This window comes from Roseibium sp. MMSF_3412, from assembly GCF_030733265.1.
In the GTDB taxonomy this organism is placed as follows: domain Bacteria; phylum Pseudomonadota; class Alphaproteobacteria; order Rhizobiales; family Stappiaceae; genus Roseibium.
Genome location: NZ_JASHJI010000004.1, coordinates 1 through 56,872 on the forward strand (window position 1 = coordinate 1; position 56,872 = coordinate 56,872).

At 60.6% G+C, this 56,872-nt stretch carries 55 protein-coding genes (1 of these 55 cut by a window edge); 29 read left to right on the forward strand and 26 right to left on the reverse strand.

From position 1 onward, the window contains the following. Positions 1-439: 439 nt before the first annotated feature. The 5 genes from RBB49_RS08895 to RBB49_RS08915 form a co-directional block, all read right to left on the reverse strand. Complete coding sequence (locus RBB49_RS08895; RefSeq protein ID WP_306142393.1) at positions 440-1,570, reverse strand: DNA alkylation repair protein; 1,131 nt, start codon at positions 1,568-1,570, stop codon at positions 440-442. Between the two features lie 192 nt (positions 1,571-1,762). Then, the gene (locus tag RBB49_RS08900; protein ID WP_306142394.1) at positions 1,763-2,839 is read right to left on the reverse strand and encodes a sn-glycerol-3-phosphate import ATP-binding protein UgpC; all 1,077 of its coding nucleotides are present in this window, start codon (positions 2,837-2,839) and stop codon (positions 1,763-1,765) included. A gap of 17 nt (positions 2,840-2,856) precedes the next feature. Next, positions 2,857-3,699, reverse strand: a complete 843-nt coding sequence (ugpE, locus tag RBB49_RS08905; protein WP_306142395.1) for a sn-glycerol-3-phosphate ABC transporter permease UgpE — start codon at positions 3,697-3,699, stop codon at positions 2,857-2,859. Positions 3,700-3,709: 10 nt separating this feature from the next. Further along, positions 3,710-4,591, reverse strand: a complete 882-nt coding sequence (locus RBB49_RS08910) for an ABC transporter permease subunit (protein WP_306142396.1) — start codon at positions 4,589-4,591, stop codon at positions 3,710-3,712. Between the two features lie 130 nt (positions 4,592-4,721). Then, positions 4,722-6,050 carry an extracellular solute-binding protein gene (locus tag RBB49_RS08915; RefSeq protein ID WP_306142397.1) on the reverse strand — a complete coding sequence of 443 codons (1,329 nt, stop codon included), beginning with the start codon at positions 6,048-6,050 and terminating at the stop codon, positions 4,722-4,724. A gap of 521 nt (positions 6,051-6,571) precedes the next feature. Between RBB49_RS08915 and RBB49_RS08920 the strand changes: the two genes are divergently transcribed. The 6 genes from RBB49_RS08920 to RBB49_RS08945 all read left to right on the forward strand — a co-directional run bounded on the left by RBB49_RS08920 (position 6,572) and on the right by RBB49_RS08945 (position 15,305). Further along, complete coding sequence (locus RBB49_RS08920; RefSeq protein ID WP_306142398.1) at positions 6,572-7,174, forward strand: ImuA family protein; 603 nt, start codon at positions 6,572-6,574, stop codon at positions 7,172-7,174. After that, on the forward strand, positions 7,143-8,594 hold the full coding sequence (locus tag RBB49_RS08925; RefSeq protein ID WP_306142399.1) for a DNA polymerase Y family protein: 1,452 nt from the start codon (positions 7,143-7,145) through the stop codon (positions 8,592-8,594). Before RBB49_RS08920 ends, RBB49_RS08925 begins: the two co-directional genes overlap by 32 nt. 846 nt (positions 8,595-9,440) lie before the next feature. Then, a complete protein-coding gene (locus RBB49_RS08930; RefSeq protein WP_306142400.1) occupies positions 9,441-12,830 on the forward strand; it encodes an error-prone DNA polymerase in 3,390 nt (1,129 codons plus the stop codon). A gap of 119 nt (positions 12,831-12,949) precedes the next feature. Next, complete coding sequence (locus RBB49_RS08935) at positions 12,950-13,900, forward strand: AraC family transcriptional regulator (protein ID WP_306142401.1); 951 nt, start codon at positions 12,950-12,952, stop codon at positions 13,898-13,900. Between the two features lie 129 nt (positions 13,901-14,029). After that, positions 14,030-14,857, forward strand: a complete 828-nt coding sequence (locus RBB49_RS08940; protein WP_306142402.1) for an NAD(P)H-binding protein — start codon at positions 14,030-14,032, stop codon at positions 14,855-14,857. A gap of 25 nt (positions 14,858-14,882) precedes the next feature. After that, the gene (locus tag RBB49_RS08945; RefSeq protein WP_306142403.1) at positions 14,883-15,305 is read left to right on the forward strand and encodes a DUF4345 domain-containing protein; all 423 of its coding nucleotides are present in this window, start codon (positions 14,883-14,885) and stop codon (positions 15,303-15,305) included. A gap of 97 nt (positions 15,306-15,402) precedes the next feature. Here the strand turns inward: RBB49_RS08945 and RBB49_RS08950 are convergent, their stop codons facing one another. Beyond that, complete coding sequence (locus RBB49_RS08950; protein WP_306142404.1) at positions 15,403-16,212, reverse strand: PHB depolymerase family esterase; 810 nt, start codon at positions 16,210-16,212, stop codon at positions 15,403-15,405. A gap of 232 nt (positions 16,213-16,444) precedes the next feature. Here RBB49_RS08950 and RBB49_RS08955 point away from each other — a divergent pair, with 232 nt between their 5' ends. From RBB49_RS08955 to RBB49_RS08965, 3 genes are all read left to right on the forward strand, one after another. After that, positions 16,445-16,705, forward strand: coding sequence for a hypothetical protein (locus RBB49_RS08955; protein ID WP_306142405.1), 261 nt, complete (start codon positions 16,445-16,447; stop codon positions 16,703-16,705). Positions 16,706-17,319: 614 nt separating this feature from the next. Then, positions 17,320-18,714, forward strand: coding sequence for an adenylate/guanylate cyclase domain-containing protein (locus RBB49_RS08960; protein ID WP_306142406.1), 1,395 nt, complete (start codon positions 17,320-17,322; stop codon positions 18,712-18,714). Positions 18,715-18,847: 133 nt separating this feature from the next. Beyond that, positions 18,848-19,393, forward strand: coding sequence for a hypothetical protein (locus tag RBB49_RS08965; RefSeq protein WP_306142407.1), 546 nt, complete (start codon positions 18,848-18,850; stop codon positions 19,391-19,393). A 27-nt stretch (positions 19,394-19,420) separates the two neighbouring features. On the opposite strand, the gene RBB49_RS08970 is transcribed toward RBB49_RS08965, so the two are convergent. From RBB49_RS08970 to RBB49_RS08980, 3 genes are all read right to left on the reverse strand, one after another. After that, a complete protein-coding gene (locus tag RBB49_RS08970; RefSeq protein WP_306142408.1) occupies positions 19,421-20,257 on the reverse strand; it encodes a c-type cytochrome in 837 nt (278 codons plus the stop codon). A gap of 304 nt (positions 20,258-20,561) precedes the next feature. Then, positions 20,562-21,401, reverse strand: a complete 840-nt coding sequence (locus RBB49_RS08975) for a hypothetical protein (RefSeq protein ID WP_306142409.1) — start codon at positions 21,399-21,401, stop codon at positions 20,562-20,564. Positions 21,402-21,495: 94 nt separating this feature from the next. Next, entirely contained in the window at positions 21,496-22,500 is a 1,005-nt protein-coding gene (locus tag RBB49_RS08980; protein WP_306142410.1) for a GlxA family transcriptional regulator, read from the reverse strand. A 74-nt stretch (positions 22,501-22,574) separates the two neighbouring features. Between RBB49_RS08980 and RBB49_RS08985 the strand changes: the two genes are divergently transcribed. The 3 genes from RBB49_RS08985 (at position 22,575) to RBB49_RS08995 (ending at position 26,798) form a co-directional block, all read left to right on the forward strand. After that, complete coding sequence (locus RBB49_RS08985) at positions 22,575-22,829, forward strand: DUF1272 domain-containing protein (RefSeq protein ID WP_306142411.1); 255 nt, start codon at positions 22,575-22,577, stop codon at positions 22,827-22,829. Beyond that, positions 22,808-23,323 (forward strand): protein tyrosine phosphatase family protein, encoded by a 516-nt coding sequence (locus RBB49_RS08990; RefSeq protein ID WP_306142412.1) that lies wholly within the window; start codon positions 22,808-22,810, stop codon positions 23,321-23,323. The genes RBB49_RS08985 and RBB49_RS08990 overlap by 22 nt, the downstream gene beginning before the upstream one ends. Before the next feature lie 238 nt (positions 23,324-23,561). After that, positions 23,562-26,798, forward strand: a complete 3,237-nt coding sequence (locus RBB49_RS08995; protein ID WP_306142413.1) for an EAL domain-containing protein — start codon at positions 23,562-23,564, stop codon at positions 26,796-26,798. A gap of 41 nt (positions 26,799-26,839) precedes the next feature. Here RBB49_RS08995 and RBB49_RS09000 read toward each other — a convergent pair whose 3' ends face one another. Both RBB49_RS09000 and RBB49_RS09005 read right to left on the reverse strand, forming a co-directional pair. Further along, the gene (locus tag RBB49_RS09000; protein ID WP_306142414.1) at positions 26,840-27,694 is read right to left on the reverse strand and encodes a DMT family transporter; all 855 of its coding nucleotides are present in this window, start codon (positions 27,692-27,694) and stop codon (positions 26,840-26,842) included. Positions 27,695-27,854: 160 nt separating this feature from the next. Next, complete coding sequence (locus tag RBB49_RS09005) at positions 27,855-28,268, reverse strand: GFA family protein (RefSeq protein WP_306142415.1); 414 nt, start codon at positions 28,266-28,268, stop codon at positions 27,855-27,857. Between the two features lie 95 nt (positions 28,269-28,363). On the opposite strand from RBB49_RS09005, the gene RBB49_RS09010 reads away from it, so the two are divergent. Next, the gene (locus tag RBB49_RS09010) at positions 28,364-29,071 is read left to right on the forward strand and encodes a YafY family protein (RefSeq protein WP_306142416.1); all 708 of its coding nucleotides are present in this window, start codon (positions 28,364-28,366) and stop codon (positions 29,069-29,071) included. Positions 29,072-29,237: 166 nt separating this feature from the next. After that, a complete protein-coding gene (locus RBB49_RS09015; protein WP_306142417.1) occupies positions 29,238-29,981 on the forward strand; it encodes a hypothetical protein in 744 nt (247 codons plus the stop codon). Positions 29,982-30,015: 34 nt separating this feature from the next. On the opposite strand, the gene RBB49_RS09020 is transcribed toward RBB49_RS09015, so the two are convergent. After that, a complete protein-coding gene (locus tag RBB49_RS09020) occupies positions 30,016-30,582 on the reverse strand; it encodes a hemerythrin domain-containing protein (RefSeq protein WP_306142418.1) in 567 nt (188 codons plus the stop codon). 116 nt (positions 30,583-30,698) lie between these two features. Beyond that, positions 30,699-31,625 carry a DMT family transporter gene (locus RBB49_RS09025; protein ID WP_306142419.1) on the reverse strand — a complete coding sequence of 309 codons (927 nt, stop codon included), beginning with the start codon at positions 31,623-31,625 and terminating at the stop codon, positions 30,699-30,701. A 74-nt stretch (positions 31,626-31,699) separates the two neighbouring features. Between RBB49_RS09025 and RBB49_RS09030 the strand changes: the two genes are divergently transcribed. Next, positions 31,700-32,047, forward strand: a complete 348-nt coding sequence (locus RBB49_RS09030) for a helix-turn-helix domain-containing protein (protein WP_306142420.1) — start codon at positions 31,700-31,702, stop codon at positions 32,045-32,047. Positions 32,048-32,081: 34 nt separating this feature from the next. Here RBB49_RS09030 and RBB49_RS09035 read toward each other — a convergent pair whose 3' ends face one another. Continuing rightward, entirely contained in the window at positions 32,082-32,801 is a 720-nt protein-coding gene (locus RBB49_RS09035; RefSeq protein ID WP_306142421.1) for a carbonic anhydrase, read from the reverse strand. Positions 32,802-32,965: 164 nt separating this feature from the next. Beyond that, positions 32,966-33,865 (reverse strand): LysR family transcriptional regulator, encoded by a 900-nt coding sequence (locus RBB49_RS09040; RefSeq protein ID WP_306142422.1) that lies wholly within the window; start codon positions 33,863-33,865, stop codon positions 32,966-32,968. An 88-nt stretch (positions 33,866-33,953) separates the two neighbouring features. On the opposite strand from RBB49_RS09040, the gene RBB49_RS09045 reads away from it, so the two are divergent. Then, on the forward strand, positions 33,954-34,598 hold the full coding sequence (locus RBB49_RS09045) for an NADPH-dependent F420 reductase (RefSeq protein ID WP_306142423.1): 645 nt from the start codon (positions 33,954-33,956) through the stop codon (positions 34,596-34,598). Positions 34,599-34,690: 92 nt separating this feature from the next. Here RBB49_RS09045 and RBB49_RS09050 read toward each other — a convergent pair whose 3' ends face one another. From RBB49_RS09050 to RBB49_RS09075, 6 genes are all read right to left on the reverse strand, one after another. Beyond that, positions 34,691-35,722 (reverse strand): DUF4105 domain-containing protein, encoded by a 1,032-nt coding sequence (locus RBB49_RS09050; RefSeq protein WP_306142424.1) that lies wholly within the window; start codon positions 35,720-35,722, stop codon positions 34,691-34,693. A 58-nt stretch (positions 35,723-35,780) separates the two neighbouring features. Further along, positions 35,781-37,007 (reverse strand): sodium/glutamate symporter, encoded by a 1,227-nt coding sequence (gltS, locus tag RBB49_RS09055; protein ID WP_306142426.1) that lies wholly within the window; start codon positions 37,005-37,007, stop codon positions 35,781-35,783. Between the two features lie 139 nt (positions 37,008-37,146). Further along, a complete protein-coding gene (locus RBB49_RS09060) occupies positions 37,147-38,211 on the reverse strand; it encodes an NAD(P)/FAD-dependent oxidoreductase (RefSeq protein WP_306142427.1) in 1,065 nt (354 codons plus the stop codon). A gap of 19 nt (positions 38,212-38,230) precedes the next feature. Then, complete coding sequence (locus RBB49_RS09065) at positions 38,231-38,911, reverse strand: cupin domain-containing protein (RefSeq protein ID WP_306142769.1); 681 nt, start codon at positions 38,909-38,911, stop codon at positions 38,231-38,233. Between the two features lie 244 nt (positions 38,912-39,155). Next, positions 39,156-39,629, reverse strand: coding sequence for a DUF3429 domain-containing protein (locus RBB49_RS09070; protein ID WP_306142428.1), 474 nt, complete (start codon positions 39,627-39,629; stop codon positions 39,156-39,158). A 24-nt stretch (positions 39,630-39,653) separates the two neighbouring features. After that, the gene (locus RBB49_RS09075; protein WP_306142429.1) at positions 39,654-40,040 is read right to left on the reverse strand and encodes a DUF4174 domain-containing protein; all 387 of its coding nucleotides are present in this window, start codon (positions 40,038-40,040) and stop codon (positions 39,654-39,656) included. 287 nt (positions 40,041-40,327) lie between these two features. On the opposite strand from RBB49_RS09075, the gene RBB49_RS09080 reads away from it, so the two are divergent. Further along, complete coding sequence (locus tag RBB49_RS09080; protein WP_306142430.1) at positions 40,328-40,789, forward strand: DUF302 domain-containing protein; 462 nt, start codon at positions 40,328-40,330, stop codon at positions 40,787-40,789. 67 nt (positions 40,790-40,856) lie between these two features. Here the strand turns inward: RBB49_RS09080 and RBB49_RS09085 are convergent, their stop codons facing one another. Next, positions 40,857-41,171 (reverse strand): antibiotic biosynthesis monooxygenase, encoded by a 315-nt coding sequence (locus RBB49_RS09085; RefSeq protein ID WP_306142431.1) that lies wholly within the window; start codon positions 41,169-41,171, stop codon positions 40,857-40,859. A 222-nt stretch (positions 41,172-41,393) separates the two neighbouring features. On the opposite strand from RBB49_RS09085, the gene RBB49_RS09090 reads away from it, so the two are divergent. Further along, on the forward strand, positions 41,394-42,659 hold the full coding sequence (locus tag RBB49_RS09090; RefSeq protein ID WP_306142432.1) for a fasciclin domain-containing protein: 1,266 nt from the start codon (positions 41,394-41,396) through the stop codon (positions 42,657-42,659). A 65-nt stretch (positions 42,660-42,724) separates the two neighbouring features. On the opposite strand, the gene RBB49_RS09095 is transcribed toward RBB49_RS09090, so the two are convergent. Further along, positions 42,725-43,264, reverse strand: a complete 540-nt coding sequence (locus tag RBB49_RS09095) for an amino acid synthesis family protein (protein ID WP_306142433.1) — start codon at positions 43,262-43,264, stop codon at positions 42,725-42,727. Next, positions 43,261-44,439, reverse strand: a complete 1,179-nt coding sequence (locus RBB49_RS09100) for a CynX/NimT family MFS transporter (RefSeq protein WP_306142434.1) — start codon at positions 44,437-44,439, stop codon at positions 43,261-43,263. Before RBB49_RS09100 ends, RBB49_RS09095 begins: the two co-directional genes overlap by 4 nt. A 280-nt stretch (positions 44,440-44,719) precedes the next feature. On the opposite strand from RBB49_RS09100, the gene RBB49_RS09105 reads away from it, so the two are divergent. After that, complete coding sequence (locus RBB49_RS09105) at positions 44,720-45,514, forward strand: LuxR C-terminal-related transcriptional regulator (RefSeq protein WP_306142435.1); 795 nt, start codon at positions 44,720-44,722, stop codon at positions 45,512-45,514. Positions 45,515-45,547: 33 nt separating this feature from the next. Here the strand turns inward: RBB49_RS09105 and uxuA are convergent, their stop codons facing one another. After that, the gene (uxuA, locus tag RBB49_RS09110; protein ID WP_306142436.1) at positions 45,548-46,768 is read right to left on the reverse strand and encodes a mannonate dehydratase; all 1,221 of its coding nucleotides are present in this window, start codon (positions 46,766-46,768) and stop codon (positions 45,548-45,550) included. Positions 46,769-46,896: 128 nt separating this feature from the next. On the opposite strand from uxuA, the gene RBB49_RS09115 reads away from it, so the two are divergent. From RBB49_RS09115 to RBB49_RS09145, 7 genes are all read left to right on the forward strand, one after another. After that, positions 46,897-47,625: a GntR family transcriptional regulator gene (locus RBB49_RS09115; protein ID WP_306142437.1), complete on the forward strand. Its 729-nt coding sequence runs from the start codon at positions 46,897-46,899 to the stop codon at positions 47,623-47,625. Between the two features lie 5 nt (positions 47,626-47,630). Further along, complete coding sequence (locus RBB49_RS09120) at positions 47,631-48,608, forward strand: TRAP transporter substrate-binding protein (protein ID WP_306142438.1); 978 nt, start codon at positions 47,631-47,633, stop codon at positions 48,606-48,608. A gap of 63 nt (positions 48,609-48,671) precedes the next feature. Next, positions 48,672-49,169 carry a TRAP transporter small permease gene (locus tag RBB49_RS09125; RefSeq protein ID WP_306142439.1) on the forward strand — a complete coding sequence of 166 codons (498 nt, stop codon included), beginning with the start codon at positions 48,672-48,674 and terminating at the stop codon, positions 49,167-49,169. A gap of 2 nt (positions 49,170-49,171) precedes the next feature. Next, on the forward strand, positions 49,172-50,449 hold the full coding sequence (locus tag RBB49_RS09130; RefSeq protein WP_306142440.1) for a TRAP transporter large permease: 1,278 nt from the start codon (positions 49,172-49,174) through the stop codon (positions 50,447-50,449). A gap of 8 nt (positions 50,450-50,457) precedes the next feature. Then, positions 50,458-51,513 carry an L-idonate 5-dehydrogenase gene (locus tag RBB49_RS09135; RefSeq protein ID WP_306142441.1) on the forward strand — a complete coding sequence of 352 codons (1,056 nt, stop codon included), beginning with the start codon at positions 50,458-50,460 and terminating at the stop codon, positions 51,511-51,513. A 155-nt stretch (positions 51,514-51,668) separates the two neighbouring features. Further along, complete coding sequence (locus RBB49_RS09140; protein WP_306142442.1) at positions 51,669-51,965, forward strand: hypothetical protein; 297 nt, start codon at positions 51,669-51,671, stop codon at positions 51,963-51,965. Between the two features lie 192 nt (positions 51,966-52,157). Next, positions 52,158-53,555 (forward strand): amidase, encoded by a 1,398-nt coding sequence (locus RBB49_RS09145; protein ID WP_306142443.1) that lies wholly within the window; start codon positions 52,158-52,160, stop codon positions 53,553-53,555. A gap of 2 nt (positions 53,556-53,557) precedes the next feature. Here RBB49_RS09145 and RBB49_RS09150 read toward each other — a convergent pair whose 3' ends face one another. Next, complete coding sequence (locus RBB49_RS09150) at positions 53,558-54,517, reverse strand: hypothetical protein (RefSeq protein ID WP_306142444.1); 960 nt, start codon at positions 54,515-54,517, stop codon at positions 53,558-53,560. Between the two features lie 148 nt (positions 54,518-54,665). On the opposite strand from RBB49_RS09150, the gene RBB49_RS09155 reads away from it, so the two are divergent. The 3 genes in view from RBB49_RS09155 to RBB49_RS09165 are tightly spaced (at most 7 nt apart) and all read left to right on the forward strand, a layout consistent with a single transcriptional unit that may run on beyond the window. Beyond that, the gene (locus tag RBB49_RS09155) at positions 54,666-55,568 is read left to right on the forward strand and encodes a LysR substrate-binding domain-containing protein (protein WP_306142445.1); all 903 of its coding nucleotides are present in this window, start codon (positions 54,666-54,668) and stop codon (positions 55,566-55,568) included. Then, a complete protein-coding gene (locus RBB49_RS09160) occupies positions 55,544-56,218 on the forward strand; it encodes a phytanoyl-CoA dioxygenase family protein (RefSeq protein WP_306142446.1) in 675 nt (224 codons plus the stop codon). The genes RBB49_RS09155 and RBB49_RS09160 overlap by 25 nt, the downstream gene beginning before the upstream one ends. Before the next feature lie 7 nt (positions 56,219-56,225). Next, a protein-coding gene (locus RBB49_RS09165; RefSeq protein WP_306142447.1) for a methyltransferase domain-containing protein crosses the window boundary here: on the forward strand, positions 56,226-56,872 show its 5' portion. 157 nt of this gene lie beyond the right edge of the window; only the first 647 of its 804 coding nucleotides appear in the window; the start codon lies at positions 56,226-56,228; the stop codon falls past the right edge of the window.

Here is a 56,872-nt window from a genome sequence, read left to right on the forward strand (position 1 = left end):
GAGGTGGAAACGCCTGTGGCGCAGTCTCTCCTTGTCATCCCTGCGAAGGCAGGGATCCAGTATCCGCTTGCCTGACCGCCTTTATCACTCACCAACCGCACGGATTACTGGTTCCCGGTCTTGCCGCCCATGCGGCAAACCGGGATGACACCCTGTGTGCGGCCGATCCTTCGAGACGGGCCTTGCGGTCCTCCTCAGGATGAGGTCTTGCGGATGAGAGGTGGAAACGCCTGTGGCGCAGTCTCTCCTTGTCATCCCTGCGAAGGCAGGGATCCAGTATCCGCTTGCCTGACCGTCTTTATCACTCACCAACCGCACGGATTGCTGGGTCCCGCTCTTGCCGTCGATACGGCAAACCGGGATGACACCCTGTATGTGACCGATCCTTCGAGACGCGTGCGGGCACGCTCCTCAGGATGAAGCTTCAGAAGGATTTCTTCTAGTCCCCATCCATCACCAGCTCAAATTCCGAAAATCCGAAATCCTTGCCGTTGATCCTGAGGCTCACGGCCTGCGTTCCACCGTAGTAAACCCGCGTGGTGATCGGCCGGATAGCGTGATCGCGCGACAGGAACAGTGTTTCTCCCGGCTCCAGTTTGACTTTCGTCCATTTGAAGACTTTCGGGGCGAGCGTCCCGTTGGCCTTTTTGAAATGTACCAGGTAGTCGATGACGAGATCCTGTGCGCGCTTGCCGGATGACCTCAGCGCGACATCGAACGAGACAGCGCTGCCATAGGCGACCTGGGGCGTCTTGATGTTCGGGCCATCCACCTTGATCTTTGGCGGGTTCAGCCCGAATGCCGTCAGCGTTGCGGCATGGCCCTGCTTGATGAGAGAGCGGCAGGCGTGGCGCACCAGCTTCTGCCGGTTGGTGCCCGCGCCCTTCAACCAGCGTGCGGCGAGACCGGCAACAAGGTCCGGATGATCCTTGGCGATGTCATTGAGGTGATTGGCAACGGAGCGGCGGACATACTCTTCCGGATCGTCCTTTAGTGCTTCCAGCAGCGGCAGGGTCGGTGTCGGGTCTTCGACAAGCTTCTTCAGCCGCATGCCCCAGGGCAGGCGCGGACGGGTGCCTTCCGACACCAGGCGGCGGACATGGACGCTTTCATCCCTGACCCAGGGTGTCATGATGGCAAGCGCCCTTGCCTGGTCCGCGTCGAGAAACGGGCGCACCTCGAACTCGGCCGTCGCGCGCTTGGTCATCTCCTTCAAAAGGGCAAAGGACTTGTCGAAATCCTCCAGGCCGAAATCGGTGACGACCATGCCGAGCGGCATCATCCCCCAGCCCCTGATACCCTCGGCGTCGCTCGCCCGGTCGACGCCCTCGTTTTCCAGCGGGTGCAGGATCGATCTCAGAATGTGAAATTTCGCGTCCAGCGTCTCGGGCAGGATCCTGCCGGTCGCATCGGCAATCAGCCGGGCGCGCTGTTTCAGTTCAAGCCGGTCCAGTTGAGCCAGAATGACAGCTTCATAGGACGCACGGTCGAAGCCTGGAAGATGCCGCTCGATATGCAGCCCGAGGCACTTTACAAGTTCCGGCGAGATCTTGTTCTTGAATGGCTCCATCGTCGGTCCTTTTGTGTCACGGTGCGTTTCCCCCGTCTTTGCCAGAAGCTGAGCTCCCGTCCCAGCCTCTTCCTGCCACTCTCCTGACAAGGACCGTCAGGAAGAAAGCCAAAAGGCCACCCCGGTTTCCCGGAGTGACCTTTCGAAACGCAGAGCGCGCTCGTTCCGTAACCGCCAAAAGCCCGGCGATGTTCAGTCGATCCGGCGTCCCGTGTCCACGTCGAAGAAGTGGACGTTTTCGGCAGCGGCATGAAGGAACAGTTTCTCGCCCGGTTCATGTTTGGCATGGCTGGAGACGCGCACGACGATTTCCGGTCCGTCATCGACGAGGCTGGCATAAAGGAAGCTTTCCGCGCCGATCGGCTCCAGAACATTCACCGTCACTTCCAGCGCGACGCCGTCGCCGCCACCCGGAGCATCGGTGACTTCCAGGTGTTCGGGCCGGATGCCGATCGTGTAGCGGTCGCGTCCCTTGGTGTTCTGACCGGACAGGCCGCCGCCTTCTTCTCCGGCCAGACCGTTTTCACCTGCCTTGACCTTCAAGAGGTTCATGGCCGGCGAGCCGATGAAGCTGGCAACGAAGGTCGAGGCCGGCTTGTCATAGACATCGATCGGGGCACCGATCTGTTCGATGTTGCCGCCGTTCAGGACGATCAGGCGGTCCGCGAGCGTCATGGCCTCCAGCTGGTCGTGGGTAACGTAGACGCTGGTGGTGCCGAGCGAGCGCTGCAGGCGCTTGATCTCGACACGCATCTGGACGCGCAGCTTGGCGTCCAGGTTGGACAGCGGCTCGTCGAACAGGAAGGCTGCGGGTTCACGCACGATGGCGCGGCCCATGGCAACACGCTGACGCTGGCCGCCGGACAGCTGCCGCGGCCTGCGGTCGAGAAAATCGCCGATTTCCAGAATGCGCGCGGCTTCCTTCACGCGCCGGTCGATCTCGTCCTTTGCCATGCCCCTGTTCTTCAGGCCATAGGCCAGGTTGTTGTAGACCGACATGTGCGGATAGAGCGCGTAGTTCTGGAACACCATGGCGATATCGCGATCGGCCGGATCGACATCATTGACGAGCCGGTCGCCGATCTTGACTTCACCCGTGGTGATGTCTTCCAGGCCGGCGATCATGCGCAGCAAGGTCGACTTGCCGCAGCCGGACGGACCGACAAGCACGATGAACTCGCCGTCGGCGATATCGATGGAGACCCCTTTGACGGCCTCCACATTGCCGGCATAGACCTTCCGGACAGCGTCGAGAGTAATCGTTGACATAAGTTACCTCTAGTTTCTCACTTGTCGCTCTCGACGAGCCCCTTGACGAACCAGCTCTGGAAAATAACCACGATGAGCACGGGCGGAACGATCGCGAGGATCGCCAGCGCCATCGCCTCGTTGAACGCCGGGATCTGGGCACCGACCCAGACCTGCAGGATCTGCTTGATGCCGCGCACCAGCGTGAACAGGCTTTCATCCGTGGTCATCAGGGTCGGCCACAGATACTGGTTCCAGCCAAACACGAACATGATGATGAAGATCGCCGCGATCATGGTCTGCGACAGCGGCACCAGGATATCCTTGAAGAATTTCCACGGGCCGGCACCGTCGATCCGGGCCGCTTCCAGAAGCTCGTCCGGAACCGACAGGAAGAACTGCCGGAAGAAGAAGGTTCCGGTTGCCGACGCGATCAGCGGGACGATCAGGCCCGAGTAGGTATTCACCATGCCGAGCTGCTGAACGATTTCATAGGACGGCAGAATGCGAACCTCGAGCGGCAGCAGCAGGGTGGCGAATATGATCCAGAAGCACAGCGAGGCCATCGGGAAACGGAAATAGACAATCGCGTAGGCCGCGAGCATCGAGATGATGATCTTGCCGATGGCAAAGCCGAGGCCGAGGATCATCGAGTTCTTGAGCATCACGAAACCGTCGACTTCCTTGGTGAAGCCACCGGCCTGGAACAGGACCGTCTCGTAGTTTTCGAGGAACTTGCCGCCGGGAAGGAACTGAACGCCTTCCTTGTAGACCGTGATGGCATCGTGCGTGCTCGTCATGAGGGTCAGCACGACCGGCGAGACCATGAAGAAAACGCCGACAAGCAGGATGACGTGGTCCCAGATCTGGTTCTTTTTCATTTCCGGCTCCTCACGTGTAATGCACACGCCGCTCGATCAGGCGGAACTGTATGATTGTCAGGATGAACACCAGGGCCATCAGGATGACGGACTGTGCCGACGAACCGCCCAGGTCATTGCCGCGGAACCCGTCGAGATAGACCTTGTAGACGAGGGTCACCGGGTTGTTGCCCGGCTCGCCCTTCACCATCACGTCGATGATGCCGAACGTGTCGAAGAAGGCATAGGTGATGTTGATGATCAGCAGGAAGAACCCGGTCGGTGCCAGAAGCGGGAAGGTGACGGTCCAGAACCTGCGCATACCGGAGCGGCAGTCGATGCTGGCCGCCTCCTGAACGGACTTGGATATGCCCTGCAGACCGGACAGGAAGAAGATGAAATTGACCGGTATCTGCTTCCAGACGGAGGTCACGATCATGGCAAAGCTGGTGTCGAAATAGTTGACGCCGATCTGCATCTGCCAGCCGAACATGGCGAAGAAATCGACAATCGGCCCGACATGCTGGTCGAACAGAAGCACACCGATGAGGCCCGCCACCGGGGGCGCAACCGCATAGACCCACATCAGCAGCGTCTTGTAGCTGGACGCGCCGCGAATGACCTTGTCCGCCTTGACCGCCAAGAGAAGGGCGATGCCAAGCGACAGGAAGGTCACGAAAAACGTGAAGACGGCGGTGAACCGCGCGACCCGGCCATAGTCGGAAGACGTCAGCGTGTCGGTGAAGTTGTCGATGCCGACAAAGGTCGACCCGAAGCCGAAGGGATCTTCAAGATAAAAGGACGAGCGCACCGCCTCGGCCGCCGGCCACAGGAAGAAGATCGTCACGATGGCCAACTGCGGCAGAAGCAGCAGATAGGGCAGCAACGGGGACTTGAACTGGACTTTTTTCATATAGCCGCGACCTGATTGTTGCTCGACCGCCGGGAACGGCGAAGCGGGCGGTCACAAGGCCGGCCCGCTTCATGAGCATGGAAATGGGGGCGCAGGTATTGCGCCCCCAAGACAAGTGGCTCCGGCCGGCTTAGTTGCCGGTGGTCTTGGAGAAACGCTCGAGAAGCTTGTTACCTTCCTCTTCGATGGTAGCAAAAGCGTCTTCAACGGAGGTTTCACCGGACAGGATCTTGCCGTATTCGCGGTTCATGACGTCGCGGATCTGAACGTAGAAGCCCATGCGGTAGCCCTTGGTCCAGTCGCCGCCCGGCAGGGTCAGCTGCTTGATGCCGATTTCAGCGGCCGGGGTGCTTTCGTAATAGCCGTCCTTCTTGGCCAGGTCGTAAGCGGCAGTCGTGATCGGCACATAACCGGTTTCCTTGTGCCACATGTACTGGACTTCCGGAGAGGTCAGGTACTCGAAGAAGGAAGCAACGCACTTGTTCTCTTCATCCGGCTTGCCGGCCATGGAAAACAGGGCCGCGCCACCGATGAATGTGCCCGTGCCGGCACCGTCAACCGCATCCCAGTAAGGCAGGTAGGTCGCGGAGAACGGGAACTCGACGGTTTTCTGGATGCCGCCGAAGGACCCAGAAGAACCGAGCCACATGGCAACCTTGCCTTCGTTGAACGGGGTCTGGTTGTCGCCCCAGCCGGTGCCGTAGTAGCCGAACATGCCGTCGTCCAGCCAGCCCTTGACGGCGGTGAAGTGGTTCTTGATCGGCTCACCGAAGACCAGCTTGGTGTCCTTGGAACCGTCGTAACCGTTGTTGTTGGTCGCGAACTGCAGGTTATGACGGGACTTGAAGTTCTCGGTGAAGATCCACGGCAGGTGGGACTGGGCAAGCGGTACGTAACCGGCTTCTTTCAGCTTCGGAGCGATCTCCTGGAATTCTTCCCAGGTTTTCGGAGCTTCAACGCCTGCCTTTTTCAGAGCATCTTCGTTGTAGTAGAGGATCGGCGTGGAAGAGTTGAACGGCATGCCGATCATCTTGCCGTCGCTGTCGGCGTAGAAGTTGCGGACACCTTCGATGTAGTCTTCGATGTCGAAGCCGACACCGGCGTTTTCAAGGATGTCCTGGGCCGGGATGACCGCGCCCTTGGCACCGATGATGGTCGCTGCGCCGGCGTCAAAGACCTGCAGGATGTTCGGCTGTTCGCCTGCACGGAAAGCGGCGATGCCGGAAGTCAGGGTCTCTTCGTAGGTACCCTTGTAGACCGGCGTGATCTTGCAGGCGCTCTGGTCGGCGTTGAAGCCGTTTGCGATGTCGACAACGACTTCGCCGAGACGGCCGCCCATTGCGTGCCACCAGGCAATGTCAGTCGCTGCATAAGAAGCGGAGGAAGTTCCCAGAAGGGCAGCCGCAGCAACGAAGCTGGCGACGGTCTTACGATAAGCCATGTTTATTTGCTCCCACATTGGAGGGCGATATGCCCCGGTCAGCAGTTGGTTCTCTCGGTGCCGCAATGGCTTTGCCGGCACCTGAAACGATAACGCCTGCGTTTCGTATTGTTTTCATATGAACGTTGTATGACGCTCATATGAACATTTAAACACGCCTTAACCGCGTCCGCAATCGGGAACGGAGACAACTTCGCACCTACTTGCAAACACTCCGGCCAATGAAGGTTTTCTCAATCGCTTTTTTGGGAAAACTGACGGAGCGGCCACCTTGGCATATGCCCTGAGCGACGCACCTTTTGCGCCACGTTCACCATCTTCCCGATCGAAAGGTTAGTCGGCTTATCGGGTGGTGCTGTGCCACTCGTTCGAGGACATCGTGACGGTTCTTTCCAACCTTGAATTGATGGCGTTTTCAGGCGTTGCGCGTCCGGCAGGCACGGGCATGATTCGCGAGCTGCAAAATCCGGCTTTGACGGCAACGCGGTTGGCCTTATGTTCAACAGGGACCGTTAACCCGATGCCATTGCCGCCAGATCATGTCCCTGCCGTTTTCCTCCGCCTATCCGCTGAAACGCGCCCGCGCCCATGAAGTGTGCGGGGAAGGCGGCCTTGTCTTTGCCGCGATCACGGCCGGCCAGGCAAGCGGTCCGGTCGTCTGGGTGTCGGAACGCTGGCGGCCCGTGGTCAATCCCGAGGGACTTGCGCCCTATTGCGATCCGGGCAAGCTTCTGGTCACCCGCGCCGACACGCCGCTCAACGTGCTCGCCAGCGCGGAGACCGCGCTCCGGTCCGGCGCCGTCGGACTTGTGGTTGCCGAAATCACCGACCCGATCGGGCTGACGGAAGGCCGCAGGCTGCAGCTCGCCGCCGAAACCGGGGGCACGACGGCGCTCCTTCTGGTGCCGGAAGGCGGTGGCAGCAACGCGGCGGAAACCAGATGGCGTTGCTCCGGCCTGCCCGCTTCCGGCACGCATGGCCGGGCCACGTCCCCTTCAACCGGCCCTTGGCAAAATGACCACGACTCGACTCCCTGGCTGTGGTCGATTATAAAGAACAAAACAGGAACATTATCTGAATGGGTAGTACGTTGGGATGCAGCGGCGCATCGTGTCATTGTGGTTTCCGAGGCTGGCGGCTGAGCGCTCGCTCCGCGCCAATCCCGTTGACGCGCCCTTTGCCCTGACCCTTTACGACCGCAATTCCGAACGCGTCTACGATCTGTGCCCGCGCGCGGAAAGCGCCGGTCTCAACAGGGGCATCACGCTCGTCCATGCCAGAAGCTTCTGTCCCGGGCTGCTGACCCGGCCCGCCGACCCCAAGGCCGACCAGCGTTTTCTGCGCCTTTTGGCCCGGTGGACGACCCGCTACTGTCCCTGGGTCGGGCTCGACGGGCTGAACGGCCTGTTTCTGGACATCACCGGCTCGGCGCACCTGATGGGGGGTGAGCCCCCCCTGCTTGACGATATCCGTGCCCGCCTTGCCCGGGCCGGTCTCACCGCCCGGCTTGGCCTTGCCTCAACGCCGGGCACCGCCTGGGCGCTGGCCCGCTTTGCCGAAGGTATCGCCGGGCCGGGCGAAACGCTTGCCCGTATCGGCCCATTGCCGCTGGCGGCCCTGCGCCTTGCCGACCAGACCTGCACCAGCCTGGAGCGGCTCGGCATTGCCACGGTCTCCGATCTCTACAACCTGCCGCGGGCAAGCGTGGCACGGCGCTACGATCCGGAGGTGCTGCGCCGCCTCGACCAGGCGCTCGGAAATATTCCTGAACAGATCTCGCCCCTGAAGGAAGATACCAGCTTCGCCGTGCGCATGACCCTGCCCGATCCGATCGGCCTTTTGGACGATGTCATGGCCGGGGCGGAGCGGCTGATCGGCCATTTGTGCGAGCAACTGGACACGGCCCAGAAAGGCGCCCGCAGCCTGAAACTGACCTTCCGCAGAGTGGACCAGGAAAACCAGTCGGTGGAACTGCGCCTGGCCCGGCCGATGCGCGACGGCGACCGGATGCTGGCGCTTTTCGAACGCGGGGTCAGTGCGGTCGATGCCGGCTACGGCATCGACATGATCCGCCTGGAAGCCACCCGGGTGGAAGATCTCGGCCCCCGTCAGCTGACCCCGTCGCAGACCCTGGAAAAGGACAGCCTGGCCGATCTCATCACCCAGCTCGGCAACCGGATCGGGCTGGAAAACATCCAGCGCTTCACTCCGGTCGACAGCCATATCCCGGAGCGCAGCTTCAAGCTGGTGCCTGCGGCCTACAGCGCGCCGGTCCGCTCATGGCCCTACCGGCGCCCGCGCCCGTTGCGCCTGTTTCCTCCAGAACCGATCACCGGAGCCGGCACCACCCCGCCGCCGCGCTTCCGCTGGCGCGGCCGCGCCCTGACGACGCTTCAGGCCGAAGGTCCGGAACGGATCACACCCGCCTGGTGGGAAGGCGACGACGACTGGACACGGGGCCTGCGCGACTACTGGCGCGTCGCCACCGGCCAGGGCCAGCGCCTGTGGCTGTTCCACACGCCGCAGAACCCCGGCTGGTATGTCCAAGGGGAGTTCGGATGATGTGCTCCTCCGCCCTCTCCTTTTCCTCCCGCCGTCCCGGTCCTGGGCCGGGACCTCTTTGTGATCGTGCCTGGAGATGGCCCCGGTTCAGGACCGGGGCGGCAGGTTCAGTGCCGTCTGGCCCATCCTTCGAGACGGACCTAACGGCCCTCCTCAGGATGAGGGTTTGGAGACAAAAAGGGGTGTACCAGTGACGCGCGCGCTCCTCGCCGTTCCAGCCAAACACAGCGCGCGCCGGGACCGGGGAAGTGCAGGCCTGCCGGGTTTGCCTGGTGCCTCACCCCGCCCCCCATTGTCATCCCGGACGTGCGCAGCGCGAGCCGGGACCGGAGAGGCACAAGCCTGTCGGGTTTACTGCTGCCTCAATAGCGCTCCCCGGCTCCCCGATCCCGGATCTCCGCTGCGCTGCGTCCGGGAGGACGAAAAAAGAGTGGGAGATATTCAGATGATATCTGCCCAAACGCCCTGCCCCCGCCAGAAGCCGTTCCGCAAATCCTCCCTCATCCCGAGGAAGCGCGCAGCGCTGTCTCGGAGGATGGGCGGCAGGTTCAGTGCCGTCTGGCCCATCCTTCGAGACGGACCTAACGGTCCTCCTCAGGATGAGGGTTTGGGGGCGGAAGCGAGACAATGCCCCCGCCCGATACAGTCTACCCGGCCTCAACCTTCAACTGTGATCACCGGTTTGATCGGGGATGACATCAGAAAATCCCGCCGTCCCGGCCTTGAGCCGGGACCAAAACACCACCTGTCTTCAAAAGCCCCCGGTTCCGGGCCGGGGCAGCGCGCAGACAACAGGGCGGTCCGGCTTCCGGGGCAAGCCCCGGACAGAAAGCGGGAGGTCCGCCGATGACCTCTCACGTCTTGCCCGAAAGCCTGCACTGGGACGTTCCCCGGCATGCGGAGCTGACCGTGACCTCGAATTTCACCTTCCTGCGCGGGGCGTCGCATCCCGAAGAGCTGGTGACACGGGCCGCCGAACTCGGGCTTGAAGCGATTGCGATCACCGACTGGAATTCCCTGGCCGGTGTCGTCAGGGCCTATTCGGCGCTCAAGGAAATCAAGCGCGCGGCAAGCGAGGGCGGCGTGCCCGTGCGGTCCCATTCGCAGATCGACGCGTCCTCCCGGCAGCAGACGAACGAGATCCCGCCCCTGCCCGTGCCGGAGGTCCTGAAACTGCCGCGGCTGATCGTCGGAACCCGGCTGGTGCTCACCGACAGTCCCGTCGACTTCGTCGCCCTGCCGACAAACCGGGCCGCCTATGAACGGCTCAGCCAGCTCCTGACCCTCGGCAAGCGGCGGGCGGAAAAGGGCGACTGCCACCTGGAGTTCGAGGATGTGGTGAAGTTCTCCGAGGGGCTCATCTTCATTGCCCTGCCCCAGGGCGGCCACACGCAGGACGCGTTTTCCAAGACCGCCCGGGATCATATCCGCACATTGCGCCAGGAGGTTCCGGGCCACGTGTTCCTGGGGGCGGCGCCCCGCTATGACGGCACCGACCAGGCCTGGTTCCGCACCTGCGCGAAAGTGGCCCATTCCCTCGCAACGCCCATGGTCGCCGTCGGCGACGTCATGATGCATCACGCCGGACGGCGGCGGCTTGCCGACGTACTGACCTGTCTGCGCGAAGGCTGCACCATCGACGGGATCGGCACACGGGCGCTGCCCAATGGCGAGCGGCGGCTGAAATCGGCCGCCGACATGACCCGCCTCTACCGCCACCATCCGGCGGCCCTCCGGCGCACGGTCGAAATCGCCACGCGCTGCAGCTTCGACCTGTCGGAACTCTCCTATCAATATCCGGACGAGATCACCGACGGGGAAGACCCTCAGGACCGGCTGGAGCGGCTGACCTTCGAAGGCCTGGAGATGCGCTATCCCGCCGGCGTGCCGGAGCATGCGCAGACCCTGGCGCACAAGGAATTGCGGCTGATCCGCAAGCTCAAGTTCGCCGCCTATTTCCTGACCGTGCATGACATCATCCGCTTTGCGCGCAGCCGGCACATCCTGTGCCAGGGACGCGGCTCGGCGGCCAATTCGATCATCTGCTACGCGCTCGGCATCACCGATGTCGGACCGGAAACGATCACCATGGTCTCGGAACGTTTCATTTCCGAGCACCGGGGCGAACCGCCGGATATCGATGTCGATTTCGAGCATGAGCGGCGCGAGGAGGTGATCCAGTATGTCTACGAGAAATACGGTCGCCACCGGGCCGGGTTGTGCGCCACGGTGATCCATTTCCGCACCCGCGCGGCCATTCGCGAGGTCGGCAAGGTGATGGGTCTGAACGCGGATGTGACCGCGGCGCTCTCCGGCCAGATCTGGGGCAGTTCCAACAGCGGGCCGGACGACACAAGGATGAAGGAACTCGGGCTGGACCTGGAGAACCGGCGTATCGCCCAGACCATCGAGCTTATCCGGGAGATCATCGGCTTTCCGCGCCATCTCAGCCAGCATGTCGGCGGCTTCGTGATCACGCAGGGGCGGCTCGACGCGCTCTGTCCGATCGAGAACGCGGCGATGGAAAACCGCACGGTGATCGAATGGGACAAGGACGATATCGACGCACTCGGCATCCTCAAGGTCGACATGCTCAGCCTCGGCATGCTGACCTGCATCCGCAAGTGTTTCGACCTGATCGACAGCCACCATGACCGGGATTTCACCCTCGGCACCGTGCCCCAGGACGACACGGCCACCTATGACATGCTGTGCAAGGCCGACGCGATCGGCGTCTTCCAGGTGGAGAGCCGGGCGCAGATGAACTTTCTGCCGCGGATGCGCCCGCGCGAATTCTACGACCTCGTCATCGAGGTGGCGATCGTCCGCCCCGGGCCGATCCAGGGCGGCATGGTGCACCCTTACATCAACCGCCGCCAGGGCAAGGAACCTGTGCGGTTCCCGTCAAAGGAACTGGAGGAGGTGCTCGGCAAGACGCTCGGCGTGCCGCTGTTTCAGGAACAGGCCATGCAGATCGCCGTCGTCGCCGCCGGCTTCACGCCGTCGGAGGCGGACAAGCTGCGCCGCTCCATGGCGACCTTCCGGCGCATGGGCACGATCGGCCAGTTGCGCGAGAAATTCATCGCCGGCATGATCGAACGCGGCTATGAGCTGGAGTTCGCCCAGAACTGCTTCGGCCAGATCGAGGGCTTCGGCGAATACGGCTTCCCCGAAAGCCATGCGGCGGCCTTTGCCATGCTCGCCTATGTCTCGGCCTATCTGAAATGCCACTACCCGGCCGCGTTCGCCTGCGCGCTGTTGAATTCCCAGCCGATGGGCTTCTATGCCCCGGCGCAGATCGTGCGCGATGCGCGCGAGCACCAGGTCGAGGTCCGGCCGATCTGCGTCAACACGAGCCTTTGGGACAACACGCTGGAACGGCGCAGCGACGGCGCGCTGGCGCTCAGGCTCGGCTTCCGCCAGATCAAGGGCATGCGCGAGGAGGACGCCGACTGGATCGTGGCCGCGCGCGGCAACGGCTATCCGGATACCGAAACCCTCTGGCTTCGCACCGGGGTGCCGCCCGCGACGCTGGAACGCCTCGCGGAGGCCGACGCCTTTGCCGGCATGGGTCTCAGCCGCCGGGATGCGCTGTGGCAGGTGAAGACCATCCGCAGCCCGAAACCGCTGCCGCTGTTCAACGATCCGATCGACGGTGAGGCGATCTTCGAGCCGGATATCCTCCTGCCCGCCATGCATCTCGGCCAGGAGGTGGTGGAGGACTATCTCGCCACACGCCTGACCCTGCGCGCCCATCCGATGGAGCTGCTGCGGCCGCATATCCCGCAGCTGACGCCCCATGACCGGCTGGCACGGCTGACCCCTTACGAGGCCCGGCGCGTCTGCGTTGCCGGTCTTGTCATCACCCGCCAGCGCCCCGGCACCGCGTCCGGCGTCATCTTCATCACGCTGGAGGACGAGACCGGGGTGTCCAACGTGGTCGTCTGGCCGAAGATGTACGAGCAGTACCGGGCCGCCGTCATCGGCGGGCGGCTCCTGAAGGTGACCGGGCGGCTGGAGCGCGAGGGCATTGTCGTGCACCTGATCGCCGATCACATCGAGGACTGCTCGCACAAGCTCACCCTGCTCGGCCATCCCAATGACGAGGTTTTGGGCCAGATGACCGGCAAGACCGACGAGGTGCCGGTCCACCTCAAGTCAGCCGCCCCCAAACCCCGCGCCATGCACCCGCGCGACCAGGCCAAGAAACTGTTCCCGAGCCGGGATTTTCATTGAACTGAAACCTCCTCGAACTTTCCCTTCCCTCCGCTATACTTTCCTCCATGGGACAGATTTCGGCCTTGTTTGCGCAAAAGGTGATTGATGTGGCGGTTGCGGGGGAGCCTTCCGGGGCTGTGCGTAGGCGTGCGCTGTACCGGTCCGTCGGCGTCGATCCGGATGCGGCCATTGACCCCAAGCAGATGGTGCCGGACACGGACTACTACGCGCTGTGCGAGCGGGTGGCGCGGGAGGATCCGCACGGGGCCTCCGTGCCGATCCGGGTCGGGTCCTCGATGCGCTGTGACGATTACGGCGCGTTCGGGCTGGCCTGGAAATCGGCGATCGACCTGCGCGGGTCCTACCAGCGGTCAGAACGTTATGCCCGGGTGCTGACCAGCGTTTCGACCTATCAGTGCGTCGAGGAGCATGGCCGGTTCTTCATGACGCTCAACCGCGCCGGCGCGCGCCATCTCGGCATGCGCCTGTCGAACGAGCAGACGATTGTCGCCGTCACCCAGATCAGCCGGGAAGTGTCGAAAGAGCCGTTTTCGCCCGACGCGGTCTATTTCAAGCATTCCGGTCCGGACGATCTCTCCGCGCATGAAAACTATTTCGGCTGCCCGGTCCACTATGATGCGGATCGCGACGCGATCGAGGTGTCGAAGGATCATCTCCTTGCACCGAACAAGCTGGGCGATCCGAGCATTTCCGCCTTCTTCGATACCCACATGGACAGGGAAATCGCCGAGTTGCCCGAAGAACAGGAACTCGATGGCCGCGTGCGCAATCTCGTGTCGCGCGCCTTGAGTGAAGGCGTGCCGAATGTTGCCGATGTCGCCGCGCGCCTCGGCTTGAGCGGCCGCACCCTGCAGCGGCGGCTGGCGGCACAGGGCCACGCCTTCCAGGACCTTGTCGACGAGGCGCGCCAGGAGCTGGCGGTCCGGCTGCTCAGGCGCACGGATTACGCGCTCGCCGAAGTCGCGTTTCTCACCGGCTTTGCCGAACAGAGTGCCTTCACACGCGCCTTCAAACGCTGGCGCGGCGAAACACCGGCCAACTTCCGGCGGGCCGTCCAGCACGCCTGATCCCGGCAAACCTATGGCCGCCATTGGCCGGTTTGGCGCGGCGGATCAAAACTGTGGCACGCGCAGTCAATACCGCAAACGCCCGATTTTCTATCTCTTGGTCATCATTTCACCCAAGGGAGAAATCCAATGCAGACCAGACCTACCCTCATCATCGGCGCCACCGGAAAGACCGGTTCGCGCGTTGCCAATCTTCTTGATCAAAAGGGCGTAAATGTCCGGCGCGGCTCACGCGGCGCGGCCATCCCGTTCGACTGGGACAGGCCGGAGACCTGGAACCCGGCGCTGGACGGCATCGCACGCGCCTATGTCACCTATTTTCCGGACATTGCCATTCCGGGTGCCGTCGAAAAAGTCGAGGCGCTTGCAGCTGCTGCAAAGGCAGCCGGCGTCGAACACCTTGTGATGCTGACCGGGCGCGGCGAACATCATGCCCGGCTCGGCGAAGAGGTGATCCGCGCCTCCGGCGTCAACTACACGCTCATCCGTGCAGCCTGGTTTGCGCAAAACTTTTCCGAAGGCTACCTGCGCGATCCCGTGCTCGACGGCGTGCTGCCGATGCCGGGCGGTGATGTTCTGGAACCGATCATCGATATCGACGACATTGCCGATGTCGCCGTGGCGGCGCTGACCGAAGACGGGCACACGGGCCAGCTTTACGAAGTCACCGGCCCACGCCTCATGAGCTTCGCGCAGATGGCCGATGAACTCGGTGCGGCAACCGGGCACCCGGTCAGGCACATCCCGATCAGCTTCGAAGATTTCCGCGCGGGCGTCGCGGAGGCGGCAGGGCCGTTTATCGCGGATGTCTTCGAGACAATCGCGCGTGAAACGCTCGACGGGCGCAACGCCCACGTGACCAATGGCGTCGAACGTGCCCTCGGCCGCAAACCGCGCGATTTCGCCGAATTTGCCGCGAAAGCCGCCCGGGCCGGTGCCTGGTCCAATGCAGCCTGAACCCACAGTCGCGAAGGAGACCGACATGAACGCCTTGGTCACGAGACTGACGCTCGGTATTGCCGGCGCGCTCGCAACCGGGATCGGCGCGGCCATTGCGATGACACCGGATACCTTCTACGGATCCTACGGGATCGTGCTTCCTGCCAGCGCGGACCTCTACAGCGAATTGAGGGCACCGGGTGCCAACCTTGCCGTGCTTGGCGCCCTGATAGCTATCGGGGCCATGAAGGAACAATGGACACGGGTTTCCGCCGCACTCGGAACCACCGTCTTCCTCGCCTACGCGGCCGGCCGGTTGCTGGGTATCGCATTCGATGGGGTGCCGTCGGAGGCGATCCTGCTCGCGCTTGCGATCGAAGGAGTGCTTGGCGTCCTGTGTGCTCTGGCACTCAGGAGCACCAGACATCAGGCAGGCTGGAAAGACCATGCCCGGATGGCAGGTTGACCTGCGTTTCCAACCACGAAAGCCACGAAGCGGTCCGCGCATCCACGCGAGCCGCTTCGGCTCTGTTGAGCACACGGTCTTGCCATGCCGCTTCCCGTCAGGACCCGTCCGGAAGAACCTCCAGCCAATCCAGGCCCTGGGCAACCCACTCGGCCGGAATGGAATGGCCTCCCTCGTGCAGACACAATTCGAGCACGCGTCCGCTGCGGCTCCTGTCCCAGCGCTCGCAGTCAAGACGCCGGTCGCCGCTGTCGACGGCCCGGCTCTCACCCGAGACCCCGTTCAGCGTTGAAAGAATGTCAATTCCATCCGTTATTGCCATGGAATTGTAGATGCCGATCTCGTCAAACGCGACGACACCGTCGGCAAGGCCGTGAATGTGCCGCAGATTGACCGGCCCGCTCGGGCAGGTCTCCGGGTTCGATCTCCAGAAACCACCGGCGATGGGGGCATAGCCCCGGAATTCATCGCCCATGTAGCAGGCGACGTTCCACACCGTGGAGGCCCCGCGCGAGAAGCCCGAGGCCAGCGTTCGGTCTTCATCGACCGGCCAGCGTTTGCGCACGTCTTGCAGCACGGCTCGAATGAAGGCCGCCTCGTCGCGGCCGGGTTCCGCCCTGCCCTCCCCGATCTGACGCCAATAGCCGCGCTCGGCAAAAGGCGCGATGAAAAGAGCGTTGCGGCCGGTCACGCCGTTGACCATCGCCTTGTTGCGGAAAGTGGCTTCCGGCGAACTGTTCCAGCCGTGGAAATAGACGACGAGTGCAAGGGGGGATTTGCCGTCCCAGCCATCCGGTGCTGCCGCAAGGTAATACCCGCCCGCAACCTCGCAACGCGTCTGGGGGCCGCAGGCGAGTGCGGGCAGCGAAATAACGAGAAGGAAGACCGACAACAAAAACGCGCGCATCCGGAAGGCCCTGATTGAAACCGGGCCGATCTTTTGCCGAAGACCGGACGCCTGCAAGGCAAAACTCCGTGAGTGTTCCCTTCCGCCCCCTGGTGCGATTTCGCACCTGACAGGATTGGAGCGCGTGGCAAATTCCTGCGCCGACCGGCAAAACTTCACGCTGTAATCTGGGTCACAGACCAAAACCGCGGCCAGAGATACCGTTGCGTCATCAACACTCAAGGAGAGAAACATGCCCGAAGTCTCGCTCAACTACGAAGAGATCAAATGGACCTATGAAACACTGGACCGCAGCAATGGCGGCGACACGTTCGACTTCAATTTCAAGAACGCCGGCAGCAAAGATGCCGAGGAAGGATTCGATCCGGAGTTTTCCGCAGACGGCGCGTCCGGTGACACGGATATTGCCATCGAAGAACTGACCATCGCTCATGAGCATATCGAACGTCCTCATGACGCCGACACTCCGTTTTTCGATGACTTTTTTGCGTGACCAGACTTTTGCAACGCCCGGGATTGCCGCTCGTTTTTGGCCCCGGGGCTATCTGATTGATACATTGCGATTTTTCAAAACTGAATTTTTTTAGGCTTGCCCGTTGGCCCATCCGGATAGCACCAGACATCGCGCGCACAGTCTGCCTTGTGCAAGGCAATAGCCGGCAAGGGCCCTTTGTAACTTAGGGTACGGACCCCTTAATGAAGTCAATTTGGTTTGGATCGTTTTGACCAACTGCGAGAAGTGAAAGCGCAGGAAATGTGGTGCATTTTCAAGCCTTTCGCGACGCTGCAGATGGCTGAAACGGCCAAATCCGAAGGACGGCAAAATGGCCTCACCTCGCAGCGTCACCGCGCTTGACCGGGCAAAAAGCCCGCTCTACTCACGCTTCCTCGCGAGATTTTGCCATTTCTGCCGCCAAATCGGCTTCATTTATGGGGCCGTACCCTAAGGGGACTCGCCAAGGTTCCCATCACGGCGCGGCTGTCCCGAACCCGGTTTCGGCACGGCCATGCGCGCCGAATGTCACACCCGGCACGTGCCGAAATCGTTTCAGTCCGGACTCATTTGAATGATATCCTTGCCCGTACCGACCGCGACACGGAGCGAGCATGCCGGCCCTCAGACTACCCCAGCCACTCAGGTTTCTCGAACGCCTGCGCGTGATGCAGGAAGAAGAAAGACAGCAGGCCCTTTCAAACCCCTTCCTGGCTCAGGCGCTCGAAAAGGAAAAGATGGAGGGGCACCGGCTGGCGATCATTGCCCGGACGGTCGCGCTGATCCTGATCGGGCTCCTGCTGCCCTTTCTGAATTTCAGCCCGAGCGTGCTCTTCTACGAAGCCACGCTGCTGATGTTCATCGCCCTTGGCTGGCTGCAACTGCGCCTTGCGAGTGTCGGGTACTCGAAGTCCGAGCTGTTGCTGATCTTTGCAGATATCGGCCTGCTGACACTCCTGTTCGTCACACCGAACCCCTTCCTGAGCCAGGAAGTGCCGACGGCCTTCATGTACCGGTTCGACAATTTCATCTACTTCTTCATTTTCCTTGCACTCGGGACGCTGGCCTATTCGTATCGGACTGTCTGGGCAATGGGCACCTGGATTGTCGTGCTCTGGCTGCTCGGTTCCGTCGGTGTTTCCTGGATAGGACACAAGATACCGGATTTGAGCACCGCTGCGGCGAGTGCATTTGCAGGATATCCCCTTATAGAAGACGAACTGGACCCGAACAGCGTTCAACCCGGGGTGCGCGTTCAGGAACTGGTTGTGATGCTGATCGTCGCCGCGATCCTCGCCATCAAGGGATGGCGCTCCAACCAGCTTTTGATGCGCCAGGCGAACATTGCCGCCGAGCGCGCGAACCTGTCGCGATACTTCCCCTCCAGCCTCGTCGATGTTCTGGCATCCACCGATCGCGATATCGGCGCGGTGCGCACGCAGGACGTCGCCGTCCTCTTCACCGACATCGTCGGCTTCACGAAATTTGCGGAAGACCATTCACCGGAGGAGGTGATGGAGCTGCTGCGTCACTATCATGCCTTCGTGGAGCGATCGATCTTCCAGAACGGCGGTACGCTCGACAAATACCTGGGCGACGGGGTCATGGCGACATTCGGCACACCGGAAACCGGCCCCGGCGATGCGGCCAACGCGCTCAAGGCAGCCATGCAGTTGATCGAGGAAACCGAAAGCTTCAACAAGGACCGCGAAGCGCACGGACAGGTCCCGGTCAACGTGTCGATCGGCGTTCACTTCGGGCCGGTGATCCTGGGCGATATCGGTCCGTCCCGCAGACTGGAGTTTGCCGTTGTCGGCGACACGGTCAACGTCGCGAGCAGGCTCGAAGCCTCGACCCGCGAACTCGGGTGCAAATGCGTCGTCAGCGAGGAACTGATGCGCCGGGCCGGGCTGAACGGGGACGCCAGCGAACCTGCAACCAGGTTCGCGCACCGAAAGCCGATCAAGCTCCGAGGACGGCAAAACGAAATCGATGTCTGGACGGTTTGACCCGAACCACGTGTGCCTTCGCTGACTCCACATCATTCACCTGCGCCCTAGGTTCAGGGGCAGGACCCATTGGTTTGGATGAGAGGCGCTGTCTCCTCAACGGCGGGGACACGCTACGGAACGGACGCGCCAATTGAATATTTTCGAGCAAACCGAGCCGATGAAGCTGGGACCGTATCTCTATCTCGCGGACGCGGATCTCCACCTTCTTTCGGTGTTCGATGACCTGAAATACGATCGCTCGGACGCCGACATGCTGTCACCGGCGATGCGCCGCCATGTGGTCCAGCGGCTCGAAAAACTCGGCTACAAGCAAACCTCCGGCACGATTGTGAAACATGCACAAACGGGCATCTGCGGATTGATGCCCAAGTTTCATGCGCTCGGAGCGTCGCCGTTCGACATCACGCGCTATGCGCCGAAGCAACCCCGGGACTTTTACATCCTGACACCGACACAAACGGCCTGTCAGTTCATCGATGCTTATTCCCTCGAAGAGGCCGTCGACCGCGTGAAGGCCCTGATCGAAAAACAGCCGGTCAATCTTCTGAGGCTGCAGGACTTTCTCGAACACAAGTCCGCGCACCGGGAGTTCCTGTCCGCCATCGGCCACCTGAAATACGTTCAGCGGATCGCTGTCCAATCCGATCCGCTGCGCAGCATGCGCGCTCTCAGGTGAACCGCCGGCAAGCGCGCCTTTCCGGTGTCAGCCCGGGCTCGGCAAGGGCGGTATCTGGCGCAGATAAAGAATGATCGCAGCGAGGTCTTCCGCCGTCATCCGGTCATAATAGCCATAGCCCATCGGCGGCAGCATCGGCTTTCCGTCGGGACGTTTGCCCGCCGTGATCATCTGCGCGAGGTCTTCATCGGAATAACCGGGAATTCCGTCTTCATGAGGCGTGATGTTCGGCGCGACAGAAACGCCCCAGGGACCGTGGAACTCAAACCCGCCCGCGCCGAGATGCGTCTTGAACATCGGCCCCTTTTCGCCAAAGGTCGTGTGGCATTCCACGCAATGCGCGACCGGCCCGGCAAGGTATTCGCCATATTCGACCGTGACACCCTGAGGGATCGAAGCAACCGTATCGATCGGAGGACCGTAGGCCGGTGGCAGCGGAAAGTTGTAGGTTGATTGCGGTGTCTGGTTATCACTGGCCGGCACCGTCCTTAGAAACATCACGATCGACATCAGGTCGTCATCGCTCAGGCCCCGGTAAAGACCAATCGGCATGGGTGGTCCGATGACGCTGCCGTCCGGACGGATGCCCTCGCGGATTGCTTTGGCAAGCTCTTGATCGCTCCAGCCGGCCACACGGCTGCCGGGGGTGATGTTTACCGCCCAGGCGTCCATCGCGTCGTTCTTTTCGACAAGAAATCCGCCAAGCTCGTTGGCCATGTCCGGACCGTTCGGGCCCTGGGGCGTGTGGCAGTTGCCGCATGCGGCCGGACCGCGCACAAGGTATTCGCCTCGCTCCAGGCTTGGCTCGGCATTAGCTGCTGCAGGCAGCAAAACCACCGCCACCACAAGTATTGGCTTTAACATTTTCTCCCCCCATTCGTTTTTTCGCTTCTTGTCGGCGAATTTTGCTTTCAACACCTCCTTCAAATCTGCTCACATATCACTTTGTCACAACTCGCCTCAAATGTATCTATAGGCAAAACTATCCATGTGCTTGATGGCAGGTTTTTTCAGGACAAATCTTCGACTAAATACTCGGCAGATCGCAGATATACGCGCCAATGCGTCGCGACACGACGCCTCATGTCGATGACAAGGAATCCCTGGCACGGAATTGAGCTGATGACCGATCCGTTTCGAAGAGATGCTGGCGCAATCGTCAGGCGCGTCAATCCGCCTTCAAGGGAAGATTGAACTCGGTGCTTGACTGCACATACCAGTTCCCCTCGCTGAAATCGAAAGTCGTCGTCGTGCGGCACCAAGATGCACCGCAGGGGGTCAGCATGATGAGAAGGTCGTGCTGCTGAAGCCCATACGCTCCCGCATTCTGCGGTTCGACCAGAATTGCGGAGTAGAAATGCGGCACGGTAACATACATGAACGTTACAGCCGATTTGCGTGCATCCTCACTTGCTGCACTCGCGTTCCTGTTTGACCCAAACGCGGATCCGAAAGTGACCCCGCATTCGCGCAGACGGCCGTCCTCGAAGAATATCACTTCCCAGGCCGGATGACCTCCGACGACGTCGCGCTCGCTATCTCCCGTTTTGGTGACAGCATACCTGGTTCCGTCCCAAATCTCGTTTTTCCAGCCCAACGCGAAGACATCTCCGCGTTCAATGAAGAAGCCTTTTGGTGCGGCCTCGACCAGCCCCTTTTCTCCCCGGTACAAGGCACCGCACAAATCTCGGGTCACTCTAAATATCCCCCAAAGTCCGGAGATGTCATTTTCCGGGTTCACAATTGAGAACAATCCGAGGAAACGGGCGTAGTCTCCCGTCCCAGCCGCACCCGGTTGGATACGCGCATCCTGAGGCAGCAAACCGGGTTCTCCAAACCCAGGCGCACCCTCGATATCGGTCCCCAACACGAAGCTGGACTCAGCCAGCGCTGCTATTGATGATGCGGAGAGGACCGCGGCAAGCAGAGCCGACACCACGAAACGTCCGACGAGCCCGCCTTTCCGGCAAGATCCGGTTGTTTGCAGCGCTTTGGACCTGTTCGACATTGCAGCCTCCTTTCGTTACGGAAACCATAGCGCAACACTCACCCTCGCATCAATTCGAGCAACCGACCGAACGCCTTCAATGAGGTTTTGGAACTCACTTAGCGCGAAAACCGCGCCGGTAGTCGGTCGGGGAGACGTTGAGCGTGCGCATGAAAGCCCGGCGCATGCGTTCCTCGTCGTTGAACCCGCAATGCGCCGCGACCTGCTTGATGGTTTTTTCGCTTGTTCCAAGAAGGTCCTGGGCCACCTCAATTCGAATGGCTTCGACCGCTTTCGCCGGCGTCAGACCCATCTGCCCGGTGTACAACCTGGCGAAATTGCGGGCGCTCATGTTCACCTGCGCGGCAAGTTCCTCAACCCTCAGATCCCGGCCCAGGTTTTCCGCGATCCAATGGTGAAGGTGTTCGAACCGTCCGGTTGAATCCAACAGCTGGCGGCGCAGGACCGGGCTGAATTGCGACTGGCCACCGGCGCGGGCCATGTGCGTGACCATAGACCTTGCGACCCGAAGCGCCGAACGACGGCCCAGGTCTTCCGCGACAACGGCGAGGGCCATATCAATGCCGGCTGTTATGCCGGCGGAGGTCCAGACATTGCCATCCTGAATGTAGATCGGGTCGACCTCCACCGTCACCTCGGGAAAGCACGATTCCAGCGTCTTGCAATCGTCCCAGTGCGTGACCGCTCTTCGGCCGTTGAGCAGCCCTGCGGCGGCAAGAACCAGCGCACCGGAACAGACCGAGCAGACCCTTTTCGCCCCTGCTGCCAGCGCATTGACCGTTTCGAGCATGCGTGCGTCATTCATGACCGTGTTGGCGCCGTCACCCCCGACAACAATCAGCGTGTGGATCTGCTTGCTCAGGTAGTGCGATGCGGGTTCGCTCGGGATCGAAACCACCGTGTTGGTGTCGATCATCCCGCCGCCAAGCGATGTGACCGCACACGCATAGCCGTTTATCTTTGTTTCCGGATCGCGTGCGTGACTGAAGACCTGCAAGGGTCCGACAAGATCGAGCAATACGATGTCCGGATAAACGACGAACACCACCTGTCTGGTCTTGTCTGCAGGTTCGGCAACTTTGGCAGAAAAAGAGGTCATCTTGTCATTCATGCCATGACGCGCGTTGCTAGTCTAGGTTCCGGACCCACTCCCTAGGATCAAGGAGACCTCACATGCTGATGCTCAAGCCGAATTGCGAGTGCTGCGACAAGGACCTTCCTCCGGCGGCGACGGACGCCCGGATATGCACATTCGAATGCACTTTCTGCGCCGATTGCGCCGAAAACCGCTTCGACAACATCTGCCCCAACTGCGGCGGCAATTTTGTTGAGCGGCCGGTGCGGCCCGAAAGACACCTTGTGAAAAATCCGGCTTCGACCAAGCGGTTCACCAAGGCGCATCCGCAATGCGCGGATCTGCACGCCTGAAGGAAATCCGTGTCATGCGCGACCCGACCCACATCCTGAACTGGAGGCGGCTTACCGGCAGGATCACGACATCCGGACAACCGAGCGAGGCGGAACTGGCCGAGATCAGATCCCTTGGCGTGACCCATGTCGTCAATCTAGGTCCTCATCACAACAAGGGCGCCCTGGAAGACGAACCGGAAACCGTCGCCGGCCTTGGAATGCAATACGTCTACATTCCGGTTGAGTTCGACTGTCCCACCGATGCCGACTTCGACGCGTTCCGGCGAACGCTCGAAGGATTGAAGGACACTTCAATCCACGTGCACTGCATCTACAATGCGCGGGTCAGCGCCTTCTTTTATCGCTATGCCAGGACCGGGCATGTCCTGCCGGAAACCGAAGCCTTTGAGAACATGGACGGCATCTGGAGGCCCGGTGCCGACTGGGCCGAATTTATCGGCAACCCGGATGCTTCCGATCAGCCCAACCGGTATGCGGGCGAAGACTACTGAGTTGAAGGTGACGCGATTGCAATTCAAGATTTGCAACAAAATTACTGTACTTCTGCCGAATGCCGCGCAAACATCTATTTGACATTAAATGCATTGATAGAAATAACGATGCTCCGGACCCAATTTCCGTTTAATCACCTGCCCTTTCACAAATTTATTTTTATCTAACCTCGTTGCTTTACACTCAAATACTGAGTTGTGAGGCGGAATGGAATTCAAGGCGCTTAAGAATAACTTCATGGACTTGATGGGTGACGCGGTCGCAGTCGGGCAACTGCTGCCGGGTGCGTCGACTGTCCATCTTGTTCATGTCAACCGCGCCTTTTCAGACCTCTTCGGATACCGGCCGGAGGATGTTCTCGGCCGCGACATGGCCTGTCTTTTCGACGAGACCCGCTCGCGCACAAGCGGCGGCCCGGATCTCCAAGAAGTCGTTGAACAGGGCAAGGCACATGTTGTGGAAGACGACTGTCTTCGCTCCGACGGAAGCCGTGTCCGGGTGAGCATTTCGTTTGTCGCAGCCGAGAATACCGAAGACGGTGGCCAGTTTCTGTGCGCGACCTTCCGGCAGACCGGCGAACGCGCGCAAGCGGACGGGGCGCTCTCCGAAAGCGACCGCCTCAGGGCCGCACTGAACGCCTTCCCCGACCCGGTCGCCCTTTATGACAAAGACAAGCGGCTCCGTTTCTGGAACAAGGCCTTTGCCGGTTCGTTGTCGGAAACCCCGGCAGACATAAGGGCCGGTATGAGCCTTGAGGAGCTGTTGCGGATCGGACTGGAAAACGGCCGATTTGCCGAGGCGCAGGGCCAGGAAGAAGCCTGGCTGCAGAAACAGATCCTCTTTGCCGAAACCGCAGAACCTGCATCCGACCTTGAACTGGCGGGCGATATTCACCAACGGGTGCTGCGCAGCCGGACCGCGAATGGAGACCTCCTGGTCGTTCGTTTCGACACGACGAAGATCTCGCAGGAGCGAAAGGCGTCGGACCGCACGCACACACGGCTGGTTGCGGCGCTGAATGCCTATCCGGATCCGATCGTCATCTACGACAAGGACCTGAATCTCGTCCGCTGGAATGACGGCTATGCCGCATCCGTTACGGACAATCCGGACGACCTGAACGAGGGCATGCATCTTCGGGATGTCCTGCGCCTTGCGGTCGAGCACGGACGCTATCCGGAGGCTGTCGGGCAGGAAGACGCCTGGGTGGATGGCATCATGACACCCGAGAATTTGGGCAGCGGTTGGGAAGACGTCGAACTGGACGGCGACGTTCATCACCGGCTGTTGCGGTCGAGATCCTCGAATGGCGACTACGTCGTTATCCGGCTAAACTCAACGGAATTCGTGCGGCAAAAGCGCACCGCCGAGGCGGCACAGGCCCGATTGCTGGCTGCCCTGAATGCCTATCCCGCGCCCTTTGTCATCTATGATTCAGACGATTGTCTTGTTGTCTGCAACGACGCCTATCGCGCCTCCATGACCAACGATCCGGACGAGCTGAAAGCAGGCATGCACAGAACACTCGTGGCGCGGATCGCCATCGCGGCCGGCAAGATTGCCAATGCGCTCGGCCGCGAAGAAGAGTGGATGTCCAACGATCACCAGGATGTCGATGTCGCCAAGCCGGTACAGGACCTCGAACTTCCCGGAGACGTTCATCACCGGCTTCTGCGAACGCGCGTCGAAAACGGCGATCTGGTCATGCTCCGCATCGACACAACCGAACTGGTGCGCCAGCGCCGGGCCCTGGAGGAGACCCAGGATCGCCTGTTCGCGGCAATCAACGCTTACCCGGATCCTTTTGCGATCTACGATGAAAACCACAAACTGGTCATCTGGAACCCGGCCTATGCGGTGTCAATGTCAGACGATCCCGGCGAGATCAGCGCGGGTGCCAGTCTGAAAGACCTTCTTGTCAAAGCCGCGGAATGCGGCCGTATCCCCGCCGCCATCGGGCGCGAAACGGAATGGGTGGAAACGTACTACACACCGGATGTTCTTGAGCCCGGTGTCGAGGATTTCGAGTTTTCAGACGATCAGCACCACCGCATGGTGCGCTCACGCACCGAAAAGGGCGAATATGTCGTCCTGCGCCTGAACATCACGGAGGTCGTTCGCCAGCGCCGGGCCCTGGAACAATATTCCGCGCGACTGGAGAAGGCGAACCAGGAGATTACCTACAAGGCGCTTCACGACGACCTGACGGGCCTCGGCAACCGGCGCTATCTCACCCAGAAATTTGAGGATTTCGTTCGGCGGCGGGACCAAGCGGGCGGCGAGATCGCTGCCCTGCACATCGATCTGGACCGTTTCAAGCAGATCAACGACACGATGGGACATGCTGCCGGCGACGAGGTGCTGCTGGACATCTCACGGCGCATTCTTGCCAGGGTCGAGGCCGAAGATGTCGTCGCCCGCATCGGCGGCGATGAATTCGTGGTGCTGCTTTACGTCACCGGCGATGCCGGCCGGCCCGAACAGCTTGCCAATGTGCTGCTTGAGGACCTTGCGCGCCCGATGCGATATGAGGGAAAGATCTGCCGTTTCGGTGCCTCGATCGGCCTCGCGCGGACACCGCTTGCGGATGTCGACCAGCTCCTGACGAATTCCGACGTCGCGCTCTACAAGGCCAAGCGGCGCGGGCGGGGTCAACTCGGTATCTTCGATCGCGCTGACCTTGCAGAGGTGCAGCGCACGAAGGAAATTGCCGACGATCTGCTGCGCGCGATCGAAAACGATGAATTCGTGCCTTTCTATCAGCCCCAGGTGAATGCGGTGACACGGCAGGTCGTCGGGATCGAGGCGCTGGCGCGCTGGCATCACCCGGAAAAGGGCATCCTGACGCCCGCTGCCTTTCTCTCGGTCGCAACGGACCTGCATGTTGCAGCCGACATCGACCGGATGATCTTTGAACGTGCGGTGCAGGAATGCCAGCAGGCCTTCGGCGCCTACGGCGAACCGCTGTCGCTGTCGTTCAACGTGAGTGAAAACCGGATCAACGACAGCGAAATAAAGGCCATCCGCGATTGCGTGAACGCTTATTCCGGCCAGATCAGCTTCGAGCTTCTGGAGACCATCTTTCTTGAAGAGCAGGACGATGACTTTCTGGCCCGCCTCCGCGACTTGCGTGACCTGGGGGTCGGCATCGAGGTTGACGATTTCGGCAGTGGCCGCGCCTCGGTCGTCGCGCTGCAGCGGATCAATCCGGACCGCCTGAAAATCGACCGGCGGCTCGTTTCGCTGGTTGCAGAAGGCAGCGGCGGGCTGCGCCTTCTGCGTTCGATCATCGAAATCGGCCAGGCGCTTGAGCTGGGCGTGACCGCCGAGGGGGTGGAGACACGCGAACAGGCCGAGATCCTGACCCGGCTCGGCTGCGACAGGTTGCAAGGCTATTACTTTGCCAGACCCATGGCATTTTCAGATCTGCTGAATTTCCTGGATACGCCCGACAGTCTGGTCCGGGGGGCGTAGGCGGGATCAACCGTGTCTGTTCCACCGCAATATGTGCGGGCTCAACTTCTCCTGCGCTGTGCAAGGCGCTCCCGGTTGAGCGTATAGATGCCGGTGGCAACGATGATGAGAGCGCCAAGCCAGGTCCAGCCATCCGGAAACTGTCCGAAGACGACGAAGCCGTAGAAGGTGCCCCAGATCAGCAGCGTATATTGCAGTGGGGCGACAACGACCGCCTGGGCGGCATCCAGTGCCAGAATGACAAGCGTTTCCCCAGCTGCGGCGAGAACCGCCATGGCGACAAGAAGGAGGATCTCTGTTGTTGACCCCGGTGTCTCCCAGACAAAGAGCATTGGTCCGGTCAACAAGATGCAGGATACGATCGCGGTATAGGCCACCGTTGTTCCGGCGCTGTCACCACCGGCGAGAATGCGCGACAGGATCTGGCGGAGCGCGAAGGCTCCGGCCGCAATCACCAGCAGGCCCGCCGCCGGATGCAAGGCGCCGAAGCCGGGACGGATCACGATCAGCGTGCCGATGAACCCGATGATGACTGCAGTCCAGCGGCGGATGCCAACCGGTTCGCGCAGGATGAGCGCCCCCATCACCGTGACCATGAACGGCGCGACGAAGGTGATGGCGACCGCATCCGCCAGCGGAACGAACTTGACGCCGATGATAAAAAGCGTCGCGGAAACAGCGGCGAGCGCGCCGCGCCCGATCTGCAAGGCCGGATTGGCGGAAACGAGAACGGACCGGCCTTTCAGGCTAATGAGTACAACGACGCCGAGCAGCAGACCCAGCTGGCGGCACCAGACAATCTGGAAGGGATGGATCGTGTCGGTCAGGAATTTCGCCATGGTGTCGACGGCGGAAAACATGAACATGCCGAGCGCCATGAGCGCGATCCCGCGCATTGTGTTGAAATGCCCCGAGCTGGACGGATCTTGGTTGGGTGGGCTGACGATCTTGCATCTCCATTGACCGGTCCGATCAATGGGGCCGTGAGAAAGTGTTATCCGGCGAAGCGGCCCGCGTCCACGACAAGTTCGAAAAATCGCGGAACGCTGAGCTTCGTCATGTTTCCGGATGTCCTGGAAACTGACGTGCACTGTCGCAGATTTCGTACCAGGCCGGCTTTTCGGCAACGAATTCGTGAAAGGCGTTCCGGACCTGCGGGTCCTCGTCGAAACAATGCGCATTGACGGGAAAGGAGGCTTCATCCGACAGGGGTTCGCCGAGCGCCGTCCCGCAAAGCCTGCAAAAGGAGCGAACATAAGTGTAGGGCGCTACGGGTTGGTAACACGCAATATCCGCTTCCCCGCTCACAAGTTCAAACTGCTCCCGCTTCACGAAGACAAAAGGGGTTGCACCCAGTTTCCGGCACCGGGAACAGTGGCAGGTTCCCATCATGCCCGGCTTGCCTTTCACGGTGAACCGCACGGCGCCGCAACAACAGCTGCCCGAAATCTTCCGGTCCGCATTCGCCATTCGTATCTCCTTTCCTGTTCCGCGGATCTTGATTTAGCAACACCATGCTGACAGCGTAGTGTCAGCATGGTGTCAGCATTTAAAAGAGGCGTGACATGAGACGCGGCGACCGGCTGTTCGAAGTGATCGAGATCCTGCGACGGGCACGCAGACCCGTCCCGGCCTCGGCGATCGCGGCGGAACTGGAAGTGTGCAAACGAACGGTCTACCGGGACGTGGCCGCACTGATGGCGCAAGGGGTTCCGATCCGCGGTGAGGCCGGGGTCGGATATGTGCTGGAAGCGGGATTTCACATGCCGCCCCTGATGCTCACGGCAGACGAAATCGAAGCGGCTGTTCTCGGAGCCCAATGGGTGCAGACCCGCGGCGAACCGGACATGCGGCGCGCGGCGGCAAGTCTTGTCGCCAAGATCGAGGCGATCGCGCCGGAGGACCTGCACAGCTTCTTCGCGCAGCCGGTGACCGGCGTTGCCCCTGTAGACACGCCGCAGGAGGTGCTTTCCTCCTCCGACATCCGTGCCGCGATCCGGCGGCAGAAGAAGATCCGGCTGGAATACCGGGACGACAGGGGAAGCATGACGGAGCGGATTGTCTGGCCCGTTCTGCTCGGATACAGGGATCAGGGCAGGATCCTGGCTGCGTGGTGCGAACTGCGAAGCGGGTTCCGGTACTTCCGTACGGAGCGGATCACGTATGCGCAGATATTGGAAGACCGCGTCCCCAAACGCCTGCCTCAGCTCCGCGCCGACTGGGACCGCGCCATGGCGGCGGAGCGTGAGCGATATGCCAGATCCGGCCCATAGTCAGCGCTTGTTTTTCGACGGTCTCTGAAAATGTCTTCCTTTACTTCTGTCTGGAGTTTGCCCATTTCGTCAGCCAATCATCGCGTTACTGCAGTTTTCAATTGTGATCTTCAATTCGGAAACCTATAGCTGAACCACTCCAATTCGTCTTTGCACAGGATGTGACATGTTCGGCTTATTCTCCAGCAAGAAAAACATCGTCGAAGCCGAACAGGAGCAGTGGCTCCTGACTCAATCAGCATGGCTGGATGCTCACGTTGGCTTCCCGAACACGCCAGTCCCGCTCGTAACACCGACAGACGGGTTCTTTACGCGCCCCCCATCCGATGGTCATAAGCGCGCTCAGCATGTCTTTCATGAAGTAAAGCAACTGATGGGAATGCAGGACTGGGACTGCATATTGCGCGAGCAGGAAGAAGACATAGACCCGCACGTGGATGAATTGCTCGTGGTGCAGAATTTTCCGCAGTCACCACTCGGTACATTTCGCGTTGAGAGTGCTGAAGAATTCAGAATCGTCATTACATACAATCCAGCCAACCTTTCAAATACGCATGCGCTGATTGCAACCTTCGCCCATGAGCTCAGCCACTATCTACTGGCATGTTGTGACGCGGAACGGACCTGCGACATCGCGGAAGAAGAATTCCTGACCGATCTGCTGGCGATCAAGTGCGGATTCGGGTTGTTCCTGGCCAACGCAAAATTCAACTTCAACCAATTCAACGACGGCTTGACGCAGGGATGGCGTTCGTCGTCATCGGGCTATTTGACGGAACACGAGATCATTTTCGCGCTGATGGTGTTTCTGCATCAAAACGGTCATGACGTCGAAGGGGCCAAGCCCTATCTCAAATCGCATCTTTATTCATTGCTGAAATCCGCCGACAGGGGCTATCGACGTAAGTGATGTGCCCCGCCGGTCAGGGCGAGGCACTTATGGGCTATCCCCGCAATCGATGATGCAGGATGATCGGAACGGCGAGTTCTTCCTCGTCGGCAAGGTGCCGTTCAAGGAAAGCTTCGATTGTTCCGGCGAGACCGTGCAGACGGCCTGCCTCTTCCCGCGCCTGGGGCTCGTCGAGATGGATCAGCTTGATCGACCGGTTGGCGGTCTCGGTAAACCGGTCCAGTACGCGGTCCAGCTCCTGGTGATCCTTTTCCAAAATCTCCAGTCCGGCATCAAAGCGCGGGTCGGCTGCCGACAACTCCGGGAAGTAACTTTTGTCTTCCCAGTTGTGATGTCCGTGGAGATTGGCCACCAGCGCATTTCCGTAATAGGACAGCCGCCCCGCGAAATCGTCCGGCTCCCTGGACTTGTCCAGGTAGAGTTCGGTTTCGGAGCGCACGAGTTCGCCGAGCCGGCGGAACATCTGATGCGCGCCGAGCCAGTGTTTCGTTTTTTCCTTGAAGCCCGGATGCGCGTCCCAGCTGTCCCGGGGGTAGTCGTCCAGCAGGATGCGCATGGTTGCGGGCATGTCTTGTGTGCGGATGTCGAATGCGTGTGTCATCGCCATCTCCTTTCGTGCCCTATATCGGAGCGACGTCAGGCAAGTTCCATATCCACACCTGCATTGCCGTTATGCATCAACTGGTTAGCAATAGGCCGCCTGCCAAAAGGCAGCTCTTATTCCCCTGCCATCGGCCTGACCGATGCAACATCCCGTACCTTTGGCCGGCGCTTTTTCGTCACGAGGAAAATCGCGATCATGATGACCCCGAGAGCCGCGACCTGATGGAGGGCGAGGGATACGGCAAGCACTGTCGCGCCGATAAGTGCGCCTCCAACCGGCACGGCGAAATTGACCTGCGACATCCTCGTGGCCCCAAGTCTTGGAACAAGCTGGAAGTAGATCAGTGTCGCCAGGGCGGTGGAGAAAAGTCCCAGATAAACAACAATACCGAGCGAGGCTGCGCTTGTGTCAATGGCACCAGCCGAGCCGGACAGGGCCGCCATCAGCGTCATCGCCATGGCCGCGAAGATCGTTGATCCGGCCGCCATTTCAAGCGGTGGCCGTTTGACAAAACGCCTGACATAGATCGTCGTGACGCCGTAGCACAGGGCCGCAGCCAGTATCGACAATTGCGCCGTCAGATCACCGCCCAGGTCCTTCAGGGCTTCCGGCCCGACGAGCAGCGTCACCCCGGCGATACCGAAAACCAGGCCAAGCACAATCCGCGGCGTGAGATACTCATCGGAAAAGACAAAGGACGCCATGAAGACGGTCGTCACGGGAGCGATGCCCATCAATATGGACGCCAGGGCGCTGTCGACCGTCTGTTCACCGTAGGATATCAGCAGGAACGGGATCGCACTGCCGAGCAATCCGCTGACCGCGTAGTGTTTCCAGTCCCCCAGGCGGCCGGACAGGGTCATCCGGCGCAACTTCAGAACGGCAAACAGGGCCAGTGCACCGATCACAAGTCTTCCGGCAACCAGAACAACCGGATCGAGCGTCTGAACGCCGACCTTGATGGCGGTGTAGGAGGTGCTCCACAGCAAGGCGAGGACCAGCCACAGGGCAATATCGGCGGGACTTGCTGCATCTTTCATATCGACCATTCCTCTGCTACGATATTAGTAGCATACATTGCTACGTTTTTAGTAGCAAGTGAAATGGAGACCGCATGACGGAAAAAAGGGCGACACCGAAACTGCCAAAACCGGGCGTGCCGGTGCGCGGGTCAAAGTCCGGACAGCCCATCATGGTGCTTTTCGACCTGATCGGCCGCCGCTGGTCGATGGGTGTTTTGTGGAACCTAAGCGACGGGAACCGGACATTCCGCGACCTTCAGGAAAGATGCGGATCGGCATCGCCCAGTGTGCTCAACACACGTTTGAAGGAATTGCGCGCCGCCGGGCTTATCTATAATGCCGACAACGGCTACGCCCTTACCGAAGATGGGCGGCAACTTTTCGACAGGCTCGAACCGCTTGGCGACTGGGCCATGGACTGGGTGGAAAAGCTGCGCTGACAAAAGCGCAGCCCTTTGAGCAGACACCAGCCGCCTACAGGAAATCGACCTTGCCCGTCGCGATGTCGTAGACGGCGGGCACAGAGACAAGCTTTCCGGCTTCCTTCAGTTCGGAAAGAACCGGTCCGGATCGCGACGCCTTGTCCGCGTTCAACCGGGCATTCTGTTCGATGGCCGCTGACAGAAGGTCGGCCGGCTTTTCAGGTATGACGTCATAAACAGCCGGTCGGATCGCCTCGACCAGACTGGGCAGATGCCCAGGCGGCAAGGTCCTGTCTTCGATGGACTGGATCGTCGCGTCCACAGCGCCGCATGCCGTGTGACCGAGGACAACAATGACCTGAACCCCCAGCGCAGCGGCTCCGAACTCCAGGCTTGCAAGCCCGTCTTCGTTGATGAAGTTGCCCGCAACGCGGACCACAAAAATGTCGCCAAGGCCCTGGTCGAAGATGATCTCGGGCGCGACCCGGGAATCGGAACAGGCAACCACAGCGGCAAAGGGTTTCTGCCTGGCGGCGCGCTTGGCCCTGTCCACGGAATGATCCGTGTTGATCGGTGTATTGGCAACATAGCGGGCGTTGCCTTCCTTCAGAAGTCTTAGCGCTTCTCCGGGCGAGGCAGGCCGCGCGGTATCGGCGGAACCGGACGCGGTCTGTGCAAGCGCTGCCGAAGACAGCGCCAGGCCCGCACCAGCCAGACCGCCGCCGATAAGGTGACGGCGGCTTAAGCTGCTGATTTCCCGGCTCTCTTTCATGCTCAACTCCCTTCGTCATCAAACCAATTTCTTAAAAGTACTCTTCAGATCCACTTCTGATGTTGTGTTGCCGCTGCCCGCAAGCAAATGAATTCCCGGTAACACTCTTCTCTCAGGCCGTTCATGCCAACACCGGCACGCTTGAAGCCACTTGACCTTTCGCTTCAGATCTCCCTGGTCAAATCGGCGATTTGACCGCGAAACCAGATGTGCGAAGGATCGTTCTGCCGGCGGGGGTGCCAAAGCATGTCGACCTTGAAGCCGTTTACGTCGAACGGCAGATCCCGGCAGGCAACGCTGTCGCGATAAAGAACCGCAAGCCTGCGGGGTACCACGCACAGAGCATCAGAACCGGCAACCAGACCTGGCGCAAGCAGGAAGCTGGGCAAAGAAACCGCGACATGACGCTTCATCCCGAGATCGGCGAGCGCCCGATCCGTGGCACCAATGAAACCACCGCCTTCAGGTGATATCAGGATGTGTCGCTGTGCGCAGAAGGCCTCCAGCGTCAGCTCCGCGTCCTCAAGCGGATGACCCCGGCGCATGATCACGCAGAAGCTCTCCGTCATCGCCGACCGGCTCATCGCATCGGCGATCTCCATTCCCGTGACCAGCGCCAGATCGGCAACCTCCCCTTCCAGGGTCTCCCACATTGACCTCGGCTCAAAGGGCAAAAAGGCGAGGCGTGCGCCCGGAGCAGCAGCCCTTGTCTGCTCGTCCAACCGTGTTGCAAGGACCAGATGCACATAATCGGTCGCAATCACTTTGAAGGTCTTCCGCGTTTGTGCGGGATCAAAGGCCTCGTTTTCGCGAACAAGCGCATCAAGGTTCTGCAGGTGACGGCGCAGATCGGCTTGAAGCGCCCGGGCGCGGCTGGTCGCGACCAGCCTGCGGCCGGACGCGATCAGAAGCGGATCATTGAAAAGGTTTCGCAACCGCTTGAGCTGCGCCGACATGGCCGGCTGGCTGATCCCGAGCAGATTGGCCGCTCTTGAGACGCTTTCATGCTCCAGAAGCGCATCCAGCGCGACCAGCAGCCCGAGATCTCCCTGCTTTATATCCATTCAAATTATACGATCCATATGAAATTGAAATTTTAATTATGACTAGCGAAGCGCCAAATACAAGCCATCACGAACAAAGGACACGGTCATGAAAATCGGCATCATCGGATCAGGCGGCATGGCAAAAGCGCTTGCCGGCAAGTGGGCAGGCAAGCATGAGGTCATGCTCTCCGGCAGAAACCGGGAAAAGGCAAACGCGGTCGCGGCGGAAGTCGGCGCAGGCGCCGGGTCAGCGCAAGAAGCGGCAGCCTTCGGCGACGTCGTGGTTCTCGCCACCCGCTGGGAAGACACGTTCAGCGGTATTGACAGCGCGGGCGGCCCAACGGCGTTCGCGGGCAAGGTCGTCATCGACATCAACAACCCCGTCAGTATCGAGACGTTCCTCACGACACGCGACGATGGCCGGTCGCTGACCGAGGCCATTGCGGCGCATCTTCCAGGTGCACATGTCGGCAAGGCCTTCAACATGGCGCAGGTCGCGGTCTGGGAAGACAGTGACATGACATATGACGGACGCCAGATGGTCACGCTCTATACGGCGGACGCGGAAGCGGACGAGGTGATCGCCCAGCTGATCCGGGATGTCGGTGCCGATCCGTTGCGTCTTGGCGGCAATGAACAGGCCTATCAGCTTGAAGCCGCGGCGGCGATCGTCATCAAGTTCCTGTTTGCCGGCCGCGATCCACAAACGATCTTCAACTTCATCCAGCCCGAAATCAGGGCCGTTCGCTAGGGTCAGGACCCGTTAATTCGGATGAATTGGTAGAGATGAATTTGTTCGGACACGGCGCGGATCGGAGCAAACGGCTTCGTGCCGCGTGTCCCCTACCGGTTCGCCGAAGCGGTTTCCGGGCGTCCTATCCGGGACCGCACATGTCGGCTCCAGGCATTGGCATCGGGAAACTCCCAGGGCGGCTTCACGGCCGGGCCCAGTTTCTGCCGTTCAATGAGTTCCTCTTCACCGACGTCGTTTTCGATGACGCCGAGTTCCTGGAGCAGGCCGACCGATGCGCCTGGCACCCACCTCCGCATGTCGTACCAGGGCACGGCAGCCTGAACCTGGGGGCTCAGCTTGATCAGCGTGGTAAAGCAGCTTTCGGAGACGGTCGAATAGAACTGCGGACGGTCGTGCAGCTCCGCGACAAATTCCAGAAGTCCTCTGAGATAGGCCCTGATCTCGGCGGTCGTGCCCTGGATGTCGAAAAAATAGAGGTCGTTGGGCGGAACATGCGCCAGGCGTTTCCACAAAAGATCGCGCTCGGTTCCCACGACGGGATAGAGTTGGTCGTGCCTGAAAAACCCGGCAAGCGCGTCGAATTTTTCCCAATTCGTCCGCCGCGCTTCAAATGAAACGGCCAGATGATCGCCGTTGTGAAAGGCAAAGGTCATCATGACATGCACCGTTGCGGCGGATGTGCCGAATGGCTGATAGACCAACTGGGCACCGGTGAGTTCGCCGAGGTTGAAGGTGTGGGTCGTCCATCTGGGCTGTGCCGGCGCGCCGACCGGGTGGATGGCATCGCGGAAATTGACGATCTCGACGACATCGCCGGAAAAATTCGCATCGACGATGCGTTCATGCAGCGGCACGAACTGCCGTGGCAGAACCTGTTTCTGGGAATAGGCGACGAAGAAGACAGCGATTGAAGCAAGCGCAACAATGCGCCGGACCCATCTCCCGTTACCGGGCAGGAACCACAGGACAGCGACCGCGGGGATGGTCGTGACAGCGAGTGCGAGACGCAGCCAGTCCGGCCAGCCCAGCCAGTAATAGCTGGCCAACGCCATGAACACTGAAATCAACAGGACCAACATTCCAGCGACTGTTCCTGTCGCGGCAAGAAAGACGCGTTTCATCCGAAGCCCCCCGGCTCGCCGCAATTCACAGGGAATGTGAAGCAGCGGCCGCAGGTCATCACAGGCTCAGGAACCACTGAATGATGAACGCGTTGGCAAGATCCACAAAGAAAGCGGAAATCAGCGGCAGCACGATGAAGGCGAGCGGCGACGGCCCGTAGCGCTGGGTCACGGCCTTCATGTTGGCGATTGCTGTCGGTGTCGCGCCGAGGGCAAAGCCGGCGAAGCCGGCCGACAGGACCGCAGCAAAATAATTCCGGCCCATCACCTTGAAGACGACAAAGACGATAAAGACTGTTGCCGCGACGGCCTGCAGCACCATTGTCGCGGCCAGAACACCCGCGCTGCCGGCGAGGGTCCAGAGTTCCATGCTCATCAGCGACATGGACAGGAACACGGACAGGCTGAACTCGTTGATCAGGTCCAGCGACTGCGTGACGGCCGGGGATTTCGACCTTCTGAAAATCATCGGCACGACGTTGGACAACACGATGCCGGTGATCAGGCATGGAACGAACAGCGGCAGCTTCAGGCCTGCCGCCAGCAGGCTTTCATGCGCGGAATACCCGATCACGATCGCAACATGTATCCAGAGAATGCACCGCATGATCTCGACATGATTGATCGGTGCGCGGGTTTCATCTGTCGCTGCCGCTTCATGGGTTTCGACCCCATCGGTATTGTCCGTTGCCGACAGGCTGTTCTTCGTGATCAGATACTTGGCGATCGGACCGCCGAGGATACTCGCAAGGATCAATCCGACAGTCGCCGAGGCAATGCCGAGTTCGGCCGCGCCGGTGACACCATATTGCGAGGCAATCGTCGGACCCCAGGCGATCGCGGTTCCGTGGCCGCCGATCAGGGACGCCGTGCCGAGCAGAACACCGGCCTGCGAGGGCAGTCCGAACAGCAACGCGCCAAGAGCACCAACACCATTCTGAACGATCATGAAGACCAGCGTAAGACCAAGCATGATGGCAAGAACCGGTCCGCCGCGCGTCAGGTCCGACACGCGCGCATTGAGACCCACCGTGGTGAAAAAATAGACCAGAAGGAAATCGCGGACCGACAGGTCATACTCGATCGTCCGGCCCGTCGCGACGACGACAAGAAGCGCGCAAAAGGCTGCGGCGAGACCGCCGCTAACGGGCTCGGGTATGCTGTAGGCCGACAGGATGGAAAAGCGTTTCGTGAGGCGCGCGCCAATGAAATAAACGACGATGCCGAGGGTGAAAGCAGCAAAACTGTCAATCAGTATCGGATCGGTTGCGGCTGCAGGCTCCATGACATTCCCCACTTCTGACAGTCAGCTTCGCCAGATGCCCATCCGGTCCTGCTTCACCTCCGGGGAACCTTATCTCATATCTTCGCGCAGTTGCACGGTCGTAAAATTCATTATGCCCGATCAGGAACATGCGGCTTTCTCAAAACCTTTCAGCAGCTTCCAGAGCGCCTTCCAAAAAGCCTCCGTTCTCCGGTGCCGTCTCCGTACCGGCAAGGAAAACCCGGCCTGACCAGGGTAGGCCGGCGAAATCCAGCCCGCGGTACCGGGGATGTCCCGACAGATCCGGCGTATCAAGATCGGTCGCCGTGAAAGGGTTGTTCGCCCAGTTTTCTAAAAGGACATGCGTTGGAGCGCCCAGCCCCGGGCCGAAGAGAGTTGCTAGCTGGCGCGTGGCATCCTCGATGAGCCGGGTTTCATCGCAGCCCCTGCCTGCGCGGCCAGGCGCGACGAACCCGAACAGGGCGGCCCCGTGCGCAGCCTCGGGATCAGGGGATGCATCGTGGATCTCGAAAAGCGGGCCGAGATGACTGATCGCATCACCGGAAAAGCCCGCCTCGCGCCAATAGGCACGCTCAAAGACCGCGACGAGCTTGGCGTGTCCCGCCATCCAGGTCGGAACGGACTTCAGGCCGTGGAGGAGTGTCTCAGGGAGTGCAGGCAGAAACTCGATTGTGCTCGCGACGACACGGGGTGGCAACGCCAGGATGACCCGGGTTGCCTCGATCGTAAATGCGTCTCCGCCGATCAACCCTGTCAGGCGCACGCCGGATTCAGAGGATTCGATCCTGTTGACCACATGCCCGAGACGCAGAACACCTTGCGGCAGAGCATGCGCCAGGCCATCCGCAACCCGCGCGAGACCGCCTTCGACACGCAGGGCCTCGCCCATGGTGGCAAAGTCGAGATCACGCCGGATCGAACCGTTCTGATCCTGAAACACCAGCTTGCCCGCCGCGTGCTGCCGCATCAGCGGAAGGCCGAGTTCGCTGATCAGGCGCAGCATTCTCGTGTTATGGGGCCAGATCCAGGCCGGGCCGAGATCATAGCCCGTCCCCCCTTCCAGGTCTGCGGAACGGGACAGAATGCGCCCGCCGATCCTGTCTCTCGCCTCGAGAAGCGCGACACTCTCACCTTTCGCCGCCAGGTTCCTGGCGACCGCGAGGCCGCTCAATCCCGCTCCGACTATGACGCTGTCGAACCGCATGCCGGTCACCCTTGAACGCTCACCGGTTGCCGGGTGCGGAGACGTGGCGAAGATGTCCGCGTTTCACCCACAGACGCGCACCGTCGGCACCTGCTTTCAGAAGCACGCCCTCGCCATCCGGCCGGCGCATCCACGACCATGGATCGAGCGTTGCACCGTCAGCGCTGATGCTGCCGGACAGTACGAATATTTCCGCGCCGCCGGGCGCATCCACGGTCGCCTCGGTTCCCGCCGCCCAGGTTTCCATGCTCACCGATTCATACGGATCCTCAAAAAGCGGCGACACGCTTACACCGGGCCGGGCTGCATCGGCAACGGCACCAAGCTTGCCGGTATCGATCCGGACATGACTGCGGTCTTCCGGATCGAACTGCCACAGCTTGACAAAGATCACGGCCCCTTCCGGTGCGCTTGGCGTGTGGCTCGAACCGGGCGGATTGCGGATATAGGACCCGACCGGAAAGGCACCGTGCTCGTCTTCGAACACGCCTTCCAGCACGATGAATTCCTCACCGCCATCATGGGTATGGGCAGAAAAGGCACTGCCCGGCGCGTAGCGAACGATCGTGGTTGCACGGGCCACCTCGGCACCGAGGCGGTCCAGCATCATACGCTCGACGCCCGGCATGGGCGAAGAGACCCAATCGTGTTCAGCCGGCGTTACCTGGACACTCTGATCAAAATCCGCATTCAGTTCCATCGTCGTCATCTCCATGTCACCCGCCTTGAGAAATGGCGTGCCGATCTGCAAACGCAACAGCATTCGTCCGGTCCACCGTAGCAGGTGCTTCTTCTAAAGACTATCTACTGATAGGTAGATTGTAAATCCAGACGCTTGCCACAAATCACGAACGCGTGAAGACAGTCCGGTTTCCCGAAGCCAAGAGTTGCCAGGTCCAGGAAGGACACCGGAGACAAAGGGGAAAACCGGGGCTCAGTTTCGGTCAGGCAGCGCCGAACAGTCCGAGCAGCAGGGACGCGATCACGGCGACCGACAAAGCCGTTCGAAGGTCGGGAAACCACGATGGAACGACAGCGCGCGTACCGGCTCTCGTGTCGACGAAGAGCGCAAGCCCGAACGCCGCCGTAAGAACCGCCAACCCGTAAAACAATGGCAGCAGCAGTGCGCCCCAGGCAATCAGGGACGGAACAACGCTCCAGCACAGCCTCACCGCCGATATCTTCGCTGTTCCATCGTTGGAGATGGCAAGGCCCCAGTGAATTCCGCCGAGAAAAGACAGGATCACCGCCCCGTAGTAAGCGAGGGCGTGCACTGCCCAGGCCGACCAGTTTTCCGGACCGAAGGCAGCGACAATTGCGGTGGCGACGAACGGGATTGCGCCGGTCGCACCGAGCCACTTCGCCGACAGGGGCATGGCATCCGCCTTTGCAGCCGCAGTGTTATCCGTTCCAGTCATGTGCGTTCCCATGCCCGTCCACCCTCACGACCTGCCTGCCCTGTCTGAGCGCATTTCCTGTTGCCGCATTGGCATCGTGTCGATCAGGGAAAAAAGGGCGTCGCCGGTTACCGGTTCTGTTGACCGCAGTTTTACGCCGGTATCCTTGCCGAGCAGGAAAACCTCGAAGCTGTCATCGTTCTTGCGCAGGAATTTCTTCATCCCGGAAGCCGAGACATCAATCCGGGCCCCCATGACGGTGTTCGCCTCGCCGTTCACGATTTCGATGACCGACATATGCCTGTCCGCGATAAAGGCTTCCGTACCTGCGAGTGCATCCCGCTGTCTGGACAATGCGCCATCGCGGCCATCGGGAGCGAACACCACGACAACGCGATGCTTCCACGCCCAGGCGTGCGAAGGTCCTGCCATGAGCTTTCCGTTCATGGCAAATGACAGAGACGTAAAGAGCAATACCAGTCCAATTCTGATCACGGCGTTGTAGATGACGAGCCCCTCCTGCAAGACCAAATGGTCTACGCACGCAGCTCACCACCGGATCTGGAAAGGATGACACCGCGTGTTTACTCAAGCTGTGATCGCGCTTTTTCCGTATTGTTCGAGCTTGCCACGCTCTGCTCATAAAAGTGTGATTGGCCTGATGGACAATCAACAAGCGAAACTGCGCGCCGTTCAGATCACCAATTGCGGAGACCACCATGCCGACCACTGCTTTCAAGTCCCTTCTTTCAGCCCTGGCCCTGACCCTTTTCGTCCCTGCCGCCAACGCCGCCGATTCGTCGCTTGTCCATGTACCGAGCGCGCATTCGGTTGCGCAGACCGCCGATAATCTCGTCGCCGCCGTCGAAAAGGCTGGAGCAAAGGTATTCGCGCGGGTGGATCATGCCGCCGGCGGCAAAAGTGTCGACATGGAGATCCCGGCCAATCAAGTTGTGATTTTCGGCAATCCAAAGCTTGGCACGCCGGTCATCAAGGACGCACCCGAAGCCGGATTGGACCTGCCGATCCGGGTCGCGATCATCGAAACGAGCGACGGCACGATCCTGGTTTATCGCGCGCCGGCAGCGCTGGCCGCCGAACACGGGCTTCCCGCCGACCATCCGAGCATCGGCAAGATGACCGGAGCGCTGAAAAACCTGACGGCCAAGGCCGCCGAGTAAGGCGCAAGCCGGCCGCCTCGCGCATTGGCGGGGCGGCTCGGCAAAGTCAAAACCACGTTCAGCGAATTCACTCGCTCAAGACTGCTTCAAAACCTTCGAATTGCGGATGGCCGGCATACAGGTGCCTGTTGTCGCCTGCATTTCTGTGCGCCGCCCGGAAATGTTCCGATTTCGTCCAGTTCACGAAATCCTCGCGGTTGGCCCATATTGTGTGGCTCGCGTAGAGTGTCGTTCCGGTGTTTTCGTCGAACGCGCCTTTCAGCAAATGAAACGTCTTGAAACCGGGAACATCCGAGAGTTGGGATTCCCGTTGACGCCAAACGGTTTCAAACGCCTCTTCCTGACCTTCGAGAATAGAAAATCTGTTCATTGCCAGATACATACGTCTCTCCTGATATGGTAACCGGACCTGCTGCAGGCCGAAGCCGGGAATAACCTGACTGTAAAACTCGTATTTTTCAACGTTTCTGTCCGGGATGAGACCGATGTGCTCGGGCTTTCCGTGTTCACGAGACTGTGAACGCCGATTTGCGTTCTTTTTCAAACCGATCGCCCGGCCAGTCGTAAACAGCCGCGATGGGGCGCAAGTAGGGAGCGCAAAAAAATGCCTACAAACACGATCCTCGATATCGCGGGCGGAAGTAACGATTTTCAGATTCTCACCGCAGCCCTCGGAGCCTTTCCGGATCTAGCGACCGCAGCCGGTGATCCCACCGCGACGCTTACCGTTTTTGCACCAACAGACCAGGCATTTCTCAACCTCGCCAATGCGCTCGACCCGAGTGTCGGTACGGACGAAAGCAAGGTCGTGCCGGCCCTGATCGCCGCTTCCGAGCTGCTTTCTCCCTCCGAAGACCCGACCGCGTTTCTGAAATCCGTGCTGACGTACCATATCGCCGGCGGCGCGCTTGACGGCGCAACGGTTGCCGGAAGCAGCAGCATCACGACCCTTTCCGGCGAAACAATCGAACCGGATACATCCTCAGGTCTCTCGCTTGGCGACAAGGACGACGGCTTCGCTGATCCCAACGTTGCCAACCCGGCAGGCTCCGAAAACGGAATTGTTGCCGACAACGGCATCGTTCACGTGATCGACAACGTCCTGCTGCCCTACGACATCACATTTGCAAAGGGCGGTTTCCTCTTCACCGGCAATGGCCCGGATGCCGTCATCGGCTCCGACCATTTCGATTTCATTTCGCTTGGCAAAGGCGACGACATTGCCAACGGCCTCGGCGGACATGACATCATTTTCGGCGGCCGTGGCGACGATCTCATCAAGGGCGGCGACGGCAACGACTATCTCTTCGGAGGGCGGAACAACGACACGATCGAAGGCGGGGCGGACAACGACTACCTCAACGGCGGGCGTGGGCACGACAAGCTCGATGGCGGCGACGGCGACGACACCCTCATCGGTGGCCGCGGCAAGGACATGCTCGAGGGCGGGGCAGACGACGACTACCTCAATGGCGGCCGCGGAAAAGACAGCCTTGAAGGCGAAGAAGGCAATGACTTCCTGGTCGGCGGCCGGTCTGCCGACAGCTTCATCTTCAACCCGTTCCGCGAAGGCGAAGGCGACGACGTGATCGCCGATTTCAACGTCAAGAGAGACAAGCTGGTGCTGGATCTCAGGGATGGCGATCCGGCTGTGCTGGCGTCCATCGTCGCCAACAACGATCCGAACGAGCTGGAGTTGTTTGACCTCGTTGATGCCGGCGCCGTCTCGCTCGGCGCGTCCCATGACGGTGATCTGTTGATCAAGCATCTGACCGGCACGATCGAATTCAACGGCATCTCGTCCGATGTCGATCCGGCTGCCCTGCTCCCGGCCGTCGAATTCCTCGTGAACGACGATCCGCTCAGCTAACGGCGAAACCAAGCTGCGCACGATCGCATCCGAGCCGGCACCGGTCATCTGGCCGGTGCCGTTTTTTATCGGGGCCCGTCGCCGACGCGGGAGCGCGGTCGCGTGCCACTTGCGATGCCGACACACAGGACAATCTCGTTGGCACGCGGTGCGTCGGCGATGCCCACACTCAGCGTATCGATGTAGTTGAACGCCCAGGCCTCGTCCTTGTGGCCGAGAGGAAGATCTATGGTTCCTCCGAGCGCGGCCACCTTCACGTTGGATGGCATCAAAGCCTTGCCGCCACCGATGGCTGCACGAACGGGCTTGCCGAGCATGGGGTGCAGAAGGGCTGCGCCATGCTCGGCGGCTCCTTCAGAACCCACGATAGCAGCCTTGCCATAGCCGGTTGGCGGCCCATCCAAGCGATGCATGATCCTGCCGGCGAGCCGGTCTCCGAGAACCGCCCCCATCTCAAACAGCCCGGAAAGATCGTCAGCGTCAATTCCCGCGAATGGATTTTCAAGGACCGCAAGCGCCGCCATGCGAACCAGCGGATCGCAGGCAACACCAAATTCGTCGGTTTCAATGGTCTCCTCGACCAGCAGCGTCTTTCGAATTTTCACTTTCCGCCCTCCCTCGGTTCAGTTACCCGGCCGCTTACCCGCACAATCCGGAACATCAGCGCGACCGGGATGACGCATGCAAACAGGCCCATGCCCAGGACGAGCGATGCCCCGGCTGTGCCCGCCCTTTCGAATATCCAGCCGGCCAGGGGCGGACCGGCCGCCATGATTGCGTAGTAGACCGTAAAAAAGATGCCCATGCCAAAGGCGCGGCGCGCAGGAGCCACGGCTTCGCCTGAAAGGGCCATGATGACCCCGGCCGGTGCCATGCCGACCAGACCAAACAATAGACTTGCGGCAAGACCCGCCCCTGCAATACCAATCAGCCAGAGCGACGCGACAGCGCCCGTCATGCACATGATCAGGACGAGATCGCGATGATTGAACCGGTCGACAATCTGACCGCAAACCGCCCCCGAAAAGATCATGATCCAGCTGGCCACGCTTACCAGTGCCGCGGCTTGCAGAGGCGCATGTCCGAGTTCTTCCAGCATCTGCGGGGCAAAGGAGAGATAAACGACATACCCGGCATTGAACACGCCCCAGGCGGTTCCGGCGAGCAGGATCAACTGCCACTCCCGCGCGCTCAACCGATTCGAACTCCCGGCGGCCTGCGTTTTTCTTCCGTCCGGCGCGCGATAGAGTAGCAACACAGCGGCTGCCGCCACGGCGCAATAAAGTGAAGCGACCACGAAGGGCAGCCGCCAGTCCTGGAGACCGGCGAGCCAGGCATGTCCGACCTGGCCCATCGCAATGCCGAAGGGCCAACTCATGACGAGAATGCTCATCGCGGTAGAAATCTCGCGGCCTTCAAACCAGTCGGCGACCATTTTCGTGAAATAGAGCGTTGCAAGCAGAAAGCCCGCCCCCGCGACCAGCCTGCCGAAGCCGATCGTCACGGGACCCGGACCGAAGCCGCTCAGGAGTCCGCCCAGTGCCAGGGCGCTCAATCCGGCAAAGGCGAGAAAACGATCGGGAAAATACCGGCCCAATACGCCTGCCGGCAATGCCAGGAACAGGCCGGGAACCATGAACAGGCCAATCAGGAAACCAACTTCGGAGTAATCGATTCCGAACTCTGTGACGAGGTCGCCGCCAACGGAGGCAGCGGTCTGAAACTGAAAGCCGAGTGCAATTCGTGCAAAGAAGAGGAGAGCAAGCATCCGCCAGCGCATCACGCACACCGCAGGTTCTGTTCGCGGCGGTCATGCGCGGCAGAGCAGGTGCCCCGTTGAGCCTCGCATCGATCGGTTGAAGATTTGCATGCAGTCATGTGATCCCCCACGCAGACCTTAGGAAGAGACTGCGTTCCCGGGCATCATGCAGATGCAGTAATTTCCGCGTGTCCGTGCTGTATTTTCACGATCATCGTTCGGGATTGCGCTCGTTGCCAAGACACCGCAGGATGCACGCAAACAGCCTTGGGGGCGGAAGCGGGTGCAACCGGACACGATTTTGAGTGCGCGTGAACTGGAAATTGCCCAGAGCTATGCGGGCGGGCAGACCTATCACGGGATCGCGGAGCGCCTGCACATCGCGCCTTCGACCGTACGGACGCATCTCGCCACGATTTACCGCAAGCTGGAAGTGTCCTCCAAGCTGGAGCTTCGCGCCCGGCTTGAGGGCGATGGCGCACCGAACGGTTCCCGGACCGATCATGCAGCGGTCATCTCCGAACTGGCACTCAGCCTTGAGGAGGCGATCGGACGCGAAAGGGCATTGAGCGAAGTCCTGCGGATCATCAGCCGATCACGCGGTGACACCGAAGCCGTGATGGCGGCGATCCTGGGTCACGCTCTGGAGCTGTGCGACGCGGAGTTCGGGATCCTGTTCGAATATCACGGCGACCGGCAATTCTCGGCAAGGTTCACCCGCGGCATCCCGCAGAGCTTCCGCAGCTGGCTTGAGGCCCAGGATGTCTTTGCGGTTGGCAACGCAACCGGTCTGGGACGAATGGAAACGGCGCAGGATGTCGTCAACATCGTCGATGTCCGGGCAGAAGACCTTTACAAAACGGATGATCCGCTGCGCCATGCAACGGCCGACCTTGGCGGTGCACGTTCCTTTGTCGCAATCCCGATGTTGTCCGGTGACAGTCTGGTTGGTGCCTTTTCCATCTACCGGCAACAGGTCCGGCCGTTCAACGCACAGGCAACAGCCCTTGCTCACACTTTCGCGGACCAGAGTGTCATTGCGCTCGACAATGCCCGAATGATCAGCGAGTTGAGAACACTCGGCGGAAAAGCCTGAGGGACCGACCGAATTCGGCGCATAAGCAACGTGTCACTCCGCCGCTTCTTTCCGGGCGGCATATTCAAGTCCGGCAATGACGCCGCGCAATTCGGCGAGCCCTTTCAAGCGCCCGATTGCCGGGTAGCCGGGCTGGGCCCTGCGGGACAGATCGTCCAGAATGTCCTGTCCGTGATCCGGGCGGAAAGGGATCGAGCTATCGTCCCGGTCGCCTTGTCGGCGGCTTTCTTCCTCCGCGAGCACCGCTGAGATCAACGCCGGCATGTCGACGTCACCGCCAAGATGTTCCGATTCATGAAATGACCCGAACACCGCGTCGTGCTCCCGTGCGACATTGCGCAGATGCAGGAAATGCACGTGCGCGCCGAGACGCCGCATGATGCCGGGAAGGTCGTTGTCCGCCCGGGCACCGAGCGATCCGGAGCAAAGGGTGATGCCGTTTGCCGGCAAATCAACCGACGTCACCAGGCGCGTGTAATCGGCCTCTGTCGACATGATCCGGGGCAGTCCCAGAAGGCTGTAAGGCGGATCGTCCGGGTGACAGCAAAGGCGCAGGCCGAGCGACTGCGCATGCGGCACGACACTTTCCAGAAACGCCGCCTGGTGAGCACAGAGCGCGGCATGATCATACGGTTCATAAGCCGCCAGGTGCGCCCGGATGTCGTCGAGCGTCAGCTGATCGTTCCCACCCGGCAATCCGCAAATCACGTTGCTGACAAGCGCAGCCTTGAAGGTGTCGTCCGTTTCCGAGAAACGCCTGCGGGCAGCTTCCGCCACCTCCTCCGGAAAGTCGGACGCCGCGCCTTGCCGCTTGAGAAGAAAGAGGTCGAACATGGCGAAGTCGACAAGGTCAAATCGCATGCATGTCGCCCGGTTGGATACCTGGTAGGCCAGATCGGTCCGGGTCCAGTCAAGCAGGGGCATGAAGTTGTAGCAGATTGTCTCAAGACCGGCCTGCGCAAGGTTGGTCAGGCTGGATTTGTAGGCCTCGACATGATCGCGCCAATTGCCTGTCTGCCTCTTGATGTCCTCGGAAACAGGAAGGCTCTCAACGACGTCCCACTCCATGGGCTGCGGCAGATGGGCGGTCCGATTCCTGATCTCGGCCTGACGCCCGGCAATCTCTTCAGGCGACCAGACATCTCCCGGCGCTATGTGATGCAGGGCCGTCACGATCCCGCGCGCACCCGCCTGCGCAACGTCATCCAGTGCGACCTGATCAGCCGATCCGAACCATCTCCATGTTTCGCGCAAGCCGGTTCCCTCCTATACCGTTGGATGAACATGTAACGCATTTTTTGAATGCTTGGCAGCCACTTGTCAAATTATTGTTGACTAGTATGGCAGTATGGCAGATAACCAACCTGGGAGGACTTCTCGTGTTGAACGAAGTCGGAATCGATACGTGGCTTGACGAGACGCTTGCGATAGCACCGCAGGTGCGGCGCATCCTGCGCGAACGCATCGTCAAGAACGACCTCCCGCCGGGCAGCAAGCTGTCCGAGGCAGAGATCGCCAAAAGCTATGGCATCAGCCGGCAACCGGTTCGCGAAGCATTCATCAAACTGGCCGAGGAGGGATTGCTCCTGATCCGGCCGCAACGCAGCACGCTTGTCACCAAGATCGACTACCCGACCGTTCTGCAGTCACGGTTCGTTCGGGAAGCGGTCGAGGCCGACATCGTGCGATTGCTCGCCCAAAACCCGCAGCCGGCCCTGGTTAAGGAATTGCGGTCGCAATTGCGGCATCAGGCCAAGATCGGAAAGACGTCTTCAGCAGATTTCATCAACGAAGATGAGAAGTTTCACCGCACCCTTGCGGAGGCGGCTGGAAAAGACGTTGCCTGGCAATTCGTGGAAGGGTTGAAAAGCCAGATGGACCGGGTCCGGTTCCTCAGCTTCGAGCTCTTTCCATTTGCCACGCTGATCGATCAGCATAGTGCCATTGTCGATCAGATAGACGCGGGCAACCCGGATGCAGCCTCCCGGGCCATGCGCAAACATCTGAACGAGATCCTCAAGACTCTGCCCCAGATCATAGAGAGAAATCAGGTCTATTTCGATCGCTGCGAGGATCTGGCGATGGATGGATCATCATCCAAACGGGAGTGAGAGTCATGACGTTCAGATTTGGCAACTTTCTCGCCGCCTGCCTCGTGTCACAGCTGGTGACCGGTGCTGCGGTGGCACAGGACACCACATTTAAACTGGGCCACCTGGCGAATGAACAGAATGCCTGGCACAAGGCAGCGGTCAAATTCGGTGAAGAGCTCTCCACCCTGACCGATGGCCGGATTGCGGTTGAAGTCTATCCGAACGAATCGCTTGGCAAGGAAATCGACCTGATCAACGGCATGCAGCTCGGCACGGTCGACATGACGATCACCGGCGAAAGTCTCCAGAACTGGGCACCGATGGCCGCACTTCTGGCGGTGCCCTATGCCTATGCCTCGACAGAACACATGGACGAGGTCGCCTCGGGAGAGATCGGCGATCAGATCGAGGCGCAAATCATAGAGAAGGCTCAGATCCGCCCGATCGCCTATTTTGCGCGCGGTCCGCGCAACCTCACATCGAACCGGGCCATCGCGGCGCCCGATCAGCTTGAAGGGCTGAAGATGCGCGTGCCCAACGTCCCGCTTTTCGTGGACGTCTGGAAGTCCCTCGGTGCCGCACCGACGCCGATGGCCTTCTCGGAAGTGTTCACGAGCCTGCAGAACGGCACCATCGGGGCGCAGGAAAACCCGCTTGCCCTGATCCGGTCCGCCAATTTCAACGAAGTCCAGTCCCATGTGAACCTGACCCAGCACGTCCGGTCCTGGATCTACCTGACAATCGCCGAATCAACCTGGCAGGGCCTGAGCCCGGAAGACCAGGCACATGTTCTTGAAGCTGCAAAACGCGCCCAGGAGTTCGAGCGCGGCCTTCTTGAAACCAGCCTTGCCGAGGACCGTGCCTATCTGGAAGAAAACGGCATGACATTTGTCGAGGTTGACGGTGCGGCCTATGCGGCGGCGGCGAAAGACGCCGTTCTGGCCAACGTCAATGACGAGATCAAACCCATCGTGGAAAACCTCTTCAACAGCCAGAAGTAACTTCCTCCCCTAACTTGCCCGCCGTCCATCCCAGAAGGCGGCGGGCCCTTTCCGGGTCGTTTCATGAAGGTCATCTTGCAAATCTATCGCGGGCTCGAGCTTTTGTGCCGGGCAGGCGTTCTCATCGCCTTCATGGTGCTGATCATCGCCGTCCTTACCCAGGTTCTGGGCCGCGCGATCGGCGATTCTCCGGTCTGGACAGAGGAACTCACCCGGTTTGCCCTGATCTACATGACCGCGCTCGGTGTCGGACTTGGACTGATGAGCGGTGATCTCGTGAATGTCGATATTGTCTGCGACGCCCTGCCCGATCCGTGGCCGCGCATTTTGAACATTGCCGCGTCGCTGGCGACCGCCTTTCTCGCGGCCATTCTCCTGCCCGGAGCCTGGAAATACGTTCAAATCGGGTTTCTCCAGAAATCTCCGGCGATGGGCCTGCAAATGTCCTTCATCCATTTCAGCGTGTTTCTGCTGTTTCTTCTGCTTCTTGTTTTCGCCGTGATGCGCGCCGTTCTCACACTCCTGCACCTTGAACATTCACATTCGAAGCAGGAGGTCTGACCTTGGAAGTTTTCGTTCTCTTCGCCGTCTTCATCGGATCGCTCGTGATCGGTATTCCCGTTGCCATCGCCCTCGGACTGTCCTCGCTCAGCTATCTGCTCGTCTCGGGCATTCCGTTCGTGGTCGTGCCGCAGAAGGTCTACGCCGGTATCGATGTCTTTGTGCTCCTGAGCATTCCCGGCTTCATCCTGGCCGGGAACCTGATGAACAACGGCGGCATCACCGAACGGATCATCCGGTTCGCCAATGCGCTGGTCGGCTGGGTCCGGGGCGGCCTGGGGCTGACCAACATCGGTGCTTCCATGCTCTTCGGCGGTATAACCGGTACAGCGGTCGCGGACGCGGCGTCCATCGGCGGTGTCATGATCCCCGGCATGAAAAAGGCCGGCTACCCCGCTGACTTCTCGGCGGCCGTCACGGCAGCATCTTCCACGGTCGGGCCCATAATCCCCCCGAGTGTGCCGATGATCATCGTTGGCGCACTTAGTGGCATTTCCGTCGGCCAGATGTTCATGGCAGGGGCCGTTCCGGGCTTGCTGATGGGCCTCGCCATGATGATCACCTGTTATGTCATTGCGCGGCGGAACAACTTTCCGCGGGAACCCTGGCGGGGCACCGGCGAACTTTTCCGTGCCTTCGCCAGTGCCTTCTGGGCAATCGCGATGACAGGCATCATCATCTACGGCCTTCTGAGCGGTATCGCCACGCCGACGGAGACCGCGGTTGTCGCGAGCGTCTACGCCTTTGTTGTCGGCGCATTTGTCTACCGCGAACTTCCGCTGAAAAAAGTCCCGAAGATCATCGCGGACAGCGCCGTTTCGGCCGCCTCGATCCTGGCGCTGGTCGGTCTGGCCAATGTGTTCGGCTGGATCCTCGTCTCGGAGCGGATACCGCAGGCAATCGCAGGGACCGTGCTTTCGATCACCGACAATCCCATTCTCGTCGTGCTGATCGTCAACCTGCTCTTGCTCTTTGTCGGCATGTTCATGGAGACGATTGCCGCACTGATCATCCTGTTTGTTCCACTCCTGTCGCTTGCGCAGGCCGTCGGCATCGAACCACTTCATTTTGCGACCTTCGCCGTCTTGAACCTGATGATCGGACTGACAACGCCTCCGGTCGGAGTGTGCCTGTTCGTCTGCGCCGGCATTGCCAGGTTGCCACTGTCGCCGGTGGTCAGGGCCATCCTGCCCTTTCTCCTGAGCAACATCATCGTCCTGCTGCTGGTGTCCTTCGTCCCGGCGCTGGCAACCTGGCTGCCAAATCTCATTTTCGGATAGGACCCGCCATGACATCCCGTGCCTGCGTCCTGCATGGTGTCCGTGACCTGAGGCTCGAAACCCAACCAGAGCAGCCGACCGGACCCGGCGACGTGAAAATCGCCATCTTGGCCGGCGGCATCTGCGGCTCCGACCTTCATTACTTCGATCACGGCGGCTTCGGCCCGGTGCGCGTCAGGGAGCCAATCGCGATGGGGCACGAAGCTGCAGGCCGCGTCGTTGAAACCGGCAACGATGTCGAAACCGTGCAAACCGGCGACCTTGTCGCGATCAATCCGAGCCAGCCCTGCGGTCATTGCCTTTACTGCAAGGCAGGCCAAGAAATGCATTGCCTGGAAATGCGGTTCATGGGGTCCGCCTACCGGTTGCCTCACGAACAGGGCCTCTTCCGCGAACGGGTCGTGGTTCCCGCAAGACAGGTCCACCGTTTCAACCGGACTGTTCCCGTTCGCGCTGCCGCATGTGCCGAGCCGCTCGCCGTCTGCCTGCATGCGCGCGCGCAGGCGTCTGATCTCAAGGGAAAACGTGTTCTTGTGACGGGGGCCGGACCGATCGGTGCCCTGTGTGTTGCTGTCGCCAGGGACGCCGGGGCAGGCGAAATCGTCGCAACGGATCTGCAGGCGGTGCCGCTCAGCATCGCCAGGCAAATGGGCGCGGACAAGACCGTCAACCTGGCGGAGGAACAAGACGGGCTCGACGCATACAAGGCGGACAAGGGGCAGTTCGACGTCGTGTTTGAATGCTCGGCGGCGGCTTCGGCAATCCGGGATGCACTGACCTGTCTCAGGCCGCGCGGGACGCTGGTTGCCGTCGGTGTCGCCGGAGATACGCCGATGCCGCTCAACCTGATCGTGAGCAAGGAAATCGCCTTCAGGGGTACACACCGGTTTCACGCGGAGTTCGCTGACGCTGTCGAGGCGATCAACAGCGGCAGCATTGATGTGACACCGATCATCAGCCCTTCTTTCCCGATCGAAATGGCGCGGGATGCGTTCGAGCAGGCCGGAGACCGCGCACATACCATGAAGGTGCACATTCTTTTCAACGGGTTTTCAGGCCCCTGATCACATTCCCTGCGGTTAACGCGCCCGGGATTTCAGCCGGTGACCCTGCCGGCCACTGGCAAGTTTCCGGAGATGACTTGCAACGCGCCGTGCCTATACTCTGTTGCGCTCAGCATTGGCGTGAGCCCACGACGGTTTTTTGGGGGGGAGTGAAAATGACCACGGTGATCACAACGCAGCGGGACTTCCTGGAACATGTGGCCGGCAGACGTCTGGTTCTGGAGGACAGCTGGGTCATCATAACGCCTCAAGGCGGCGTTGAAGGCGTCGGACCGGACCGGAAACCCATCACCGGGACCTGGTCCTGGAGCGAAACTTACTATTGCCGATCGATCTTCTACGACGGCAAGAACCTTCCCGAGGACTTCCAGACGGTCACCGTCGATGGGGACAAGGTGTCGTTTGTGCACGACCGGGGACAGGGCGAGACCGTGACCTGGACGATCACCTGACGATCGTCGCTGCTCAGGTCGCTGCGAACGTGGTTGTGCGCTGTACCAAAGAAACACCCCGGATTTCCTGAGACAAAACGCCGTCTCCTTCGCGCATTTGCGGTTCTCGTAAGCCGGTCAGTGATTTGGACCTTCCCCGGTTGCTGAAAACGGCTACCATCGACTTTCAACGAACAGCAAAGGTGATGGCGAATGAACGACGGGATTCACAATTTGGATCAGGCAGATCCTCTTTGCCGGATGGGTGCAGCCGAACTTGCAGATGCCTATCGCTCCGGCAGTGTCTCGCCGGTCGATGTCGCCCGGGCCTGCCTGGCGCGCGCGGAACAGATCGATCCTGTCTTCAATGCCTTCACTTTCCTGGACCACGAGGGCGCGCTTGAGGCCGCGAAAGCATCCGAAGCCCGGTGGGCCGGGGGCGCGCCCCTGTCTGCGGTCGATGGCGTTCCGGCGACCATCAAGGACATCGTCTGGGTAAAAGGCTGGCCCGCCCGATTCGGCAGTCTTGTCACCGGCGATGAACCGCTCGCGGAAGATGCACCCAGCGTGCGGCTGATGCGGGCCGCAGGAATTGTCTTTCTCGGACAGACGACGACGCCGGAGTTCGGCTGGAAGGCGGTGACGGACAGCAACGCCTTCGGGATCACCCGCAACCCGCACAATCCGGACATGACCTCCGGAGGGTCTTCGGGCGGCGCCGCGATTGCAGCAGCGCTCGGTGCGGGCGTCTTTCACTTGGGCAGTGACGGTGGCGGATCGATCCGGATCCCCTCCTCCTTCTGCGGCATCACGGGTATCAAGCCAACCTTCACCCGCGTGCCCGCCTACCCGGCAAGTGCGTTTGGAACCGTTGCCCATATCGGCCCGATGTGCCGCAACGCGCGCGATACATCCGTCATGCTGACGGCCATGAGCGGACGGGACCGGCGTGACTGGAACCAGGGCGAGGGCAATCTCGCCCCGCTCGAAGATCTGACCAGCACCATCAGGGGCAGCCGGATCGGCTACTGGACAGTTCCGCCTGCAGGCAAGGTCGACGCTGAAGTCGCAGCGCTTGTCGACAGTCAGATGAACAAGCTGGAAGCGGCGGGTGCCAGTGTCGAACCGTTCGAACTTCCCGCCACGGACCTGCTCGAAACGTTCCACATACACTGGTTTTCAGGTGCCGCCGCGCGCCTTGCGCCCTATGGACCGGCAGAGCGCGAGAAGATCGATCCGGGTCTTCTGGAAATTGCAGAGAAGGGTGCTGCGTACGACGCCAGGACACTTGTTGCCGCACAAGTGGCGCGGGCGGAATTCGGTGCCAAAATGGATATGGCGCTTGCCGATTTTGATTTCATTCTGTCGCCGGCGGTGACGATACCCGCATTCGGAGCGGGACTTGAGGTTCCGGCAGGATCGGGCCTTGAGCGGTGGACGGAATGGGCAAGTTTCAGCTTTCCGATCAACCTGACGCAGCAGCCCGCGGGTGTTGTGCCGGGCGGCAAGACCGCCGACGGCCTGCCCGTCGGCCTCCAGATTGTCGGCGCACGCGGCCAGGACGCCAAAGTCTTGTCGTTCATGGACGCGATTGAGGGGATAGCGGGCTGAAGCTAGGACACGGTCCGGGAACATTCGGTGCGCGTGTGGGTGGATTGCAACACGGATCCGTAAACCGCCATGAGTGCGCCGGCCATATAAACGATCAGTCCGGTCAAGGTCGCTGCGGAATAGTCAACGCGTCCTTCCAGCAGCTGCATCGAGAACACCATCACCGGACCCAGCGCGGTCATGGCCGCTATGGTTGAGGTTTGCAGCAACGGGATCGCCTTTTGAACCAGGTAGAGGGGAAACGCGATCACCCCCAAACCAACCAAAATCACCACCACAAGATCGGAAAGCCGCGTCTGAATGCCCTTGTCATCAAGACCCAGCGTGTATGCGGCCAGCGCAAGGAAAGTATAGAGTATGAAACGCAGGCCGAATTGCGCCAGCGGACCAACACCCTTTCTGTTGAGCCGCGCCGACAGTAGAATGACAAACGCCGTACACAGGCCGGACACTGCGGCGAGAAGCACACCGGCGATGCCGGCCAGCCAGCCGCCGCGCACAAACCCCGAATAGCCGAGAACCGTCACCGCGCCCAGAAACAGCAAGGCCAGGAAGATCAGGGCGTTGCCGATGATATCCGGCTTCTGGCGTGTGGACCCGGCTTCGGGCAAACCGCACCAGGCAGCCATGACAGTCCCAAGGGGCACCATGCCCGAAAAGACCGTGAAGACAATGGCCGGTTCGATGAGCTGAATTGCCAGCAGGTAGGTGCACCAGGTGATTGCCGCAAAGACATTGAGAGCGGCCAGAATTTTCCAGGACCTGAAAGAAGCGACGAGTTCTGCCATGCGAAACACTGCGGTAATGAGCGTGCAGACAAAAACAGAGATGCCGAAGACGCAGGCACCAACCAGAAAAGAATCCGCATTCTGGAAAACCGACCCCAGGTAGACGGCCTGAAACGCCTCCAGTGTCACGAAGACAAGACAAAAAAACAGCCCAAGTTTAGAAACCGATGCCACGTGCAACTCCAGTTGGTCACCAGTGACACTCAACCAAGATCTTTGCAGACTGCCGAAGCGCTTGACGGTGCCCCTTTGCAGTTTGCAAAAATCATGATTTAAACTCAGAAAAAAGCGAATTTCTCTCGTTTTTACATGAGCTGAGGTTATGAAAAACAAACCCCGTTCACTGCCGCCACTCTCCCGCCTCAAACCATTTGAGGCCGCGGCCCGGCTTGAAAGTTTCTCGCGCGCGGCTGCGGAGCTCGGCATGACGCAAACCGCCGTCAGCAAGCAGATCGCGCTGCTGGAACAGGACCTCGGCGTGGTGTTGTTTGATCGTCGGAATCGCGCTGTTTTTCTTACAAATGAAGGGCGCCGTCTTGGCCAGGTCGTCGGAACGGCGCTGTCGGACATCGCCGAGGAAATGGCGTTGCTTCAGGGCTATGGGCGGCCTGAAGAACTGGTGTTGCATTGCCAGCTTTGCGAAGCCTTCTACTGGTTGATGCCACGGCTTTCCGGATTTCAGGAACGGCACCCGGGTGTCGAGCTGCGCATTGTCAGTTCGCTAAATCCGATCACGGAGGCAAAGGAACACTTCGATGCGGCCATGCAAACGTCAGGGCGTCCTTCCGGCGCGGCAAAACTGGCCTTTACCGCGTCGGATGACATCTTCCCGGTTTGTGCTCCTTCCCTGTTGCCGGCACATGATCTCAAACTGAAACCGGCCGAACTCGAGTCCTACCCGCTGCTGGCTCACCGGGTGGTACCCCAGGACTGGATGGACTGGTCGGACTGGTTCAACGCCATCGGATCGGCTGCCCCAAAGCGCCCTCGTCTGCTCCACTTTGACAGCTATCCGCTCGCACTTCAGGCCGCCGCCTCTGGACAGGGGATTGCGCTCGGCTGGAGACGCACGACTCAGATCATGATCGAGGAAAACAAGCTCATCCGGCCCTGCGCGGAGTTCGTGTCGCGTCCAACGGAAATTTCCGTCTATCGTGGTACCGCGCGTGCATTGCATCCAGATACGGATAAACTGTTGGCATGGCTGTCGACCGAGCTTGCCTGAACAATAGCCAAAGTGTCGACCCGGACCACAAGTGTCCGCGGTTGCTCCGGGACGTGCTTGACCGGGATCTTGTGACGGCGCTTGCCGGAAGGGTGCTGGACGCGGCGATTGCGCGCGGCTGGATCGATCGGGACGGTCGCGCCGCAGCTCACATGCGCACGCGCAGGCTTGAGACCGGCGATCCCGGCTACGTGTCCTTTCTTGCCGAGGTGCTGGCGCTTGACGAAGTCGCCGCACTCCGGTCCGATCCGGTGCTGACCGAGGCATTGAAACGCGCCAGCGGCCGGCGCCTGAAGCCGCTCGCAGCCGACGTCTGCCGGATTACCTTTCCCGGTGAAGCGTGTGGCACGGCGCCGCATCAGGACGCATGGTACTGCCGCGCACCAGGTCTTTGGATCGCATGGCTGCCCCTCGTCGATTGCCCGAGTCAGCTTGGGGCACTTGAAGTCGCCGAGCGGGAAACGGACCTTCTGTCTCACGATGAATCCGGGCTGGCAGATGACACGCCGGTGACCTGGAAAGCCGTCCCCTGCGCACCGGGCGATGTTCTGCTGTTTTCAGGCCTGACCCCTCACAGGAGCCTGCCCAATCGCAGCGCCGACCGCCCCAGGCTGTCGATCGACCTTCGCTTCGGCCTCGCCCAGGGATGAGAACCGGATGAGCCTTCTCCTGTGGAACCATCCCGTGACTGCGGAACGTTATCGCCTCTTTACTGAACGCCACGACCGGTACAGGGTTGTGGCTGCGGCACTGGCAGAGGCAGCCGCCGTTGCGCCCGGGCACAAGGTCCTGGATATTGCCGCAGGGGTTGGCTGCACCGCTCTGGCCTGCCTGCAACGGCTGGGAGAGAACGACACGGTTGCCGCCGCAGAGGCTGCGGATGCCATGCGGCAGGAAGGCGAGCGCCGGACCCGAGGGCGAACGGTCAACTGGTACGCCGCGCCTCCACAAGGACAGACATACGACCGGGTGATCTGCGGTGCCGCCCTGTGGGCACTTGGACCGGCCGGCGAGGTGATCGGGCAGATGTCGCACCATGTTGCACCGAAGGGCGCCCTGGCGGTTTCGCTGCCCGCCGCCTATCTGGGCGAAGCCGATGCGCCAGGCGGTGGCCCTGATCCCCATCTCACGTCACTGCCTGAGGCACTGAAGGCGCTGAACCTTGGAAAGCCGCCTGGCACTGCACAGCCCCTCTTGAGCGAAACAGGCCTGAGACAGGCATTCGCAGACCACGGGTTCGTCATGTCGCGGTCAAGCATTCGTCTCCGGCTGACACAGGATGCTTACTGTCACTGGCTGGCGCT

Excerpts from the sequence above, each read along its gene's own strand:
- gltS (WP_306142426.1), bottom strand. The coding sequence starts at position 37,007 with ATGGAGCCTGCAGCCGCAACCGATCCGATACTGATTGACAGTTTTGCT.
- RBB49_RS08995 (WP_306142413.1), top strand. The coding sequence starts at position 23,562 with ATGGACTTGATGGGTGACGCGGTCGCAGTCGGGCAACTGCTGCCGGGT.
- RBB49_RS09010 (WP_306142416.1), top strand. The coding sequence starts at position 28,364 with ATGAGACGCGGCGACCGGCTGTTCGAAGTGATCGAGATCCTGCGACGG.
- RBB49_RS08895 (WP_306142393.1), bottom strand. The coding sequence starts at position 1,570 with ATGGAGCCATTCAAGAACAAGATCTCGCCGGAACTTGTAAAGTGCCTC.
- RBB49_RS08980 (WP_306142410.1), bottom strand. The coding sequence starts at position 22,500 with ATGACCTCTTTTTCTGCCAAAGTTGCCGAACCTGCAGACAAGACCAGA.
- RBB49_RS08950 (WP_306142404.1), bottom strand. The coding sequence starts at position 16,212 with ATGCGCGCGTTTTTGTTGTCGGTCTTCCTTCTCGTTATTTCGCTGCCC.
- RBB49_RS09090 (WP_306142432.1), top strand. The coding sequence starts at position 41,394 with ATGCCTACAAACACGATCCTCGATATCGCGGGCGGAAGTAACGATTTT.
- RBB49_RS09140 (WP_306142442.1), top strand. The coding sequence starts at position 51,669 with ATGACCACGGTGATCACAACGCAGCGGGACTTCCTGGAACATGTGGCC.
- RBB49_RS08960 (WP_306142406.1), top strand. The coding sequence starts at position 17,320 with ATGCCGGCCCTCAGACTACCCCAGCCACTCAGGTTTCTCGAACGCCTG.
- RBB49_RS09050 (WP_306142424.1), bottom strand. The coding sequence starts at position 35,722 with ATGAAACGCGTCTTTCTTGCCGCGACAGGAACAGTCGCTGGAATGTTG.
- RBB49_RS09060 (WP_306142427.1), bottom strand. The coding sequence starts at position 38,211 with ATGCGGTTCGACAGCGTCATAGTCGGAGCGGGATTGAGCGGCCTCGCG.
- RBB49_RS08915 (WP_306142397.1), bottom strand. The coding sequence starts at position 6,050 with ATGTGGGAGCAAATAAACATGGCTTATCGTAAGACCGTCGCCAGCTTC.
- RBB49_RS08990 (WP_306142412.1), top strand. The coding sequence starts at position 22,808 with ATGCGCGGATCTGCACGCCTGAAGGAAATCCGTGTCATGCGCGACCCG.
- RBB49_RS09125 (WP_306142439.1), top strand. The coding sequence starts at position 48,672 with ATGAAGGTCATCTTGCAAATCTATCGCGGGCTCGAGCTTTTGTGCCGG.
- RBB49_RS09025 (WP_306142419.1), bottom strand. The coding sequence starts at position 31,625 with ATGAAAGATGCAGCAAGTCCCGCCGATATTGCCCTGTGGCTGGTCCTC.
- RBB49_RS09135 (WP_306142441.1), top strand. The coding sequence starts at position 50,458 with ATGACATCCCGTGCCTGCGTCCTGCATGGTGTCCGTGACCTGAGGCTC.
- RBB49_RS08985 (WP_306142411.1), top strand. The coding sequence starts at position 22,575 with ATGCTGATGCTCAAGCCGAATTGCGAGTGCTGCGACAAGGACCTTCCT.
- RBB49_RS09160 (WP_306142446.1), top strand. The coding sequence starts at position 55,544 with ATGGCTGTCGACCGAGCTTGCCTGAACAATAGCCAAAGTGTCGACCCG.
- ugpE (WP_306142395.1), bottom strand. The coding sequence starts at position 3,699 with ATGAAAAAGAACCAGATCTGGGACCACGTCATCCTGCTTGTCGGCGTT.
- RBB49_RS09005 (WP_306142415.1), bottom strand. The coding sequence starts at position 28,268 with ATGGCGAATGCGGACCGGAAGATTTCGGGCAGCTGTTGTTGCGGCGCC.
- RBB49_RS08945 (WP_306142403.1), top strand. The coding sequence starts at position 14,883 with ATGAACGCCTTGGTCACGAGACTGACGCTCGGTATTGCCGGCGCGCTC.
- RBB49_RS08930 (WP_306142400.1), top strand. The coding sequence starts at position 9,441 with ATGACCTCTCACGTCTTGCCCGAAAGCCTGCACTGGGACGTTCCCCGG.
- RBB49_RS09145 (WP_306142443.1), top strand. The coding sequence starts at position 52,158 with ATGAACGACGGGATTCACAATTTGGATCAGGCAGATCCTCTTTGCCGG.
- RBB49_RS08970 (WP_306142408.1), bottom strand. The coding sequence starts at position 20,257 with ATGTTAAAGCCAATACTTGTGGTGGCGGTGGTTTTGCTGCCTGCAGCA.
- RBB49_RS08975 (WP_306142409.1), bottom strand. The coding sequence starts at position 21,401 with ATGTCGAACAGGTCCAAAGCGCTGCAAACAACCGGATCTTGCCGGAAA.
- RBB49_RS09085 (WP_306142431.1), bottom strand. The coding sequence starts at position 41,171 with ATGTATCTGGCAATGAACAGATTTTCTATTCTCGAAGGTCAGGAAGAG.
- RBB49_RS09065 (WP_306142769.1), bottom strand. The coding sequence starts at position 38,911 with ATGGAACTGAATGCGGATTTTGATCAGAGTGTCCAGGTAACGCCGGCT.
- RBB49_RS09100 (WP_306142434.1), bottom strand. The coding sequence starts at position 44,439 with ATGCGCTGGCGGATGCTTGCTCTCCTCTTCTTTGCACGAATTGCACTC.
- RBB49_RS09045 (WP_306142423.1), top strand. The coding sequence starts at position 33,954 with ATGAAAATCGGCATCATCGGATCAGGCGGCATGGCAAAAGCGCTTGCC.
- RBB49_RS09000 (WP_306142414.1), bottom strand. The coding sequence starts at position 27,694 with ATGCGCGGGATCGCGCTCATGGCGCTCGGCATGTTCATGTTTTCCGCC.
- RBB49_RS08910 (WP_306142396.1), bottom strand. The coding sequence starts at position 4,591 with ATGAAAAAAGTCCAGTTCAAGTCCCCGTTGCTGCCCTATCTGCTGCTT.
- RBB49_RS08955 (WP_306142405.1), top strand. The coding sequence starts at position 16,445 with ATGCCCGAAGTCTCGCTCAACTACGAAGAGATCAAATGGACCTATGAA.
- RBB49_RS09080 (WP_306142430.1), top strand. The coding sequence starts at position 40,328 with ATGCCGACCACTGCTTTCAAGTCCCTTCTTTCAGCCCTGGCCCTGACC.
- RBB49_RS08920 (WP_306142398.1), top strand. The coding sequence starts at position 6,572 with ATGTCCCTGCCGTTTTCCTCCGCCTATCCGCTGAAACGCGCCCGCGCC.
- RBB49_RS09035 (WP_306142421.1), bottom strand. The coding sequence starts at position 32,801 with ATGAAAGAGAGCCGGGAAATCAGCAGCTTAAGCCGCCGTCACCTTATC.
- RBB49_RS09020 (WP_306142418.1), bottom strand. The coding sequence starts at position 30,582 with ATGACACACGCATTCGACATCCGCACACAAGACATGCCCGCAACCATG.
- RBB49_RS09030 (WP_306142420.1), top strand. The coding sequence starts at position 31,700 with ATGACGGAAAAAAGGGCGACACCGAAACTGCCAAAACCGGGCGTGCCG.
- RBB49_RS09075 (WP_306142429.1), bottom strand. The coding sequence starts at position 40,040 with ATGGCAGGACCTTCGCACGCCTGGGCGTGGAAGCATCGCGTTGTCGTG.
- RBB49_RS09040 (WP_306142422.1), bottom strand. The coding sequence starts at position 33,865 with ATGGATATAAAGCAGGGAGATCTCGGGCTGCTGGTCGCGCTGGATGCG.
- RBB49_RS08940 (WP_306142402.1), top strand. The coding sequence starts at position 14,030 with ATGCAGACCAGACCTACCCTCATCATCGGCGCCACCGGAAAGACCGGT.
- RBB49_RS09155 (WP_306142445.1), top strand. The coding sequence starts at position 54,666 with ATGAAAAACAAACCCCGTTCACTGCCGCCACTCTCCCGCCTCAAACCA.
- RBB49_RS09070 (WP_306142428.1), bottom strand. The coding sequence starts at position 39,629 with ATGACTGGAACGGATAACACTGCGGCTGCAAAGGCGGATGCCATGCCC.
- RBB49_RS08900 (WP_306142394.1), bottom strand. The coding sequence starts at position 2,839 with ATGTCAACGATTACTCTCGACGCTGTCCGGAAGGTCTATGCCGGCAAT.
- RBB49_RS09015 (WP_306142417.1), top strand. The coding sequence starts at position 29,238 with ATGTTCGGCTTATTCTCCAGCAAGAAAAACATCGTCGAAGCCGAACAG.
- RBB49_RS09120 (WP_306142438.1), top strand. The coding sequence starts at position 47,631 with ATGACGTTCAGATTTGGCAACTTTCTCGCCGCCTGCCTCGTGTCACAG.